The organism is Streptomyces sp. NPDC049687 (assembly GCF_044465285.1).
In the GTDB taxonomy this organism is placed as follows: Bacteria; Actinomycetota; Actinomycetes; order Streptomycetales; family Streptomycetaceae; genus Streptomyces.
This window is the reverse complement of sequence record NZ_JBITLN010000014.1, coordinates 113,909-171,579: the sequence shown is the minus strand read 5'-3', so window position 1 is coordinate 171,579 and position 57,671 is coordinate 113,909. Positions and strand designations below refer to the sequence as shown.

At 70.6% G+C, this 57,671-nt stretch carries 49 protein-coding genes (1 of these 49 cut by a window edge); 24 read left to right on the top strand and 25 right to left on the bottom strand.

Annotated features, from left to right (window positions below; translation table 11 throughout):
* The 5 genes from ACIBVL_RS34655 to ACIBVL_RS34635 all read left to right on the top strand — a co-directional run.
* Window positions 1-752, top strand: the 3' portion of a protein-coding gene (locus ACIBVL_RS34655) for a serine hydrolase (RefSeq protein ID WP_399103635.1). Its footprint begins 100 nt before the window's first position; only the last 752 of its 852 coding nucleotides appear in the window; the start codon falls outside the window, past its left edge; it ends in the stop codon at window positions 750-752.
* 57 nt (window positions 753-809) lie between these two features.
* The gene (locus ACIBVL_RS34650; RefSeq protein WP_399103633.1) at window positions 810-1,859 is read left to right on the top strand and encodes an esterase-like activity of phytase family protein; all 1,050 of its coding nucleotides are present in this window, start codon (window positions 810-812) and stop codon (window positions 1,857-1,859) included.
* Between the two features lie 63 nt (window positions 1,860-1,922).
* Entirely contained in the window at window positions 1,923-5,642 is a 3,720-nt protein-coding gene (locus ACIBVL_RS34645) for an ABC transporter ATP-binding protein (protein ID WP_399103631.1), read from the top strand.
* 122 nt (window positions 5,643-5,764) lie between these two features.
* Window positions 5,765-6,169, top strand: a complete 405-nt coding sequence (locus ACIBVL_RS34640; protein WP_399103628.1) for a hypothetical protein — start codon at window positions 5,765-5,767, stop codon at window positions 6,167-6,169.
* Window positions 6,170-6,260: 91 nt separating this feature from the next.
* Entirely contained in the window at window positions 6,261-7,673 is a 1,413-nt protein-coding gene (locus ACIBVL_RS34635) for a S28 family serine protease (RefSeq protein ID WP_399103626.1), read from the top strand.
* A gap of 76 nt (window positions 7,674-7,749) precedes the next feature.
* Here ACIBVL_RS34635 and ACIBVL_RS34630 read toward each other — a convergent pair whose 3' ends face one another.
* From ACIBVL_RS34630 to ACIBVL_RS34620, 3 genes are all read right to left on the bottom strand, one after another.
* Window positions 7,750-9,534, bottom strand: a complete 1,785-nt coding sequence (locus ACIBVL_RS34630) for a glycoside hydrolase family 3 protein (RefSeq protein ID WP_399103624.1) — start codon at window positions 9,532-9,534, stop codon at window positions 7,750-7,752.
* A gap of 379 nt (window positions 9,535-9,913) precedes the next feature.
* Window positions 9,914-10,300: a VOC family protein gene (locus tag ACIBVL_RS34625; RefSeq protein WP_399103622.1), complete on the bottom strand. Its 387-nt coding sequence runs from the start codon at window positions 10,298-10,300 to the stop codon at window positions 9,914-9,916.
* Between the two features lie 184 nt (window positions 10,301-10,484).
* A complete protein-coding gene (locus ACIBVL_RS34620; protein ID WP_399103620.1) occupies window positions 10,485-11,402 on the bottom strand; it encodes a LysR family transcriptional regulator in 918 nt (305 codons plus the stop codon).
* Between the two features lie 89 nt (window positions 11,403-11,491).
* Between ACIBVL_RS34620 and ACIBVL_RS34615 the strand changes: the two genes are divergently transcribed.
* From ACIBVL_RS34615 to ACIBVL_RS34600, 4 genes are all read left to right on the top strand, one after another.
* Complete coding sequence (locus ACIBVL_RS34615; RefSeq protein WP_399103618.1) at window positions 11,492-12,409, top strand: EamA family transporter; 918 nt, start codon at window positions 11,492-11,494, stop codon at window positions 12,407-12,409.
* A gap of 5 nt (window positions 12,410-12,414) precedes the next feature.
* Window positions 12,415-13,650: a 3-phosphoshikimate 1-carboxyvinyltransferase gene (gene aroA, locus ACIBVL_RS34610; protein ID WP_399103616.1), complete on the top strand. Its 1,236-nt coding sequence runs from the start codon at window positions 12,415-12,417 to the stop codon at window positions 13,648-13,650.
* Window positions 13,647-14,282, top strand: coding sequence for a GNAT family N-acetyltransferase (locus ACIBVL_RS34605; protein ID WP_399103614.1), 636 nt, complete (start codon window positions 13,647-13,649; stop codon window positions 14,280-14,282). Before aroA ends, ACIBVL_RS34605 begins: the two co-directional genes overlap by 4 nt.
* A 92-nt stretch (window positions 14,283-14,374) precedes the next feature.
* Window positions 14,375-15,010 carry an RBBP9/YdeN family alpha/beta hydrolase gene (locus ACIBVL_RS34600; RefSeq protein WP_399103612.1) on the top strand — a complete coding sequence of 212 codons (636 nt, stop codon included), beginning with the start codon at window positions 14,375-14,377 and terminating at the stop codon, window positions 15,008-15,010.
* Here the strand turns inward: ACIBVL_RS34600 and ACIBVL_RS34595 are convergent.
* The 7 genes from ACIBVL_RS34595 to ACIBVL_RS34565 all read right to left on the bottom strand — a co-directional run bounded on the left by ACIBVL_RS34595 (window position 14,994) and on the right by ACIBVL_RS34565 (window position 23,222).
* Window positions 14,994-15,794 carry a sugar phosphate isomerase/epimerase family protein gene (locus ACIBVL_RS34595; RefSeq protein WP_399103610.1) on the bottom strand — a complete coding sequence of 267 codons (801 nt, stop codon included), beginning with the start codon at window positions 15,792-15,794 and terminating at the stop codon, window positions 14,994-14,996. The genes ACIBVL_RS34600 and ACIBVL_RS34595 overlap by 17 nt on opposite strands.
* A gap of 220 nt (window positions 15,795-16,014) precedes the next feature.
* On the bottom strand, window positions 16,015-17,703 hold the full coding sequence (locus ACIBVL_RS34590; protein WP_399103608.1) for an IclR family transcriptional regulator C-terminal domain-containing protein: 1,689 nt from the start codon (window positions 17,701-17,703) through the stop codon (window positions 16,015-16,017).
* A 247-nt stretch (window positions 17,704-17,950) separates the two neighbouring features.
* On the bottom strand, window positions 17,951-18,787 hold the full coding sequence (locus tag ACIBVL_RS34585) for an ABC transporter ATP-binding protein (RefSeq protein WP_399103606.1): 837 nt from the start codon (window positions 18,785-18,787) through the stop codon (window positions 17,951-17,953).
* A gap of 13 nt (window positions 18,788-18,800) precedes the next feature.
* Window positions 18,801-19,592, bottom strand: coding sequence for an ABC transporter permease (locus ACIBVL_RS34580; protein ID WP_399103604.1), 792 nt, complete (start codon window positions 19,590-19,592; stop codon window positions 18,801-18,803).
* 4 nt (window positions 19,593-19,596) lie between these two features.
* Window positions 19,597-20,367: an ABC transporter permease gene (locus tag ACIBVL_RS34575; protein ID WP_399103727.1), complete on the bottom strand. Its 771-nt coding sequence runs from the start codon at window positions 20,365-20,367 to the stop codon at window positions 19,597-19,599.
* Between the two features lie 80 nt (window positions 20,368-20,447).
* Complete coding sequence (locus ACIBVL_RS34570; RefSeq protein ID WP_399103602.1) at window positions 20,448-21,422, bottom strand: ABC transporter substrate-binding protein; 975 nt, start codon at window positions 21,420-21,422, stop codon at window positions 20,448-20,450.
* 279 nt (window positions 21,423-21,701) lie between these two features.
* Entirely contained in the window at window positions 21,702-23,222 is a 1,521-nt protein-coding gene (locus tag ACIBVL_RS34565) for a carboxylesterase/lipase family protein (RefSeq protein WP_399103600.1), read from the bottom strand.
* Window positions 23,223-23,763: 541 nt separating this feature from the next.
* Between ACIBVL_RS34565 and ACIBVL_RS34560 the strand changes: the two genes are divergently transcribed.
* On the top strand, window positions 23,764-24,165 hold the full coding sequence (locus ACIBVL_RS34560; RefSeq protein WP_399103598.1) for a hypothetical protein: 402 nt from the start codon (window positions 23,764-23,766) through the stop codon (window positions 24,163-24,165).
* A 175-nt stretch (window positions 24,166-24,340) separates the two neighbouring features.
* On the opposite strand, the gene ACIBVL_RS34555 is transcribed toward ACIBVL_RS34560, so the two are convergent.
* A complete protein-coding gene (locus ACIBVL_RS34555; RefSeq protein WP_399103596.1) occupies window positions 24,341-25,387 on the bottom strand; it encodes a LacI family DNA-binding transcriptional regulator in 1,047 nt (348 codons plus the stop codon).
* A 322-nt stretch (window positions 25,388-25,709) separates the two neighbouring features.
* Between ACIBVL_RS34555 and ACIBVL_RS34550 the strand changes: the two genes are divergently transcribed.
* The 8 genes from ACIBVL_RS34550 (at window position 25,710) to ACIBVL_RS34515 (ending at window position 35,001) form a co-directional block, all read left to right on the top strand.
* Complete coding sequence (locus ACIBVL_RS34550) at window positions 25,710-26,861, top strand: Gfo/Idh/MocA family protein (RefSeq protein WP_399103595.1); 1,152 nt, start codon at window positions 25,710-25,712, stop codon at window positions 26,859-26,861.
* Window positions 26,858-28,012 carry a dihydrodipicolinate synthase family protein gene (locus ACIBVL_RS34545; protein ID WP_399103593.1) on the top strand — a complete coding sequence of 385 codons (1,155 nt, stop codon included), beginning with the start codon at window positions 26,858-26,860 and terminating at the stop codon, window positions 28,010-28,012. The genes ACIBVL_RS34550 and ACIBVL_RS34545 overlap by 4 nt, the downstream gene beginning before the upstream one ends.
* Before the next feature lie 32 nt (window positions 28,013-28,044).
* Window positions 28,045-28,842, top strand: coding sequence for a sugar phosphate isomerase/epimerase family protein (locus ACIBVL_RS34540; RefSeq protein ID WP_399103725.1), 798 nt, complete (start codon window positions 28,045-28,047; stop codon window positions 28,840-28,842).
* A 142-nt stretch (window positions 28,843-28,984) separates the two neighbouring features.
* Window positions 28,985-29,359, top strand: a complete 375-nt coding sequence (locus tag ACIBVL_RS34535; protein WP_399103591.1) for a DUF6507 family protein — start codon at window positions 28,985-28,987, stop codon at window positions 29,357-29,359.
* A 77-nt stretch (window positions 29,360-29,436) separates the two neighbouring features.
* Complete coding sequence (locus tag ACIBVL_RS34530) at window positions 29,437-31,659, top strand: hypothetical protein (RefSeq protein WP_399103723.1); 2,223 nt, start codon at window positions 29,437-29,439, stop codon at window positions 31,657-31,659.
* Complete coding sequence (locus ACIBVL_RS34525; RefSeq protein WP_399103589.1) at window positions 31,656-32,669, top strand: hypothetical protein; 1,014 nt, start codon at window positions 31,656-31,658, stop codon at window positions 32,667-32,669. Before ACIBVL_RS34530 ends, ACIBVL_RS34525 begins: the two co-directional genes overlap by 4 nt.
* Before the next feature lie 120 nt (window positions 32,670-32,789).
* A complete protein-coding gene (locus ACIBVL_RS34520; protein WP_399103587.1) occupies window positions 32,790-33,449 on the top strand; it encodes a pentapeptide repeat-containing protein in 660 nt (219 codons plus the stop codon).
* Between the two features lie 136 nt (window positions 33,450-33,585).
* Window positions 33,586-35,001 carry a DUF6177 family protein gene (locus tag ACIBVL_RS34515; RefSeq protein ID WP_399103585.1) on the top strand — a complete coding sequence of 472 codons (1,416 nt, stop codon included), beginning with the start codon at window positions 33,586-33,588 and terminating at the stop codon, window positions 34,999-35,001.
* Here the strand turns inward: ACIBVL_RS34515 and ACIBVL_RS34510 are convergent.
* Both ACIBVL_RS34510 and ACIBVL_RS34505 read right to left on the bottom strand, forming a co-directional pair.
* Window positions 34,955-35,149 (bottom strand): DUF397 domain-containing protein, encoded by a 195-nt coding sequence (locus ACIBVL_RS34510; protein WP_399103583.1) that lies wholly within the window; start codon window positions 35,147-35,149, stop codon window positions 34,955-34,957. The two genes, ACIBVL_RS34515 and ACIBVL_RS34510, sit on opposite strands and share 47 nt — an antisense overlap.
* Window positions 35,150-35,153: 4 nt before the next feature.
* A complete protein-coding gene (locus ACIBVL_RS34505; protein ID WP_399103721.1) occupies window positions 35,154-35,978 on the bottom strand; it encodes a Scr1 family TA system antitoxin-like transcriptional regulator in 825 nt (274 codons plus the stop codon).
* Between the two features lie 291 nt (window positions 35,979-36,269).
* Between ACIBVL_RS34505 and ACIBVL_RS34500 the strand changes: the two genes are divergently transcribed.
* The gene (locus ACIBVL_RS34500) at window positions 36,270-36,551 is read left to right on the top strand and encodes a hypothetical protein (RefSeq protein ID WP_399103581.1); all 282 of its coding nucleotides are present in this window, start codon (window positions 36,270-36,272) and stop codon (window positions 36,549-36,551) included.
* Between the two features lie 170 nt (window positions 36,552-36,721).
* Here ACIBVL_RS34500 and ACIBVL_RS34495 read toward each other — a convergent pair whose 3' ends face one another.
* From ACIBVL_RS34495 to ACIBVL_RS34470, 6 genes are all read right to left on the bottom strand, one after another.
* Complete coding sequence (locus tag ACIBVL_RS34495; protein ID WP_399103579.1) at window positions 36,722-37,942, bottom strand: esterase/lipase family protein; 1,221 nt, start codon at window positions 37,940-37,942, stop codon at window positions 36,722-36,724.
* A 357-nt stretch (window positions 37,943-38,299) separates the two neighbouring features.
* Window positions 38,300-38,689 carry a D-ribose pyranase gene (gene rbsD, locus ACIBVL_RS34490; RefSeq protein ID WP_399103577.1) on the bottom strand — a complete coding sequence of 130 codons (390 nt, stop codon included), beginning with the start codon at window positions 38,687-38,689 and terminating at the stop codon, window positions 38,300-38,302.
* Window positions 38,686-39,594, bottom strand: coding sequence for a ribokinase (locus ACIBVL_RS34485; protein WP_399103575.1), 909 nt, complete (start codon window positions 39,592-39,594; stop codon window positions 38,686-38,688). The genes rbsD and ACIBVL_RS34485 overlap by 4 nt, the downstream gene beginning before the upstream one ends.
* 76 nt (window positions 39,595-39,670) lie before the next feature.
* On the bottom strand, window positions 39,671-41,617 hold the full coding sequence (locus ACIBVL_RS34480) for a substrate-binding domain-containing protein (RefSeq protein WP_399103573.1): 1,947 nt from the start codon (window positions 41,615-41,617) through the stop codon (window positions 39,671-39,673).
* Window positions 41,607-43,127, bottom strand: coding sequence for a sugar ABC transporter ATP-binding protein (locus ACIBVL_RS34475; RefSeq protein ID WP_399103571.1), 1,521 nt, complete (start codon window positions 43,125-43,127; stop codon window positions 41,607-41,609). The genes ACIBVL_RS34480 and ACIBVL_RS34475 overlap by 11 nt, the downstream gene beginning before the upstream one ends.
* Window positions 43,124-44,158, bottom strand: a complete 1,035-nt coding sequence (locus tag ACIBVL_RS34470) for a LacI family DNA-binding transcriptional regulator (RefSeq protein ID WP_399103569.1) — start codon at window positions 44,156-44,158, stop codon at window positions 43,124-43,126. The genes ACIBVL_RS34475 and ACIBVL_RS34470 overlap by 4 nt, the downstream gene beginning before the upstream one ends.
* Window positions 44,159-44,434: 276 nt before the next feature.
* On the opposite strand from ACIBVL_RS34470, the gene ACIBVL_RS34465 reads away from it, so the two are divergent.
* The 3 genes from ACIBVL_RS34465 (at window position 44,435) to ACIBVL_RS34455 (ending at window position 48,520) form a co-directional block, all read left to right on the top strand.
* Window positions 44,435-44,716, top strand: a complete 282-nt coding sequence (locus ACIBVL_RS34465; protein WP_399103567.1) for a hypothetical protein — start codon at window positions 44,435-44,437, stop codon at window positions 44,714-44,716.
* Between the two features lie 30 nt (window positions 44,717-44,746).
* Window positions 44,747-46,999, top strand: coding sequence for an ATP-dependent RecD-like DNA helicase (locus ACIBVL_RS34460; RefSeq protein ID WP_399103565.1), 2,253 nt, complete (start codon window positions 44,747-44,749; stop codon window positions 46,997-46,999).
* A 231-nt stretch (window positions 47,000-47,230) separates the two neighbouring features.
* A complete protein-coding gene (locus ACIBVL_RS34455) occupies window positions 47,231-48,520 on the top strand; it encodes a citrate synthase (protein WP_399103564.1) in 1,290 nt (429 codons plus the stop codon).
* A gap of 571 nt (window positions 48,521-49,091) precedes the next feature.
* Here the strand turns inward: ACIBVL_RS34455 and ACIBVL_RS34450 are convergent.
* The 3 genes from ACIBVL_RS34450 to ACIBVL_RS34440 form a co-directional block, all read right to left on the bottom strand.
* A complete protein-coding gene (locus ACIBVL_RS34450; RefSeq protein ID WP_399103563.1) occupies window positions 49,092-51,323 on the bottom strand; it encodes a heavy metal translocating P-type ATPase in 2,232 nt (743 codons plus the stop codon).
* A 19-nt stretch (window positions 51,324-51,342) separates the two neighbouring features.
* The gene (locus tag ACIBVL_RS34445) at window positions 51,343-51,582 is read right to left on the bottom strand and encodes a heavy-metal-associated domain-containing protein (protein WP_399103562.1); all 240 of its coding nucleotides are present in this window, start codon (window positions 51,580-51,582) and stop codon (window positions 51,343-51,345) included.
* Window positions 51,583-51,656: 74 nt separating this feature from the next.
* Window positions 51,657-52,607, bottom strand: a complete 951-nt coding sequence (locus ACIBVL_RS34440; protein ID WP_399103560.1) for a PrsW family intramembrane metalloprotease — start codon at window positions 52,605-52,607, stop codon at window positions 51,657-51,659.
* A 219-nt stretch (window positions 52,608-52,826) separates the two neighbouring features.
* Between ACIBVL_RS34440 and ACIBVL_RS34435 the strand changes: the two genes are divergently transcribed.
* Window positions 52,827-53,870, top strand: coding sequence for a zinc-dependent alcohol dehydrogenase family protein (locus ACIBVL_RS34435; RefSeq protein ID WP_399103558.1), 1,044 nt, complete (start codon window positions 52,827-52,829; stop codon window positions 53,868-53,870).
* A gap of 59 nt (window positions 53,871-53,929) precedes the next feature.
* Here the strand turns inward: ACIBVL_RS34435 and ACIBVL_RS34430 are convergent, their stop codons facing one another.
* From ACIBVL_RS34430 to ACIBVL_RS34420, 3 genes are all read right to left on the bottom strand, one after another.
* Entirely contained in the window at window positions 53,930-54,130 is a 201-nt protein-coding gene (locus ACIBVL_RS34430) for a helix-turn-helix transcriptional regulator (RefSeq protein ID WP_399103556.1), read from the bottom strand.
* 335 nt (window positions 54,131-54,465) lie between these two features.
* A complete protein-coding gene (locus ACIBVL_RS34425) occupies window positions 54,466-55,425 on the bottom strand; it encodes a helix-turn-helix domain-containing protein (protein ID WP_399103554.1) in 960 nt (319 codons plus the stop codon).
* A gap of 125 nt (window positions 55,426-55,550) precedes the next feature.
* A complete protein-coding gene (locus ACIBVL_RS34420) occupies window positions 55,551-56,468 on the bottom strand; it encodes a sugar phosphate isomerase/epimerase family protein (RefSeq protein WP_399103552.1) in 918 nt (305 codons plus the stop codon).
* A gap of 198 nt (window positions 56,469-56,666) precedes the next feature.
* Here ACIBVL_RS34420 and iolC point away from each other — a divergent pair, with 198 nt between their 5' ends.
* A complete protein-coding gene (gene iolC / locus ACIBVL_RS34415; protein WP_399103550.1) occupies window positions 56,667-57,617 on the top strand; it encodes a 5-dehydro-2-deoxygluconokinase in 951 nt (316 codons plus the stop codon).
* The last annotated feature ends 54 nt before the right edge of the window (window positions 57,618-57,671 follow it).

Genomic DNA, 57,671 nt, shown 5'->3' with positions numbered 1-57,671 from the left:
CCACCCCCACCGTCAGCTGTACGTCCAGCAAGGCCGCGCTGGCCACCAAGTTGAAGAACGACATCACGGCCGCCCTCGCCAACCGCAAGGGCACGATCGCGGTCGGGCTCTACGACCGCAGCACCAACACCACCTGCACCCTGCGGGCCTCCACCGCCTACGACTCGGCGAGCGTCGTCAAGGTGACCGTCCTGGCCACGCTGCTGTGGGACGCGCAGAAGACGAACCGCGCGCTGACCAGCCGTGAGAAGTCGCTCGCCACCGCCATGATCACCAAGTCGGACAACGCCTCCACCTCCACCCTGTGGAAGCAGCTCGGCATGACGAAGATCAAGGGTTTCCTGGCGGCCGCCCGGATGACCCAGACCAAGCCCGGCGCGAACGGCTACTGGGGCCTGACCCAGATCACGGTCACCGACGAGCAGAAGCTGCTCAAGCTGCTGACCGCGCACAACACGGTCCTCACGGACGACTCGCGCTACTACATCCGCAAGCTGATGAGCCAGGTCATCTCCTCGCAGCGCTGGGGCACCCCCTACGGCAGGCCCGCCGACGTCACCTGGCACGTCAAGAACGGCTGGCTGTCGCGCGCCACGTACGGCTGGCGCGTGCACAGCGTCGGCACCTTCAAGGGCGGCGGCCACGACTACGTGATGACCGTCCTCACGCACGGCAACAGCACGATGAACTACGGCATCACGACCATCCAGGGTGTCGCCAAGGTCATCCACAGGGACCTGGCCGCCTCCTGAGCAAGCCTTTACGCGCCGGCCCACCGCATGTCACCGGTCCGCCCTACGGTGACACCCATGCGCCTGCGAACCGTACTCGCCACCCTCACCGCCGGCCTGGCGGCGGCCGCCTGTCTGACCGCCGCCGGCCCCGCGAACGCCGACCCCCGGGTGAACAACGCCTGTTCACCCACCGTCTCCCTCGACGGCTTCTCCGACGCCCTCGACAAGACGACGTACGACGGCACCTTCGTCGGCAACTTCTCCGCCCTCGCCCTGGACCGGGACGGCTCCCTCGCCGCCCTCTCCGACCGCTCCGCCCTCTTCGGCCTGGACGCGCGAACCCTCGCGCCCAAGTCGGTCGTCCCGCTCGCCGACGAGAACGGCGCCGCGCTCGACAGCGAGGGCCTCGTCGTCGACGGCGACGGCACCCGCCTGATCACCTCCGAGACCGAGCCGTCCGTCCGCCGCTACAGCGCCGACGGCAGGATCCTCGACCGCCTCCCGGTCCCGCCCTCACTCCTCGTCGCCCCCGCCGGACGCGCCACCACCAACCAGACCTTCGAGGGCCTGACCCTGTTCCCCGGCGGCCGTACCCTCCTCGCGTCGATGGAGTACGCGATCTCCGGTGACACCGCCGGCATCGTCCGCTTCCAGACCTGGACCCGGACCAAGGGCGCCCCCTTCCGTCTCGCCGCCCAGTACGCCTACCGCACCGACACCGGCCTCGGCGTCCCCGAGGTCCAGGCCCTCCCCGACGGCCGCCTCCTCGTCCTGGAACGCGGCTTCACCACGGGCGTGGGCAACACGGTCCGCCTCTACCTCGCCGACCCCCGCCACGCGACGGACACCGGCACCATCGACACCCTCACGGGCCGGCCGGACGTACACCTGATCAGGAAGACCCTCCTCACCGACCTCGTGACCTGCCCGTCACTGGGAGCGACCGCGAAGCAGCCCCAGCCGAACCCGCTGCTCGACAACATCGAGGGCATGGTGGTGACGGGGTCCTCGAAGGGCCGCCTGAAGGTCCTGCTGGTGAGCGACGACAACCAGAACGCGGTCCAGACGACCCGGTTCTACTTTCTGCGCGTGAGGGTCGCGACCCCGAGTGTCGCGGCGGGATGAAATCCGCCGCTGTCGACGTTGGTGCCTTCCGGTAGAGCAGGCCGAAAATCGGAAGGCACCGGCGTGACGCAGCAGCAGGGATGGGCACGGCGACTGACGGGATACGCCTGGCGGTACCCCAAGGACGTCGTCCTCGCCCTCGGTTCGAGTCTCGCCGGCATGGCCGTCATGGCGGTCGTCCCCCTGATCACCAAGGTGATCATCGACGACGTCATCGGCGACCACACCCGCGACATGGCGCCCTGGGCGGCCGCACTGGTCGTGGCCGCCCTCCTCGTGTACGCCCTCACCTACGTCCGCCGCTACTACGGCGGCCGCCTCGCCCTCGACGTGCAGCACGACCTGCGCACGGACATGTTCGGGACGATCACCCGGCTCGACGGCCGCCGCCAGGACGAGCTGTCCACGGGCCAGGTCGTCGGCCGCGCCACGAGCGACCTCCAGCTCATCCAGGGCCTTCTCTTCATGCTCCCGATGACCGTGGGCAACTTCGCCCTCTTCCTGATCTCCCTCGTGGTGATGGCCTGGCTGTCCGTCCCACTCACCCTGGTCGCCCTCGCCGTCGCCCCCGCCCTCGCCTGGATCGCGAAGCGCTCCCGCACCAAGCTGCACCCCGCCACCTGGTACGCGCAGGCCCAGGCGGCGGCCGTCGCGGGCGTGGTCGACGGGGCCGTCAGCGGCGTACGCGTGGTGAAGGGCTTCGGGCAGGAGGACCAGGAGACGGGCAAGCTCCGCGAGGTGGGCCGCCGCCTGTTCGCGGGACGCCTGCGCACGATCCGCCTGAACTCGAAGTACACCCCCGCCCTCCAGGCCGTCCCCGCCCTCGGCCAGGTGGCGATGCTGGCGCTGGGCGGCTGGCTCGCCGTGCGCGGCCACATCACCCTCGGCACGTTCGTCGCCTTCTCCACCTACCTCGCGCAGCTCGTCGGCCCGGTCCGCATGCTCGCGGTGGTCCTCACCGTCGGCCAGCAGGCCCGCGCCGGCACCGAGCGCGTCCTGGAGCTGATCGACACCGAGCCGTCCATGACCGACGGCACCAAGGAGCTCCCGGCCGACGCCCCCGCGACCGTCGAGTTCGACGACGTCTCCTTCGGCTACGACGCCGACCACCCCGTCCTCGACGGGCTGAGCTTCGAGATCCGGCCCGGCGAGACCCTCGCGGTGGTCGGCTCCTCCGGCTCCGGCAAGTCGACGGTCTCCCTGCTCCTCCCGCGCTTCTACGACGTCACCCGGGGCGCCGTCCTGGTCGGCGGCCACGACGTCCGCGAGCTGACCCACGACTCGCTGCGGGCCGCGATCGGCCTGGTCCCCGAGGACTCCTTCCTCTTCTCCGACACGGTCCGCAACAACATCGCGTACGGCCGTCCCGACGCGACCGACGAGCAGATCCTGGCCGCCGCCCGCGCCGCCCAGGCCGACCGTTTCGTCGCCGAGCTGCCCGAGGGCTACGACACGAAGGTCGGCGAGCACGGACTGACCCTCTCCGGCGGCCAGCGCCAGCGCGTCGCCCTCGCCCGCGCGATCCTCACCGACCCCCGTCTGCTGGTCCTGGACGACGCCACCTCAGCCGTGGACGCCGCCGTCGAGCACGAGATCCACGAGGCCCTCAAGCAGGTCATGGAGGGCCGCACCACCCTCCTGATCGCCCACCGCCGCTCCACCCTCAACCTCGCCGACCGCATCGCCGTCCTCGACGCCGGCCGTCTCGCCGACCTCGGCACCCACGAGGAGCTCCAGGAGCGCTCTGCCCTCTACCGCCGCCTGCTCACCGACCCGGACGAGCTGGGCGGCGTCTCGCCCGGCCACGCCCAGCCCCAGGCCACCGCCGAGGACACCTCCGTGCGGGAGGAACTGGACGCCGAGTTCGACGCCGAGCGCGGCGTCACGCCACGGCTGTGGACCGGCGACCGTGAGCCGAAGGACACCGCTCTGGCGGGCATGCCGGCCACCCCCGAGCTTCTCGCCCAGGTGGAGGCGCTCCCGCCGGCCACCGACACCCCGGAGGTCGACGAGTCCCGCGCGGTCACCCCCGAGGAGTCCTACGGTCTGCGCCGGCTGCTGCGGGGCTTCAGCGCCCCGCTCCTCCTCAGCCTCGGCCTGGTCGCCGTCGACGCCGGCATGGGCCTGCTGCTGCCGATCATGATCCGGCACGGCATCGACGACGGCGTCACCCGGATGGCGCTCGGCGCGGTCTGGACGGCCTCGCTGCTCGCCCTGGTCGCCGTCGCCGTCCAGTGGGCGGCGCAGACGGGCGAGATCCGGATGACCGGCCGCACCGGCGAGCGCGTCCTCTACACCCTCCGTCTGAAGATCTTCGCCCAGCTCCAGCGCCTCGGACTCGACTACTACGAGCGGGAGCTGACCGGCCGGATCATGACGAGGATGACCACGGACGTGGACGCCCTCTCGACGTTCCTCCAGACCGGCCTGGTCACGGCCTTCGTCTCGGTTGTCACGTTCTTCGGCATCATGGCCGCCCTGCTGGTGATCGACGTACAGCTGGCCCTGGTCGTCTTCGCGACCCTGCCCCCGCTGATCATCGCCACGTACTTCTTCCGCAAGGCGAGCGTGAAGGCGTACGAGCTGGCCCGCGAGCGGGTGTCGGTGGTCAACGCGGACCTCCAGGAGTCCGTCTCCGGGCTGCGGATCGTGCAGGCCTTCCGGCGCGAGCGGGACGGCGGGGCGCGGTTCGCGGAGCGCAGCGACAGCTACCGCCGGGCGCGGATCCGGGGCCAGTGGCTGATCTCGGTCTACTTCCCCTTCGTCCAGCTCCTGTCGTCGGTGGCCGCCGCTGCGGTCCTGATCGCGGGCGCGGGACGGATCGACGAGGCGACCCTGACGACCGGCGCCCTGGTGGCGTATCTCCTCTACATCGACCTTTTCTTCGCCCCGGTCCAGCAGCTCTCCCAGGTCTTCGACGGCTACCAGCAGGCCACGGTGTCGCTGGGCCGCATCCAGGAGCTGCTCCAGGAGCCGACGTCCACGAAGACGGCCGACGAGCCCCTCGAAGTCCTCTCCCTGCGCGGCGAGATCGCCTTCGAGGACGTGCACTTCGCGTACGGCGAGGAGGAAGAGGCCCTCGGCGGCATCGACCTGCGCGTTCCCGCCGGCCAGACGGTCGCCTTCGTCGGCGAGACGGGCGCCGGCAAGTCCACCCTGGTCAAGCTGGTGGCCCGGTTCTACGACCCGACGTCCGGCCGGGTGACGGTCGACGGCACGGACCTGCGGTCCCTGGACCTCACCTCGTACCGCCACCGTCTCGGTGTCGTCCCGCAGGAGGCGTACCTCTTCCCCGGCACGGTCCGCGACGCCATCGCCTACGGCCGCCCGGACGCCACCGACGCCGAGGTGGAGGCGGCGGCACGGGCGGTCGGCGCCCACGAGATGATCGCGACCCTCGACGGCGGCTACCTCCACGAGGTGGCCGAGCGTGGCCGCAACCTGTCGGCGGGTCAGCGCCAGCTGATCGCCCTGGCCCGCGCGGAGCTGGTGGACCCGGACGTCCTGCTCCTCGACGAGGCGACAGCGGCCCTGGACCTCGCGACGGAGGCCCAGGTCAACCAGGCCACCGACCGTCTGGCGGGCCGCCGCACGACACTCGTCGTGGCCCACCGCCTGACGACGGCGGCCCGCGCCGACCGGGTGGTGGTCATGGACCACGGCCGGGTGGCGGAGGACGGCACGCACGACGAACTCCTCGCCCTCGGCGGACGCTACGCCCGTCTGTGGCGGACCTTCGTCGGGGCGGCCGAACCGGAGGAGCCGGTCGGCGTGTCCCGCTGACGAGCCGGTCGGCGCGTCCGCGTGACGGCCGTGCAACCATCCGACATATGTCCTGCGTCCGTACATCTGTACGGGAATCCCGTACGGGTCGCATACGGCGAGCGTGGGGAGGGGTCGGGACCATGGGCGGAGACGCGCGGGGTGGGCGGGGTGCGCTGCGGCGGCTGGCGGTCGGCATGGCCGTACTGACCACCTCCGGGATGCTGGCGCTCGCGGCGCCGGGCGACGCCCAGGCGGCGTCCTCCCTCTGCGCGGGCCGGAAGGTGCGCACGCTGTCGTTCTCCACCGGATCCGTGCGGGTCTACAAGAGCGGCGACTGGATCTGTGCCTACACCGTCCAGCGCAATCCCGGGCCGCAGCGGCGGATATCGGTCAGCGTGCAGGCGCGCGGCCACGTGCCCGTGCGGAAGACGCGCAAGCACGCCCGCACCTCCCTGCCGGTGCGCGTGTACGCCGGACACCGCTGTGTGTGGGTGAGGGGCTCGGTGGGACGGGGCTCGGTCAGCTCCGGCTGGATCCTCTGCTGAGTCTGCCTCCCGCCAACGCCCTCTGGTGCGACGGGTGTTGCCCCGGATAGCTTCCGGTGCACATCTGTCTCACAGGGAAGGGTGCACGCGCATGCGCAAGGCGCTCAGATGGCTGCTGGCGCTCACCGTGCTCATAGGCACGCTGAGTACGGCGGGAGCGGCGACCGCCGCCGAGCCGGGGGCCACGGACATCAAGGACCAGCTTCTCGCGATCCCGGGCATGAGCCTGATCCAGGAGAAGCCGTACCCCGGCTACCGCTACTTCGTCCTGAACTACACACAGCCGGTGGATCACCGGCACCCCTCCGCGGGCACCTTCCAGCAGCGCATCACCGTGCTGCACAAGGACGTCAGCCGCCCCACGGTCTTCTACACCGGCGGCTACAACGTCTCCACCACCCCCAGCCGCCGTGAACCGACCCAGATCGTCGACGGCAACCAGGTCTCCATGGAGTACCGCTTCTTCACCCCGTCCCGTCCCGCCCCGGCCGACTGGTCCAAGCTGGACATCTGGCAGGCGGCGAGCGACCAGCACCGCATCTTCGGGGCGCTGAAGAAGATCTACACCAAGAACTGGATCTCGACCGGCGGCTCCAAGGGCGGCATGACCGCGACGTACTACGAGCGCTTCTACCCTCATGACATGGACGGCGTGGTGGCCTACGTCGCCCCCAACGACGTCGTGAACGACGAGGACTCGGCGTACGACCGCTTCTTCACCACCGTCGGCACCAAGGAGTGCCGCGACCGTCTGAACGCGGTGCAGCGCGAGGCACTGGTGCGCCGCGAGCCGCTGGAGAAGAAGTACGAGGCGTACGCGGCCGAGAACGGCTACACCTTCACCACGATCGGCAGCCTGGACCGCGCCTACGAGGCGGTGGTCCTGGACTACGTCTGGGGCTTCTGGCAGTACAGCCTGCTGACGGACTGCGACACGATCCCGGCGGACGCGGCCACCGCCACCGACGACGAGATCTGGACGTCGGTCGACACGATCTCCGGCTTCTCCTTCTACACGGACCAGGGCCTGGAGCCGTACACCCCGTACTACTACCAGGCGGGCACCCAACTCGGCGCCCCCACCATCCACTTCCCGCACATCGAGAAGAAGTACATCCGCTACGGCTACCAGCCCCCGCGCAACTTCGTCCCCCGCGACATCACGATGTGCTTCCAGCCGCGGGCGATGCGGGACGTCGACACGTGGGTGAGGCACAACGCCCGCCACATGCTCTTCGTCTACGGCCAGAACGACCCCTGGGGCGCGGAACGCTTCCGCCTCGGCAAGGGCGCCAAGGACTCGTACGTCTTCACGGCCCCCGGCCTCAACCACGGCGCGAACGTCGCCGGCCTCACCGCCGACGAGAAGTCCCTGGCCACAGCCCGGATCCTGGAGTGGGCGGGCGTCTCCTCCACCGCCGTGGCCCAGGCGAAGCCGCTGGCCAGGTTCGACTCGAAGCTGGACGTACGGGACGTGGAGCGGGAGCCCGCGCTGCGACCGTGAGCATGCCGTCCCGGAGGGCCGTGGACGCCGGGCAGTTCGTCGGGCGTCCACGGCCTTCACCGCTTCGAAACACGCCCTAGTAACGCAGGCCATGGCCGACGGGGTACAGCACCCGGACCGGGTCGTCCGCCCGCTGTACCGGCACCGGAAGCCGCCCCCGGGGCCGTACCGTCCCGGCGATCACCCGGGCGGCGGCGCGCAGTTCGGGGTCGGACCAGGAGTAGGTGGCCAGGCAGGCCCGTGCGGAGGGGAGGTGGGCCACGTCGTACGGGTTGCGGACGGCCACCGCCACCACCGGCCGGCCGGTCGCCGCCAGCCGGTCCACGAGTGTGCGCTGCGGGCTCGCGGCGGTGACGTTGTACGTCGTCACCACGACCGCGTCGGCCGCGCCCGCCGCCGTCACCGCCCGCGCGATGGTCTCGGGCGAGGGGTCGGTGCCCGTGGACAGGGCGGTCGCCGTGAAGCCGAGCGCGGTGAGGGCGGCGGCCAGGACGCCGGTGGGCGGGCCCGTGGTGCCGGAGGGGGAGGCCGGGTCGGAGCCCAGGACCAGGAGCCGGGGGTGGGCGCGGGGGGAGAGGGGCAGCAGCGGGCCTTCGTCGACCAGCAGGGTCGTCGTCCGCTCGGCGATCCGGTCGGCCTCCGCGAGGTGCTCGGGCCGGCCGACCACGCGGTCGACGGCGACCGGGTCGACGTACGGCTCGTCGAGCAGCCCCAGTTTCTCCTTCAGCCGCAGGATCCGCAGCACCGAGGTGTCGAGCCGCTCCTCGCCGAGTTCCCCGTCCCGTACGGCGCCCAGGACCGCGTTCCAGGCGACGGCGAGGTCGGGCGGGTCGAGGAGCTGGTCCACGCCGGCCGCGAGGGCGAGCACCGGCACCCGGTCGTCGCCGTACTTGGCGCGGACGCCCGCCATGCCGAGGGCGTCGGTGACCACGACCCCGTCGTAGCCGAGGTGTTCACGCAGGATGCCGGTGAGGATGGGGCGGGAGAGGGTGGCCGGGTCGCCCGAGGCGTCGAGAGCGGGGACCAGGAGGTGCCCGGTCATGATCGAGTCGATCCCGGCCGCGATCGCCGCCCGGAAGGGTACGGCGTCCAGCGCCTCCCACACCTCACGGCTGTGGGTGATGACCGGGAAGCCGGTGTGGCTGTCGACGGCCGTGTCGCCGTGCCCGGGGAAGTGCTTGGCGGTCGCCGCGACCCCGGCCGCCTGGTAGCCCCTGACCTCCTCGGCGACCAGGGCGGCCACCGCCTCCGGATCGGCGCCGAAGGACCGGACGCCGATGACCGGGTTGGCGGGGTTGACGTTCACGTCGGCCACGGGGGAGTAGTCCTGCCGGACACCCATGGCCCGCAGTTCGCGTCCCGCGATCAGGCCGAGGGTGTGCGCGTCCCGGCCGGATCCACCGGCCCCGAGGGCCATCGCGCCGGGGAAGAGGGTGGCCGGTCCGCCGATCCGGCAGACGATGCCGTGTTCCTGGTCGGTGGCGATCAGCACGGGCAGGCCGCGCGGCTGCTGGAGGGAGGCCTGCTGGATGCCGTTGGAGAGGTCGGCGATCTGGTGCGGGTCCCGGGTGTTGTGCGCCCAGGCGAAGTAGACGATGCCGCCCGGCCGGTAACGGGCGATCAACTCGGCGGCCGTCCGCACGCCGAGCTCTTTGACGTTGGCGTCGATGTCGGCCTGGTCGGGGGTGGTCGCCGAGTGGCCGTGAACCCGGAGGACGAAGAGCTGGCCGACCTTCTCCTCCAGGCTCATCCGGGACAGCAGGGCGCGTGGGCGCCGGTCGTCCGCATGGGCCGTGCCGCCGACCGCGAGGGCCGCGGTGACGCCCGCGCCGGCGGCGAGGACGGTGCGTCTGGAGGGCATGTGCGCTCCTTCCGGAAGGGGGTCCGGTGGGGAGAGGTGGGGGACCGGTGTCCGACGGCAGAGGTCGGGAACCCGGTGGCGCGCACGCTACCCGCGACGGGGCCGCCATCGGCGCATTGGAGGGGGCGCGCCGATGGCGGCATGACCGTCGGCCGCGGTGCGGCGGAGAGGGTGGGTCAGCGATCGCAGCCGGCGGCGAGGGCCGACACCGCACCGAGGAGACTCTTCCGACGGCTTGCGGGTTGGACGAGCGGGGTGGGGACCGGGTTCCCGGTGACCGACGGATACCCGAAAGTCGGGGCGTGGGAGGTGGCGGGGGCGCGGGAACCCGGGTGGGACGGGATCCGACCGACGGCGGGTGGGCGGTTCTTGAGCCGCTCTACTCGCTGTGCACGATCTGGATCAGGTTGCCGCAGGTGTCGTCCAGAACCGCGGTGGTCACCGTGCCCATCTCCAGCGGCTCCTGGGTGAAGCGCACCCCGAGCTCGCGCAGCCGGTCGAACTCCGCGTGCACGTCGTCCACGGCGAAGGAGGTCGCCGGGATGCCGTCCCGGACCAGCGCCGCCTTGTACGGCTTCACCGCGGGATGGCCGGAGGGTTCGAGCAGCAGTTCGGTCCCGCCGGGATCCTCCGGCGAGACCACGGTCAGCCACCGGTCCTCGCCCAGCGGGACGTCGTGCTTCTTCACGAAGCCCAGCACGTCGGTGTAGAAGCGCAGGGCCTTCTCCTGGTCGTCGACGAAGACACTGGACAGATGGATCCTCATGGCGTGCTCTCCGGTGTATCGGGCCTGAGTCATCGGCTCGCGATGCGCTCCAGGGTTCGGTCTTCGGGTCGTGGAACCTGTCGCGGCCGTGGCGCCGCGAAAGGACCATGGGATGACATCGGCGGCGGCCGCTCCTTCCATGAGCGTGGGCTCGGTGGCCGGCGGGCGGGCCCTGCGGCGCCGGTCAGGCCGGGTCCCGTTCCGACACTCCCGGCCACCGCTCCCGCAGGACCCGTACCGTCTCCGCGATCGCCGGGCGGCGGGCCGCGCCCTCGCGCCACAGTGCGTACAGCCGGCGTACGGGCATCGGGTCGAGCGGGACCTCCACCACCCCCGGCGGCAGCGGGCCCCGGCCGAGCCGGGGGATGAGGGCGACGCCCAGGCCCGCCGCGACCAGGGCGACGAGGGTCGGGTTCTCCTCGGCGGTGTGGACGACGTCCGGCTCGTGCCCCGCCGCGCGCAGGGTGCGGACCAGCCAGTCGTGGCAGACCCGGCCGGGTGGCTGGCAGATCCATCGTTCGCCGCCCAGCTCCTCCCGCCGGACCGCCGTACGGCCCGCGAAGGGGTGGCCGGCCGGGACCAGCAGGTCGCACAGGTCGTCGCCGATCACCGCGTGCTCCACCCCCGCCGGAGCCGGCAGCGGCGCGATGTCCCAGTCGTGGGCGACGGCCAGATCCACCGCGCCCTTGGCGACCAGGTCGACGGACAGGTGGGGGTCGACCTCGCTGAGCCGGGCGTCCAGGGCCGGGTGGGCGCGGGCCAGCTCGGCGAGGGTGGCGGGCAGCAGCCCACGCGCCGCCGACGCGAACGCGGCGATGTTCAGCCGCCCGGCCGGCACCCCGCGCCGCTCCTCCAGCTCGGTCTCGGCACGCTCGACGATCTCCAGCAACTCCTTGGCCGCATAGGCGAGTTGGAGCGCCTCGTCGGTGAGGCGAACGCCTCGGCCCTCCCGCTCCAGGAGCACGGTCCTCGTCTCCCGCTCCAGCTTGGCGATCTGCTGGGACACGGCGGAGGGGGTGTAGCCGAGCGCGGCGGCCGCGGCGCCGACGGTGCCGTGGACGGAGACGGCGTGCAGGGCGCGCAGGCGCTGGAGATCGAGCACGGAAACTCCCGGAGAAGTAGCGTTGCTTCATCCAACCATGCAGCGATCATCGCTGGTGCTACATGGTCCATGGCGGAGATCCTCGACCCATGCGACCCGCCCACCTCTGCCTCGCCGTACTCGTCGCCGCCGTCTGGGGCGTGAACTTCACCGTCATAGAGATCGGCCTCGACCACTTCCCGCCCTTGCTCTTCTCCTCGCTCCGCTTCCTGGTGGCCGCCCTGCCCGCGGTGTTCTTCGTCGGCCCTCCGAAGGTGGCGTGGAAGTGGATCGTGGGGGTGGGGCTGGTCCTGGGGGTGGCGAAGTTCGGATTGCTGTTCGTCGGGATGGACGCCGGTATGCCCGCCGGGTTGTCGTCCCTGGTCCTCCAGATCCAGTCCGTCTTCACGGCGGCCGTCGCCTTCGCCGTACTCGGTGAACGCCCCACCCGCCTCCGGCTGCTGGGCATGGCGGTGGCCCTCGCCGGCATAGGGGTGGCGGCCGTGGACGAGGGCGCCTCCGGTCCGCTCGGCGCCTTCGCACTGGTCGTCGCGGCGGCGGCCTGCTGGGGCGTCTCCAACGTCCTCACCCGCAAGGCGTCCCCACCCGACGCCCTGAACTTCATGGTCTGGGTGAGCACGGTCCCGGTCCTGCCGCTCCTCGCCCTGTCCCTCCTCACGGAGGGCCCCTCGCGCGACCTGGCGGCCCTGCGGAACCTGGACTGGCAGGGCGCGGGCACGGTCGTCTACGTCGCCTGGGTCACGACGGTCTTCGGTTTCGGGGCCTGGGGATGGCTCCTGCGCCGCCATCCCGCGTCCACGGTCGCCCCCTTCTCCCTCCTGGTCCCCGTCTTCGGCATGTCCTCGGCGGCCCTGTTCCTCGACGAGCGGGTGAGCGTCCTGCGCTGGTGCGCGGCGGCCCTCCTGGTGGGCGGTGTGGCCCTGACGTCCATGACGCGTTCCGCGACACCCGCCCGCGTCCATTTCGTGGACCTGCCCGCATCCGAGAGGTCCCGCGCGGGATCATGACGGCCATGCCCCTCGTCGACATCCCCGGTTCCAAGTCCATCACCGCCCGTGCCCTGTTCCTCGCGGCGGCCGCCGACGGCGTCACCACCCTTCAGCGGCCCCTGCGTTCGGACGACACGGAGGGCTTCGCCGAGGGGCTGACCCGGCTCGGCTACCGCGTCGGCCGCACCCCGGACAGCTGGCAGATCGACGGCCGCCCACAGGGCCCCGCCGTCGCCGAGGCCGACGTCTACTGCCGGGACGGTGCGACGACCGCCCGCTTCCTGCCCACCCTCGCCGCCGCCGGCCACGGCACCTACCGCTTCGACGCCTCCCCCCAGATGCGCCGCCGCCCCCTCCTCCCGCTCACCCGCGCCCTGCGCGACCTGGGCGTGGACCTGCGGCACGAGCAGGCGGAGGGCCACCACCCGCTGACCGTCCGGGCGGCCGGTGTCGAGGGTGGCGCGGTGGTGCTGGACGCCGGCCAGTCCTCCCAGTACCTGACCGCCCTCCTCCTGCTCGGCCCGCTCACCCGCACCGGCCTGCGCGTCACCGTCACGGACCTGGTCTCGGTGCCGTACGTGGAGATCACGATCGCGATGATGCGGGCGTTCGGCGTGGAGGTCGGCCGCGAGGGCGACACGTACGTCGTCCCGCCGGGCGGCTACCGCGCCACCACGTACGCGATCGAACCCGACGCCTCCACCGCCGGCTACTTCTTCGCCGCCGCCGCGCTCACCGGCGGCGAGGTGACCGTGCCGGGCCTCGGCGAGGGGGCGCTCCAGGGCGACCTGGGCTTCGTGGACGTCCTGCGGCGGATGGGCGCGCGGGTGGAGACCCGCGCGGACCGTACGACCGTGACGGGCACCGGCCGGCTCGACGGGCTGACGGTCAACATGCGCGACATCTCCGACACCATGCCGACCCTCGTGGCCATCGCCCCCTTCGCCTCCGGCCCGGTCCGCATCGAGGACGTCGCCAACACGCGCGTGAAGGAGTGCGACCGCCTCGAGGCCTGCGCCGAGAACCTCCGCCGGCTCGGCATCGACGTCGCGACGGGCCCCGACTGGATCGAGATCCGCCCCGGCAGCCCCCGGGGCGCGGACATCAAGACCTACGGCGACCACCGCATCGTCATGTCCTTCGCGGTGGCCGGTCTGCGCACCCCCGGAATCTCGTTCGACGACCCCGGCTGCGTCCGCAAGACTTTCCCCGGGTTCCACGAGGCGTTCGTGCAACTGCGGAAGGAGATCGTCGGGTGAGTCCCACCTTGGAGGGGCCGGTCCTGGAGGGCACGCTGGTGCGCCTGGAGCCGCTGGAGCACCGGCACGCGGCCGATCTGGCGGTGGCGGCGGAGGAGGACCGGGGGACGTACGCGTTCACCTGGGTGCCGAGGGCCCACGAGATGGGCGCCTACGTCGAAGCCCAGCTCGCCCGCGCGGCCACGGGCTGGGTCGCGCCCTATGCGCAGGTGTCCCTCGCGTCGGGACGGGCGGTCGGCGCCACGGCGTATCTCGACGCCCGTAGCTGGCTGGCCGACGACCGGCTGGACGCCGTGGAGATCGGCTTCACCTGGCTCGCCGCCTCGGCCCAGGGCACCGGCGTGAACGCGGAGGCCAAGCTCCTCCTCTTCCGGCACGCCTTCGAGGCGTGGGGCGTCTCCCGCGTCGACCTGAAGACGGATGCCCGCAACAGCCGCTCCCGCGCCGCCATCGAGAGCGTGGGCGCCCGCTTCGAGGGCGTCCTGCGCAACTGGTCGCGCTCCTGGGCCCCGGGCGAGGACGGCCGCCTGCGCGACTCGGCGATGTTCTCGATCACGTCGGCCGAGTGGCCCGAGCGACGGGAACGGCTGGAGCGGCGGGTGGCGGGATTCCGCCGGGGCACGGCGGCCTGACGCCCACCGGGCGGGCGGCCCGGCCCCGCTCGACGATTCGACCGCGGAAGATTGACTGGACCTGGTGATAGACGTTCGGAGATCATCCCGCCATGTCCACCTCACCCGCCCCCATGGCCTCCCCCTCCTTCCTCATCCTCCACGGCTGGCAGAACCACCGTCCCGAGGCCCACTGGCAGCACTGGCTCGCCGACCGCCTCACCGCCCTCGGCCATCCCGTCACCTACCCCCAGATGCCCGACCCGGACGACCCGTCCCTGGAGACCTGGCTGAGCGAACTGGAGGCCCACCTCGACGGCCTCGGCACCGACGGGGAGCGGGTCGTCGTCGCTCACAGCCTCTCCGCCGTCCTCTGGCTGCACGCCGTCGCCCGTGAGCTGCCGGGGGTGGCGGCGACCGACCGGGTGCTGCTGGTGGCCCCGCCCTCCGCCTCCGTACTCGGAGCGCACCCGGAGGTCGCCGAGTTCGTGCCCCCGCCGCTCGACGGGCTCGCCCTCCCCACTCCCACCCGTCTCCTCGCCGGTGACGACGACCCGTACCTCCCGGAGGGCGCCCAGGCGGCCTACGGCGACCCGCTGGGGCTCACCGCCGAACTGCTCCCCGGCGCCGCCCACCTCGACCTGGACGCCGGCTACGGCTCCTGGCCCTCCGTACTGGAGTGGTGCCTGAACCCGGACACGAGGTTCACGGTCCGCCCGCCGGCCGAGGGCACTAGGCCGAGTCGTTGAGCAACCGGCCGAGATGCTCCCGCCCACGGTCCAGCAGGTCCTCCAGCGGCGCGGCGTCCGGGTACCACCGCTTCTCGTACTCCCAGCACAGCCACCCGTCCCAGCCGTGCCGCGCCAGCACCTCCACGCAGTCCGCGAGCGGCAGCACCCCGGCGCCCAGCGCCAGAGGGGTGGTGTCCTCCGCCGAGGCGATGTCCTTGACCTGCACATATCCGAGATACGGCGAGAGCGTCGCGTACGTCTCCTGCGGCTGCTCGCCGCCCAGCCAGGTGTGCATCACGTCCCACAGGGCGCCCACCTGACGATGGCCGACCAGGCCGAGGACGCGGATGGCGTCGGCGCCGGTGCGATGCGAGTCGTGGGTCTCCAGCAGGATGCGTACGCCGAGGTCGGCGGCGTACTCGGCGGCGGTGCCGAGCCTGCGGGCGGCGACGGCGTCGGCCTCGGCGGAGGACTGGCCGTCGGCCCCGCCGGGGAAGACCCGGACGAACGGCGCCCCGAGGTCACGGGCGAGACCGACGAGCCCCCGGATCTCCTCGATCACGGGTGCGTCGTCCCCGGGGGCGGCCACGCGCGCGTACCCCGCGACGCCCAGGACCTCGACCCCCGCCGCCTTGAACTCGGCGGCGGCCTCGGCCCGTTCGGCGGCGCCCAGGCCGGGATGGACCGGCTCCTCCGGATGGGCACGCAGCTCCACACCGTGGTAGCCGTGCACGGACGCGAGCCGCAGCACCTCGGGGAGCGGCAGCCCGGGGACACCTAGAGTCGAGAAGGCGAGCTTCATGGTCACTACTGTCACTCGGGTAGGGGTGATCGGGCTACCTCTCGACGCCGACCGGTGAGATTCAGCCTGCTGGCGTTCGATGACGAGGCCCGTTCAGGACCGGAGCGGGGGCGGGGAGCCGCAAGCCCCCGGGGACGGTCACCCCGGCACCTGGCGGGTGTCCGGGAACCGGAGCTCTAGTGGGTGTTCTGTGAGAGTTCGGCGGTTCTTGGTGCGCCGTTCAAAGAGGCGGAACTCGAACGAACCGTCCGGCCAGGTGCAGATCCGTCTCCGTCCGGACAGCCGTGGCACGCAGTTCCGGCAAGACGGCACTGACGCACTCCGCGGCCGAGCGGCGGCTGCTGTGCATGGTGACGTTGATCGCCGCGACGAGGCTGCCCTCGCGGTCACGCACTGGTACGGCAATCGAGCGGAGGCCCGCTTCGAGCTCCCCGTCGACCAGGGCGTAGTCCTCCTCGCGCACCTGATCCAGGATCGTCCTGAGATCGGCGGGCCGTGTGACGGTACGGGGGGTCAACGCCCCCATCCGCAGGTGGGCCAGCCGGCTGGAGTACTCCTCGGCCGGCAGACCCGCCAGCAGGACCCGTCCCGTGGAGGTCGCGTAGGCGGGCATGCGTGAGCCCACGACGATGTCGGCGTCCATGATGCGCCCCGCGGCGACGGAGACCGCACACTGGACGTCATCCCCCGTGAGCACCGCCAGGGACGTCGACTCCTGCACCCTCCGGGTGAGAGCGGTGAGGTGGGGATGGGCGATTCGGGCCAGCGTTGTCCTGGACAGGGGCGGGAAACCGAGGGCGAGAACCCGTGGAGTGAGCCGGAAGACCCGGCCGTCCAACGTGACATGACCAAGATGCTCCAGCGTTATCAGGGCCCGGCGAGCCGTGGCACGCGGCAGGCCGGTGCGCTCGGCGACCTCGGAGAGCGTCAGCTCCGCACGCCCCTCGCCGAATGCGGTGATCACGGTCAGGCCGCGGGCCAATGACGCGATGAACTCCCCGCCCAGTTCTTGCTTGGATTCTCTGGTCCAGGCGGCGCGGCCCGAGGGCGCGCTCCGGCTTTCGGACGGTGGGGCGCCGGCCTCGGCGAGCTCCCGTTCCATGGCGGCCACCGCCGCACGCAGTCTGGGCAGAAGGGAGTCGCGCAACGAGTCGGCGCTGTGTCTGCTGGTGTGACTCACGGCACTCGCCACACAGGCGATACGGCCGTCCGGGGCGCGCACCGGAACGGACACCGCCACGAGGCCCGTCTCGATCAGCTGGTCGTCCAGGGCCCAGCCGTGCATACGCGCACGTTCGACCCGTGTTTCGAAGTCCTCGGCGACGGCGCCGTGCGACCGAGGCGGGATCGCCGGGAAACCGAGGTCTTCAGGGTCGAGGACCTGCCGCTCTCGCCACCGTGTCCAGTCCTGCGCACGCCACTCGGTTGCCAACAGCGGCCCGGGGGCGGTGCGTTCGGCAGGCAGCAGATCGCCGATACGGAAGCTCAGCGACAAGGTACGGCGGCGGATCGCCTGGTGGATGAAGCGGATGCCGTCACCGTCCGCCACCGCGAGGGACACCGACTCGTCGAGTTCGTCGGCGAGTCCGTCGGCGTGTCCGCCCAGCAGATCGGGCAGACGCAGAGCGCCCAGATACGCGTTGCCCAACTCCATCAGGCGGGGCTCGAGGACGGCGCTACTGCCCTCCAGGCGTAGATACCCCATGTGCGCGAGCGTTCCGGCGACCCGGTCGACGGTGGCGCGTGCCAGCCCGGTGGCCCGTCCCAGATCGCTCAGGCTGGCCGCCCCTCCGACGTCGGTGAGCCCGCGCAGCACGGCGATGCCGCGCATGAGGGGTGCGACCGCCTCCTCCGGCGGCGCGGGCACCGTCACGGGGTAGGCGGGCGGCACGGCGTGGGTCGATGTCATGGGCTCTCCGCAGCGGCTGTCTCGTCACTCCAGTGAATGATGCCTGGCGGGTGCGGAGATCCGCTCGGCGGTGCCGGGGCGAGGAGACCACGCGAGCGTTGCCGCAGCTTCGGGCTCGGATAACGGGAGAGTGGTCGGGCGGGGCAGACGGCCGGGCCGCGAAGAGCCGCCGGGCGCAAGGCACCCCCCGCAGTCGGTTCTCACGGCCCGGTGCCGTGGGTGCTGTGCGGGACTTTCGAAACGCCCCCTAGGGCTCCGAGTTCTGCAGGGCGAGGTCATCACTCGGGTCGGCCGTCCCCGTCCGTTCGGTGTCGCCGTTGTGGTGTTTGGCGCGCTGGATCTGCTCGTATACGTGCGAGCGCAGTTCCGCGAAGCGGGTGCTGGAGCGGGTGTGCAACTGGTCGCGTTCGTCGGGGAGATCGATGGTCAGGTCCTCCTGCACCACCGTCGGTGACGCGGACAGGACGATGGTGCGCTGGCCGAGGTAGACGGCTTCGTCGATGTCGTGGGTGACGAACAGTACGGTGACCCCGAGTTCGTGCCACAACCGCCGGATGAGGTCCTCCAGTTCGGCGCGGGTCTGGGCGTCGACGGCCGCGAAGGGTTCGTCCATGAGCAGGACCTTCGGCTCGAACGCGACCGCGCGGGCTATGGCGACGCGCTGCTGCATGCCGCCGGAGAGCTGCCAGGGGTGGGCGTGGTGGGCGTCGGCCAGGCCGACCACCTCCAGGGCGTGTTCGACGAGTTCCCGCTCACGGGCCTTGCCGAGCTTCTTGCGGCGCAGCGGAAGGGCGACGTTGTCGCGCACGTTCATCCAGGCGAACAGCGAGCGGCCGTACTCCTGGAAGACGACCGCCATGCCCGGAGGGGGCCCGCTGACCGGCCGGCCGTCCAGCGTCACTTCGCCGCCGGTGGGGGGAAGCAGGCCGGCCATGCACTTCAGCAGGGTCGTCTTGCCGCAGCCGGACGGGCCGACGAGGCACACCAGTTCGCCGGCATCGATGTGAAACGTCAGGTTCCGCAGTGCTTCGACGTTGCGGTTGCGTCCGGTGTAGGTCTTCTGCAGGTTGCGTACGTCGAGCATCGACGTCTCCTTGTCAGGGGGTGCGCTGGGCGCGGCGCAGGCCGTGGTACCAGGCCAGGGCCCGGTTCTCGGCGAGGCGGAAGAGCAGTGACAGAACGAACCCGAGCAGGCCGAGCAGCAGCACCCCGCTCCACATCTCGGGAATGGCGAACGACCGCTGGAACTGCACGATCGTGAAGCCCAGGCCGTTGCTGGCGGCGAACATCTCGCTGATGACCATGAGGATGATCCCGATCGACAGCGACTGCCGCATGCCCGTGACGATCTGCGGGCTCGCCGAGCGCAGCACCAGATGCCACAGGCGGGAGGGGCCGTCGATGCCGTACGAGCGGCAGGTGTCGCTGAGCACCTCGTCCACGGCACGGACGCCCTCGACCGTGTTCAGCAGGATCGGCCACAGGCAGCCGCTGACGATGACGATGATCTTCATGGTGTCGCCGATGCCCGCGAACAACATGATCACCGGTACCAGCACGGGTGGGGGGACGGCCCGGAACAGCTCCAGGACCGGTTCCAGGACATCCCGTACGACGCGGCTCAGACCGACCAGGAGACCCAGTCCGACCCCGATGACGACGGCCAGGAGGTAGCCCGCGCCGAGCCGGAGCAGACTGGGCAGGACATCCGACTCCAGCCGCGCGCCCGTCCAGACCTCCCCGAACTTCTGCAGGATGGCGGACAGCGGCGGAACGTAGAAGTCGGTGCTGCCGGCGGTGGCGAACCACCACACGCCGAACAGGACCGCGGGCAGTCCCAGCGCCAGCGAGACCCGCCTTCCCGCGTTGAGGACGGTCGTCCGGAACATCCTGTCACCCCTCCCTGCGCACGGACGGGTGCCAGTGCAGCGCCCGACGCTCGACGGCCCGCGCCATCAGGTTGACGGCGACCCCCAGCAGCCCGGTGACCAGGACCAGGGCGTATACCTGCGGCACGGCCCCGGAGGTCTGTGCGATGGCGATCTCGTGGCCCAGGCCCGGGGCTCCGATGACGAGTTCGGCGGTGATGGTGAGCACCAGCGCGACGGTGGCGGCCAGCCGCACACCCGTCATGACGTACGGCAGCGCGGTGGGCCACATCACGTACCGCACCCGCCCCCAGCCGCCCAGCCGGTAGCTGCGGGCGGTGTCCTCGGCGACCGGGTCGACGTCCTGCGTCCCGGCCAGCACCTGGACGAGCACCTGCCAGAACGATGCGTAGACCACCAGCAGGAGCACCGACCTCAGATCGGTGCCGTAGAGCAGCACTGCCACCGGGATCAGCGCCACGGACGGGATCGGACGCAGGAACTCGATCGTGGAGGCGGTCACCGCCCGCAGGACGGGCACGGAACCGATCACGATTCCGGCCACCAGCCCCGCCGCTACGGCGATGGCCAGGCCCAGACTCCATCCGGTCAGGGTGTCACCGAGGGCGGTCCAGAAAGCGTCCTCGGCGAGCAGATGCCAGAGGGCCCTGGCCATCTCCGAAGCGGGCGGGAGGTAGTCGCCGGAGACCAGGCCGCTGTGCGGCAGCACTTCAAGGACCACCACCAGGCCGGCCAGACCGGCCAGACCGCGCAGGGGAGCGGCGGCGCCGCCCAGGCGGCGCGGGTTTCGGGCACCGCCGGGACCGGTGTCGGTCCCGGCGGTCTTCGTCGTCACGGACGCGGTTGCCGACGGCGTCATGAGAACAGCGCGTTCAGGTCCGGCTTCTTGTCGCCGAAGATGCCGTCCTCCTCGCCGAGCGAGGCCAGCTTCTGCAGCGAGGCCATGTCGATCTCCGTCGGCCAGGTGGGCAGGGTGAGCTTCTCCATCACCGCACCACTGATCTTGGTGTAGCCGGTGAGCATCTGACGTGCCTCGTCCGGGTGTTGGGAGGCGTATTCCAGCGACTCGGTCATGGCCGCGGTGAACTTCTTCACCAGGTCGGGCTTCTGCTGCAGGAGATTCGTGGAGGTGAAGTACGTCGCCACGGTGAGCTTCGGATCGGTCTCGGCGAACGGTGAGGCGACGACACGAGCGCCCTGGCCCTTGGCGATGGTCAGCGCGGGCTCGCCCATCCAGGCGGCGTCCACCTGTCCGCCGTCCAGTGCGGCCGGCATCTGGTCGAACGGCATCTCGACGAACTTGACCTTGGAGGGGTCGCCACCGGCCTGGCGCACCGACTCGCGGACGGTGGTGTCCCCGATGTTCTGCAGGGTGTTGACGGCCACCTTCTTGCCGACGAGGTCCTTGGCGGACTTGATCGAGCTGTCCTTCTTGACGGCGACTCCGGTGACATCGGCCCCGACCTTGCCGTTGGTGGCCGCTCCGTTGACCACGGACTTGATCGGCACGCCCTTGGTCTGAGCGATCATCAAGGAGGTGACGTTGCTGAACCCGAACTGGAACTGACCGCTCACCACACCGGGAACGATGGCCGCACCGCCCTGCGCGGTCTCCATCTTCAGATCGATGCCGCGCTTGGTGAAGAAGCCCTTCTTCTGCCCCAGGTAGAGCGGGGCGACATCCACGATGGGGATGACGCCGACCTTGACCTGCGTGGTCCCGCCGCCGGAGGAGGCCGAGTCACCGGCTCCGGACGACGAGGATCCACATCCGGCCGCGGCCACGACCGTCGCCAACGTGACGGCAAGCCCAAAAACGCGCCTTTGCATGGGGCCCCTCCTGAGGGAGCAATGCGTGCGCCAAGCGCACAAAGTTTCGTGTGCCGAACACGACAGGCCGGACGCTAGGCCCCCTCCCGCACCGAGGTCAAGAGGCGGTACGGCAGCGGTTACGGAGGCTTGGCCTTCCGGCGTACGGCATCGGCGGACACGCGACCGAGACCCTGAACATCCGGTTCGCGACGAGGGGCGACAGCGGGCCAGGGTCGCCATGGCCGGCCGGTCATCACCTGGCCGGCCGTGGAGGGAGACAACCCCGACGTGGCCGGGCTACGCCTCCGTCAGAGGCAGCGGGGCGAAGACGCGGTGTTCCCAGATGCGGCGGGCGGCCTCTTCCGGATACCTGGTGACCGTCGGTTCGGTGTCGAGGAGTTGGACGAGGCGGCGCTCGGTGTCGTACGCGGGCCAGCCCGGGTCACCCGTGGTGGCGAAGGCGGTCCAGGCGGAGCGGAAACGGGCGGAGAGCGCCTCGGTCTCGGGCGAGGGCGCGGGTCCGGTCAGCATGGCGCCGAGGCCGCCGTACACACCGAAGGTCAGGGGTACGTCGAGTCCGTGGCAGGCGCCCAGAACGCCGCCGTTGGCGGGTGCGGCCCAGGTCAGCTCGTACATGTGCGCCCGGCCGCCGCCCGCCACCTGCGCCTCCGCAAGGTGAAGGGAGGGCATGCGGAACAGCCAGTCGGACTGCACCAGTTCGAACAGGTACTCCGCCGAGGCGTCCGGGAACGCGGCACGGTAGGTCTGTTCGCCGTCGGGGGCGGGTCCGAACAGGTCCAGCGCCATCGAGGCCAGGGACTCGTCCACCCGTCCGAGCAGCCCCCCGAGCATGAGGAAGAGCCGGTACTCGTCCCGGTTGTGCCCGGCGATCAGCTCCACGTCCCGCGCGGCGCCGCTCGCGAGGGCCTGCCACGGGGTGGTGGGCAGGACATCGCCGTCGACGACGGGCGAGAAGGGGGTCGGGGTCAGAGCGACCGGGCCCCAGCGGTCGACGTACCCGCGCATCCCGGCGGTCAGTGCGGCTCCTGCCTCGGGCAGCTTGCGCGGGTCCACACCGGACAGATCTGCGACCGTCGGGCGCAGCCCCAGCCCGCCGGCCAGGGCTTTAGCGATGTCACCGGCCAGCGCGGCGGAGAAGAACGTACCCGGCACACTCTGGGCGATGGCCCGCCGGAACAGACCCCGGGCTCGCGGCATGGCCATCAACGCGGCGATGGACCCGGCGCCCGCGGACTCGCCGAAGACGGTGACCTGGTCGGGATCGCCGCCGAAGGCGCTGATGTTCTCGCGCACCCACTCCAGGGCGGCGACCTGGTCGAGCAGTCCGCGGTTCGCGGGTGCGCCGTCGATCAGGGCGAATCCCTCGATCCCGACTCGGTAGTTGAAGGTGACCACGATCAGGTCACCGTCGCGGGAGAGACGACTGCCGTCGTAGGCCGGGTCGTCGGCGGAGCCGAACTTGTAGGCGCCTCCGTAGATCCACACCATCACCGGCCGTCGTGCGGCCGGGTCCGTCTCCGGCGTCCAGACGTTGACCGTGAGCCAGTCGTCACCGGCCGGAAGGCCGGCGGGGAGTTCCGCCTCGGGGCCCATCGGCTCCTGCGGGGGCGGCGGTCCGAACGCGAACGCCTCCCGCACCCCGTCCCAGCGGTCCACCGGTCCCGGCGCCTCGAAACGCGCCGCGCCCACCGGGGGCTGGGCGAACGGGATGCCCCGGAAGACCTCCAGGCCACCCTCGCGGCGGCCGCGCAGCGCGCCCGCCGCCGTCCTGACCTCAGGGAACTCGCTACTGCTCATCGATGGCTCCTCAAAGGACCGGCTGCCGGGCAGACGGTCCACGCACGGGATGCAAGTCGGGTGACCGAGACGGAATGCCGGCCGTTCCCATTGACACCGGCCGACCGTCGTCCGAGACTCATGCTCGCCTTGGAGTGAACCATATTTCACCAGGCGAACCGACTTGTCGACAGGCTCGCGCTTTGAGGCCCCCACATCTCCTAGGACGCAGATGCTCCTTCCCCCACGTCCGCCGCGTCGGCTCCCTCGTACATCGACGGCATGGACGTCAACTTCTACGGCGCCGTGATGCCCCACATGTTCGACGACGCGGGACTCGGCCCGACCCGGGCGAGTGCGGGCACCAGGCAGTTGGACCATGTTCGGCATGCTCGTGGGGCGCTCACGGCCGGAAACCTCACCGACCGGTTGGGCCGACGGCTGACGCTCGTCTCCAGCGTGACGCTGTTCTCCATCGGCTCGGTGTTCTGCGCCACGGCGGGAGTGGGCCGGACTGTTCGAGTGCGGCCGGTTCATCGCCGGCCTCGGGCTGGGCGGGCTCATGCCGCTGTGCCTGGCCATGGCCATGGAGTTCGCACCACCGCGCGGAGCCGCCCTCACCACGGGCCTGCTCATGACCTCGTACCAGGCCGGCGGTATGGCGGCGACGGGGCTCGGGCTGACTCCGGCCCCGGCCGCGGGCTGGCGCTGGATCTTCTGGGCAGGCGTGCTGCCGGCCGTGATCGCCGTGCCTGCTCAAGTCCCACCTGCCACTCGGCGTCACGTATGTAGTGGTCGCCGTCACTGGTGTGTGGCTGTTCAGCGCGCAGGTCATGGTCTACGCGGCCACCGACACCGTCTGTCGCGACAGCGAGCGGGCCGCCGGGCTCGGCTGGGTCACCGGAGTCGGACGAACCGGCGCCGTCGTCGGTCCCTGGCTGAGGGTCGACTTCCGGGTGCGTGACCCCACGGGCTTGCACAGACGCGGGGCTTGGCACGCCCATCTGCGGCGTTGTCGTCGGTTGCCGACGCTCCGCGTCGACGCCCTCCTCCGCCTTGCAGCTGGACGCACCAAGCCCCGCTCACCTGCGCCGATGAGTCGGCGTCGGTTTCCTGCGACTTGATCCGCCGGACAGGCCCTAAGTCCGCGGCACCCCGGAGGACCCCCGCACCATCAGCTCCCCCCGCACCGTGGCGATCCCCCCCGGCGGCGGCTCCTCCCGCCCCATCGCGATGCGCCCCGCCCGCGCCCCCGCCTCCGCCAACGGCAGCCTCACCGTCGTCAGGGAAGGCACCGCGTCGATGCTGAACGGAAGGTCGTCGAAGCCCGCCACCGACACGTCCTCAGGGATTCGCAGCCCGGATTCCCGCAGCGCCGCGCACGCGCCGACCGCGACGGAGTCGTTCGCGGCGACCACCGCGGTCAAGGTCGGGTCCCTGCGGAGCAGCTCGAGCGTCGCCTCGTAGCCGGCCCGCCGGTCGTAACGGCCGTGCACGGTCCAGCGGGGATCCTCCTCGATGCCCGCCGCGGCCAGCGCCTCCCGGTGCCCCTCCAGCCGGTGCCGGGTCGTCGTCCGCTCCTCGGGGCCCGCGATGTAGCCGAGCCGCCGATGCCCGAGCCCGATGAGGTGCTCGGTGAGCTCCCGCCCGCCGCCGCGGTTGTCGAAGGTCAGCGCGATCGCCGAGGTGTCCGGCGCCGGCGGCCGTCCGCACAGCACGATCCGCGTCCCCGCCTCGCCCAGCTTGCGCAGCTTCGCCGCCACCGCCGCCGCGTGCGGCTCGTTCTCCATCGCCCCGCCGGTCAGCACCACGGCCGCGGCCCGCTGCCGCTGCAGGAGCGTCAGGTACGTCAGCTCGCGCTCGGGCGAGCCCCCGGTGTTGCAGACCACCGCCAGCCGCTCACCCCCGGCCCGCCCGCCGGGCCCCCCGATCTCCGACTGGATCGCGCTCGCCATGATCCCGAAGAAGGGGTCGGCGATGTCGTTGACCAGGATGCCCACCAGGTCGGAGGTCGCCGCCGCCAGGGCACTGGCGGGTCCGTTCAGTACGTAGTCCAGCTCGTCCACCGCCCGCAGCACCCGCTCACGGGTGGAAGCGGCGACGGGATAGTTCCCGTTCAGCACGCGCGACACCGTCGCGGGCGAGACCTGCGCGCGGGCCGCCACGTCCGCCAGGGTCACCGTCATCTCGTCGTCCTCCGGTCGCGCATCTCGTCGTACGTCCTCATATGTCCACGTAGACAGGTCGGCCGCGGCCACGGTTCCGAGCGCGTCGAGCGGGCCGCTCCGAGCGTGTCGACCAGACCCTAAGGCCACAGCACCCCTTTGTTCGCCCCCTCGAACAACTCGGGATGGACACGGTCTTGTCCGGACCGCTGGTCAGAGGCTAGCTTCTTCTTGGATAGAAAGCGCTTGCTGTAACGCTGATCAGGAAGAGGCGTACGCGGCGCGCACAACCGCGTACGAAGCGCGCAGGCATGCTGCGTACGACGCCTACGAAGGGATCGACGTGACACGCAAGACGGTGCGTATCGCCATGAACGGTGTGACCGGGCGCATGGGCTACCGCCAGCACCTGGTCCGCTCCATCCTCGCGATCCGTGAGCAGGGCGGCCTGGACCTCGGCGACGGCACCGCGCTGTGGCCGGAGCCGATCCTGGTCGGCCGCCGCGAGCACGCGCTGAAGGCGCTGGCGGAGCGGCACGGACTGGAACACTGGGCCACGGACGTCGACGAGGTCCTCGCCGACCCCACCGTGGACCTCTACTTCGACGCCCAGGTGACCTCGGCCCGCGAGGAGGCGATCAAGAAGGCGATCGCGGCGGGCAAGCACATCTACACGGAGAAGCCGACGGCCACCGGACTGGAGGGCGCGCTCGAACTGGCCCGCCTGGCCCAGGACAAGGGCGTCAAGCACGGCGTCGTCCAGGACAAGCTCTTCCTCCCCGGCCTGCTCAAGCTGAAGCGGCTCATCGACGGCGGCTTCTTCGGCCGGATCCTCTCCGTCCGCGGCGAGTTCGGCTACTGGGTCTTCGAGGGCGACTGGCAGACGGCCCAGCGCCCCTCGTGGAACTACCGCGCCGAGGACGGCGGCGGCATCGTCGTCGACATGTTCCCGCACTGGGAGTACGTCCTGCACGAGCTGTTCGGCCGCGTGAAGTCCGTCCAGGCCATCGCCACCACCCACATCCCGCAGCGCTGGGACGAGAACGGCAAGCCCTACGACGCCACCGCCGACGACGCCGCCTACGGCATCTTCGAGCTCGACGGCGGCGCCATCGCCCAGATCAACTCCTCCTGGGCGGTCCGCGTCAACCGCGACGAACTGGTCGAGTTCCAGGTGGATGGCACCGAGGGCTCGGCGGTCGCGGGCCTGCGCAACTGCCGCGTCCAGCACCGCTCGCTCACCCCCAAGCCGGTCTGGAACCCCGACATCCCGGCCACCTACGCCTTCCGCGACCAGTGGCAGGAGGTGCCGGACAACGGTGACTTCGACAACGGCTTCAAGGCCCAGTGGGAGCTGTTCCTCAAGCACGTCTACGCCGACGCCCCCTACCACTGGGACCTCCTCGCCGGCGCCCGTGGCGTCCAGCTCGCCGAGCTGGGCCTGAAGTCCTCGGCCGAGGGCCGCCGCCTCGACGTCCCGGAGATCTCGCTGTGACCATCCAACTCCCGGACGCCACCGGGGCTCTGCACACGTACGAGCCCCGCACCGAACCGCTGGCCCTGGCCACCGGTGCCCCCTTCACCTCCCGTACGGTCTTCTCGGCGGCGCACGTCGTCGCCGACCCCTTCGCGGACACCACCCCCGACTCGCCCGCCGCCGTCGACTGGGACGCCACCCTCGCCTTCCGCCGCCACCTGTGGTCCCACGGGCTCGGCGTGGCGGAGGCGATGGACACCGCCCAGCGCGGCATGGGCCTGGACTGGGCGGGCGCGGCCGAGCTGATCCGCCGCAGCGCCGCCGAGGCCAGGGCGGTCGGCGGCCGTATCGCCTGCGGCGTGGGCACCGACCAGCTCACCGGCCCGGCGTCCCTGGCCGAGGTCCGGACGGCGTACGAGGAGCAGCTCGCGCTGGTCGAGGCCGCCGGATCCCAGGCGATCCTCATGGCGTCCCGCGCCCTGGCCGCGGCGGCCTCCGGCCCCGAGGACTATCTGGAGGTCTACGGCCATCTCCTCCGCCAGGCCTCCGAGCCGGTGGTCCTGCACTGGCTGGGCCCGATGTTCGACCCGGCGCTGGAGGGCTACTGGGGCTCGTCCGACCTGGACGCGGCGACGGAGGTGTTCCTGGAGGTCATCGCGGCCCACCCCGACAAGGTGGAAGGCATCAAGGTCTCGCTCCTGGACGCCGGGCGCGAGATCGACATCCGCCGCAGGCTGCCGCAGGGCGTCCGCTGCTACACGGGCGACGACTTCAACTACCCCGAGCTGATCGCGGGCGACGAGAAGGGCTTCAGCCACGCCCTGCTCGGCATCTTCGACCCGCTGGGCCCGCTGGCGGCGGAGGCGGTCCGCGTCCTGGACACGGGCGACACGGCGGGTTTCCGCGCCCTGCTCGACCCCACGGTCGGCCTCTCCCGCCACCTCTTCCAGGCCCCCACCCGCTTCTACAAGACGGGTGTGGTCTTCCTGGCCTGGCTGGCCGGCCACCAGTCGCACTTCACGATGGTCGGCGGCCTGCAGTCGGCCCGCTCCCTCCCGCACTTCGCCCGCGCCTACGAACTCGCCGACGGCCTGGGCCTGTTCCCGGACCCGAAGCTGGCCGAGGACCGTATGAAGACCCTGCTCGCCCTGTACGGAGTGACCCAGTGACCGGCGCCCTCTCCCGCTTCTCCATCAACCAGATGACGGTGAAGCAGCTGTCGATGCCCGAACTGGTCGACGCCTGCCTGGAGTTGGGTGTGCCGGGCGTCGGCCTCTGGCGCGAACCGGTCCACTCGTACGGCGTGGAGGCGACCGCCAAGCTGGTCCGCGACGCGGGTCTGACGGTCACCACCCTCTGCCGTGGAGGCTTTTTCACCGCGATCGACCCGACGGAGCGCACGGCGGCCCTGGCCGACAACCGCAGGGCGATCGAGGAGGCGGCGACCCTCGGCACGCAGGTCCTGGTCCTGGTCTCGGGCGGCCTCCCGGCCGGTTCGAAGGACCTGCACGGCGCGCGGGAGCGCATCGCCGACGCGCTGGCGGTGCTGGGCCCGTACGCCGAGGAGCACGGGGTGAAGCTGGCCATCGAGCCCCTGCACCCCATGTACGCCTCCGACCGGTGTGTGGTCTCCACGCTCACCCAGGCGCTCGACCTCGCGGAACGCTTCCCCGCGCACCAGGTCGGCGTCACGGTCGACACGTACCACATCTGGTGGGACGACAGGGCCCCGGCCGAGATCGCTCGCGCGGGCGTCGGCGGTCGCATCCACACCTTCCAACTGGCCGACTGGACCACCCCGTTGCCGGAGGGCGTCCTCAACGGCCGTGGCCAGATCGGCGACGGTGCGATCGACATGCGGGAGTGGCTGGGGTACGTGGAGGCGGCCGGCTACACCGGCTCCGTCGAGGTCGAACTGTTCAACGACGGGCTGTGGGCCCGGGACGGCCGCGAGGTGCTGGCGGAGACTGCGCAGAGGTTCGTCCAGCACGTTCTCTGACCTCGGAACACGGGACCACGCGGACGGCCGCCGGATGTCGGAAAACGACCGGCGGCCGTCTGACGTCCCATCACTTCCGCAACCCTGGTGCGATAATACGTTCGAGTTCTCCGTGGGAGTCGCGGGCAACGGGGGGAGCGGTGTGACGGGCTGGGACATCGACGTGGTCGGTGTGCGCGGTGTTCTGCAGAACACGGGCACGGCGGCGAAGGCGCTGTCGGACACGGGCCAGGCCATGCAGGGAAACCTGGAGGAGGCGGCCTCGGCGGCGGGGACGATCACCAGCCAGTACGGGCCGTACAGCAGCACGGCCGGGCTGGTGGGCGCGGCTCTGGCGGAGTTCCTCGATCAGTGGAGCCGTGATCTGGTGTACATCGCCGAGCGTGCGTCCCGGTCGCTGAACGGCGCGGCGGAGGCCACGGGGTACTACGTCGAGGGTGACCTGACGATGGCGGCCACCGCGCAACGGGAGGCCGCCAAGGAGCCGAAGGCCGACCTGCCGGGGGCGGGCAAGTGAGCGACGGGGCAACCCTGATCGACCCGTCCGGCATACCCCACTTCATCGGGGACCTGTCCACACTGGACACCGACGTGATGCTGCTGACCGCGAACGCGGCCCAGTTCCGGGCGTCCGGCGCGGAGGTGCACACCACGTTCCAGGGCCTGTCCGCCGTCTACCGCACCCCCGACGCGGTCGATCTGCTCTCCTCGACCCAGCCGGTGAAGGCGAAGGCGGACGCGTTCGCGGACGACCTGGAGAAGGCCGCCATGGCGCTGTCTGACTACAGCGCCGAAGTGCAGCCCCTGGTGGAGAGGCTGGCGACACTCAAGGCGGACGCGACGGCGTTCGTGCAGTCGCTGTCCGGGGACGAGGACTGGCGCAAGGATCAGGACAAGGTCGACCGCAACAACGAGCTGTGGCGGGACGTCAACCACACGGTCGCCGCCTTCCAGGCCGCCGAACGGGCCTGCCACAACAAGATCACGGCTCTGGTCGGCGGTTCGAGGATCACCGTCGACGACGGCTCGCACGGCGAGCACATGTACGGCTACCGTGCCGACGACCTCGACCACGCGCCGGAGACCCCGTGGGGTGCCCCGGCCGAGCGGGAGTACGAGGGCTGGGACTGGCTGACCCACCAGGCCGGCCAGGTCTGGGACGGCTTCTGGACCGACGGCGTCATGGCCACCGTCCACGGTGTGGGCACCCTCTTCGGCGCGGACGGCTCGGACGCGGCGGGTGAGGCCTGGAAGGGCCTGGCCAAGCTCGCCACGGCGTCGGCGCTCACGAGCGCCACGATGGGCACCTGGTGGCTGGTACCGGACGACAAACTCCCGTCCTGGCTGCGGGAGTCCCGTACGACCTACAAGCAGACGGTCAAGGGTTTCGTCGCCTGGGACACCTGGAAGACCAACCCGTCCCGCGCGGCGGGGGCCGTGGGCTTCAACGTGCTGACCACTCTCGGCGGCACGGAAGGAGCGGGCGCGGCGGCGTCCGCGGCGGGCCGGACATCCGCGGGGGCCCGCGCCCTGTCGATGGCGGGCAAGGTCGGCCGGGCCATCGACCCGATGACGTACGTCGGCAAGGCGGGCACCTTCGCCTTCGGCAAGGTCGGAGACGCCTTCCGCACGCTGAAGGACCTCCACTCCGGCACCACGCTCGACCTACTCGAACACACCGACGCCGTCCGATCCCCCAAGATCCCGGACAACGCGATCCCTTTCGTCGACGAGGCCACCGGCAAGATCGTCTATCTGACGGACGAGGGCCACCTCTTCAACGCGGACGGAACCCTTCACCAGCACGCCGACGAGGCTGCCACGGAACTTGCGGCCGGTGACCGAGCTCTCCTGAACTCGGCGTCGCGGGCGTCTTCATCGGGCCACCAGCCCGGACTCGTTCCCGCGCATGGCGGTGCCGATCAAGTGCACGGTGCGTCCGCGAGTCACGAGCCGCCGTCTGCTTCCGGTGGCGGCCACCCCGACAGTCCTGGGGCCGGCCGTGATCATGCGCCGCCCGGACACGAGACCACTCCGGCCGGCGACCACGGGGGATCCGGGCCGGACATGGGCGGGCACGGTGAAGCAATGCCACCGGGCGGTCACGAGCCGACCAGTGGGGTTGCCTTGCCGGAGCAGCCGCCGGGCCATGAGCCCATGGTGCGAGGAGGCGAGACGGAGCAGCAACTCCGTGACGCCATCAAGCAGATTCCGGGCGACAAACGACCCAAGCCCGATGTGCTGGACCGAGCGCTCGAACGCCTGGCCACAGTCCCCAACGGCCAGCAGGTAGCTGAGATCATCGCGTCAGGGCGTTTCGGTCGAAGTGACGGCTTCGGTCAGGTCGTGTCGTCGTTGGGCGCGCGTAAGGAAGCTATGTTTCAGCCTGGCGTTGACCAGATCATCTTTGCTGAAGATCTGGCCCGAAGCGGAGTCCCGGCGCAGAACATTGAATTCGAGTACAAAATTCCTGCAGGTGCGGACGCGGACATCCGTATCACTGATGAATCGGGATCTGTCTACACCTATCAAATGAAACACCTTAATAATCCCATTGATCAGGTGTCTGAGATCACCAGGGGAAAGTATCTCCTCCAGCTGGCGGTGACCGAAGCGGATCACCGCGTCATGCTGGTGGACGGTGGCCGGGGAACACGCGCAGATTGGATGGCGAACGGCTCCTACGACGCCCTCATGGACATCCACAACGGCGGACGTGGCCGAAAGGGGCAAGGCATCACATTTGTCGTGCGCTTGGAGGATGGCACACTTGTGATTCCGCCTGGCGCCAAGACCGACCCCAAGGACATGTTGTGATCACCACCAACTCGATCGGCGACTGGCTCTGGGAGATCACCCCCCGCCAGGAGGTCAAGCCATCGCGTGCCATCGACCACGCAGTGGCGGTGTGGAACATCCTGGCCACGGCGGGTGTGGCTACTCCTCTTGCAGAGGTCAGTGTCGGCGTACGTTCCGGTGATGACATGCGTGACGTTCGCTTCGAAGCGTCTGGTCTCCCCCTGGAAAGAGTGCCGCTCGTACCAGGGAGTGCCCTCGCCCGTGCCTCGGAGCACGTCGATGAATTGCAGGGCGACTTCGTCGTCAGAGTCCGCATGCGTTGCCCTGGCGAGTGGTCGGAAGGAGGGGTTCGGCATCGGGCTGAACAACTCTTCACCATCCAGGTCGACATCTGGGAGCGAAGCCTATTGACGGTGTTGCTGGAGACCTATTCCGACGCATGGCTGACGATGGACACGCGTGGACGCGAACAGCTCTCCGTGCACGAGGAAAACGCCCCAAGGCTTGAGTACGCCCTGGCGGAGATCTCAAATTTCTTCGGATGCTCCCCAACGCCCGGCGAGGAGAACCGCTACGCCATTCCGACCGAGACCGGCTTTGAAGACGTCAGGATCGATGGACCCGCGTATGACGACGCGTGGAGAACCTTTGAGGTGCTTGACCGGTCCCGACGGCTTCGGTCCCCGCTCCCGGCTTCGGAGCAGGAGTATTCGGCGACCACGGAACAACCCGTCCAGTACTACACCGTTCAGGACGGAGGGCAGGTCCTGGGCTATCTGTGGGCTGCGCGCGGGGACAATGCGGCAGGTTTTGAACCACGGACTGCAGCGGGGGAGCAGGCTTTCGATGCCGGGCGGACGTGGATTCTGCTGCTGCGCGAGGCTTATCGACTGGGCATCTCCGCCTCCCATGTCCTGAATTGGCTTGGTCGGCAGGAGCTTCCCGCCGGTATTGGCCGGCTAGCGGAGGACGAGCCCCGAACCTGCCCTTCGCTCGAATATCTGGAAGACCTCTCAGGCCGCTGGTGACCAGGCGTCTTGATCACAAGTACGCGCACCCCGGGAGTGCGCTTCGTGGTTCCGGGCTCTGCACTCGGCGCGCCGGGCTTGGAAGCGCGAATCAAGCGGCGATCGACGATGTCAAGGCGATTGTCGAAGAACACGGTTGGAGTGATCGAGTTGTCTGGTATCCGTGATGTGCGCCGCAGCGTGCGCGTGATGCCATCCAACCCTGACGCCGCCGCCGAGCTGCAATCGTGGAGCGGACAGGCGGACACTACGCTGGATCTGTCGGGCCTTGATGCCTCGGTCGTCGACCTCACCAACGCCGACCTGGCCATGGGGCTATTCACGGGGAGTCGTCTCACCGATGCCGTCCTGGTAGGTGTTGACCTGTATCGCGCTCATCTGGAGCACGCGGTACTCGACCGTGCTGACCTCAGTCGGGCTTCCCTTGTGAAGGCTGTACTGGATGGGGCGAGTATGCAGGGCGCTCTCCTGTTCGAAGCGGACCTCGGCAGCGCCGACCTGGCCGATGTCGACGCACGCTCGGCTTCCTTTCGCTCGGCACGTCTCCATGGCGCCTCTCTTCTCTACGTGCGCCTTGAGGGTGCTGATTTGACGAGTGCGTCGGTGCAGGAAACCTCCTTCGATGTCATTCTGGACGAGCGGACTGTCGTGAACGGTCTCGTCGGTACTGTCTATGGATCGGCTCAGGTTCACGAAGCAGGTGAACGTCACATGCTGGCAGGGAGTGCACTCGAGTCGTGGCTCAACAATCGGGGTGCATCGGTGCGAGTCCTCAATTGACTCCTGGTGTGACAGCTCGTCGGGCACGCGAGACTTCCGAGGGCGACCCCGTGAACTCCAGAGGAAATCAGCGCTACGGTCACTTTCTTGAAGTGGAGCAGTACCGCACACGCACCGCGCCGGGGGAGACCACAACATGACCAAGGACGTCATAGCCCTCACCCCCAAGATGCCCGACACGCAATCACTCCTGGCCGCTCTCCACGCCGGCGGCCCCGATCTGGAGTTGACGGCCACCGATGACGGGGCCGTGGTGCACCTGTGTACGGCGGAGGGGCGTCGGCTGGTTTCCGTGGAGGCTCCGCTGCTCGTCTATGTGCCGGGGGAGGTACGGCGCCTCCTGGGCGCTGAAGTGGCCGCTGCCGAGCCGCCGTACTGGTGGACCGAGGTGCGTGCCTCCACGGCGGCCCCGGAGGCGGAGCCGCTGGCGGGATCGGTGTGCGGGCGTCTGACGATGTTGCTCGGCGGGACCACCTGGCCGCCCGCAGCGGCCCACACGGCGCGGGTCACCGTCCCCGACGAGCCTCCCGGCATCCAGGCTTTCCCGACCGTCGACGCGCTGACCGACTCGACCGCGGTCGTCCTCTCCGACCGAGCACTCCTCCCACTGACCGCCTGGCTCTCCGACGTCCTGCGCGCCACGGCGCAGTCGAACCGCGCCCTCCACCTCGTCACGCCTCTCCATGTCCGCCTCACCCTGCCCCTACGCACCGCCCTCGGCGGAGCACCCAACCGCTGGGTCGTGCAGGATTCGAGCGGGGGCTATTACGACGGTCTGTCCGGGGCACGGCTGGCTTGGCGGGAAGGTACGTTCCTGCCGACCGACGGCACGCTCGCCGACGCCTTCACCGCAGGAGCCGCCCCCACCGAGCAGCGGCAGCTCACCCTCGCGTTCCGCACGGTGCACCCGCCCGACGAGCGGCTCGTCCTCGGTCGTGCGCTGGAGGCGGCCTGGCGCCACCTCACCGGTTCCCCGCCCGCCGGCTGGGGAACGGCCGAGCCGGTCAACCTGCCGTGGTCACCAGACCGGTTGACCGACTTCGCCCGTGACCGGGCCCCCGCCCCCACCCACCTCGTCGCCGTGGGCGCCCCCGACCGTCCGGCCATCGCCACGCACCGCATCTCCCGTACGACAGCAGGCGTTGCCGAAGAGATAACCCTCGCCCTCGGCTACGACCGCCCTCAGCACATGCCCCTCGACACCCTGGAGTCCCTCGCCGCCACCCTCGTCACAGAACACGGCCTGACGACGATGCTCGCCACCGTCCGTGCCGCCCGTGCCGACCTGACCATGCCGCCACACCTGGAGGCGCCGCCCCTCCCGGTTTCGTTCACCCTGGGGCCACGCGACGTGCGCAAGGTCGGCCTCACTCACGCCCTGCGCGCACCCGTCACGGCACAGCCGCGCCAACTCGGCTCGCCTGGCCGCCCCGCCCTCCACTATTCCTTCGGGGACGGAACGGACTCAGCGGCCTGGACGGCACTCGAGAGGCTCGGCACCTACCTCAGGACCGCTGCTGGGAGGGCAGGTTCCCGTCCTTCAGCGCGGTGACGAACGCTGACCAACTGCAAGCCGAGAACAGCACCGTTGGACCGCCGGCGGCCTTGCTGTCGCGGACGGGTACGGCGGCGTTGTGACGGGCGACTTCCAGGCAGTCGCCCTGATCTCCGCCGCTGTAGCTGGACTTGTACCACCCCATGGGTTCACCGCTGACCGTGCGCATGTTCCTCCGCCGCCGCTCTGACGAGGGCCAGTGACTCCTGCCGCGACAAAGCGTCGCTCAGTGCCAGAGCGTATGAGGTCTGACTGGCTGCCACCAGCGCCGGGTCGTCCATCAAGTGGCCGGTGAGAAAGGCCTCGACATAGGCCACCGGGGCGGCGTCCTCGAAGCTCATGAGTGTGAGGTAGCTCTGCTGCAGCGCGTGTGCCCCGACGCCGTAGGGAAGCACATGCAGCCGCACCCGCCCCGCCTCCGCAAGATCCCCGATCTTGTGCAGTTGCTCGGCCATGACCTGGGGGCCGCCGACGGGGCGCCGCAGTACGGACTCGTCGAGCAGTGTCCAGACGACGGGCTTCAACGGCACGTCGAGAATCCGGGCACGCTGTGTTCGAATGACAACGGCTTCGTCAAGTTCCTCCACCGTGTGGTTCGGCCGGTATGCGCGGAACAAGGCACGCGCATAGCCGTCGGTCTGGAACACGCCCGGTACGAGAGAGAGCGCGAACTGCTGGATGAGCGTGGCCTGTTGCTCCAGCTCGGCCACGGCCGCGAAGTGGTCCGCGTACTTGGACTCAAGGTCCTCCAGCCACCGGGCGAAGAACCCGTCCGTCCCCAGCGCCCGATCGATCCGCTGTGCGTCATCCGGTTTCGGCAGCCGCCTCCCGGCCTCGAAGTGGCTGATCAGTGTGGGCGAGCACACGACCTGGTCGCCGAGTTCCTCCTGCGTGAGGCCCGTGGCTGTCCGGCGCAGCCTCAGTTCCTCGCCGTACTTCTCCCGCTGCGTTCGCGGCGTTCGAGTCTTCGCCACCCTGCCGACCCCCAACTTGACGTGCGCTTTGTCAACCCTCAGGTACTGGCAGCGTAGCGGCGGTCGACCGCACTCTGTGAGGGATTCACGACAGAGCGCAACCGAGAGAAAGCAGGCTGACGTGTCCGCCTTCATCGCCAGGTCACTCAAGCCGTTCCGAAGGTTCTTCGCCGTGCGGTCCAAGTGCCGCCGCGTGGAACCCGCCCCGGTCACCTGCCCGCCGAGCCCACCGCCCCGGGCGCTCGGAGTGGGTGTCGGCTCCCTGTTCCTTCCCCGTACCGGGGACGAGGAGTGAACGGCGCACGGCTGCTGCCCTGGCCGAGCCCCGAAGGCAAACCCTGCTACGTGATCGGCGACGGCACGGGCCGTGTCTCCCGCCTCGCGGACGAGATCGAGAGCATTCAACTCGGCATGGCGGACGCGCTCCTGCGCCACGCCGACGTTCTCCTCACGGAACACAGCGCTACCGCCGGGGAACTGCGCTACCTCGCGCGGCGGCTCTGTGAGTCCCTCCGCGACATCAAGCGGGTCGCGGAGAGCAGAGGGGGGCGCGCCCCGCAGCGGGAGGAGTGAAAGAACAGCGGCCCGGCCGCCGTGGCAGCGAAAGGCGGGCAGCCGCCGGATGCCCAGCACAGGCTATCCGGCGGCCGTGCGACGGACCGAGCGGTGGCCGAGTTCCTCCCGGTATGACCACGCCGTCCGACCCTCGATGCTCCCGCCGGGTTGAGATCGGCGGGCGCGGGTCACATCTCGAAGTGCTCCATCAGCCAGGTGCACAGATCCTCCGTCGGGAGGGTGTGCTCTGTCGTCGTGGGCGAGCAGAGGAACGCGTCCAGCCCACTCCTCTCCGGCTCCAGGTCGTCGACCTTGGCGTACAGGTCCTCCTGCTTCTCGAAGTCCAGGATGTCGACCGCGCTGACCGAGGGGACGAAGCACACCTCGGCGTGCCGCAGATCCGCCTCCCCGCCGGCCTCCTCGATCGCCTTGGCGAGGATCGCGTACGTCGTGAGCGTGCCGCCGGGTGCGCCGTCCAACTCGGGGAAGCCGTTGGTCGTGATGGTCTTCTCGGTCGCCGGGAACGTTCGCTTCAGGTAGGCGACCGTCACGTCGTCTCCCCGGGCCTGGGTGTAGAAGGTGGTGCCGGGGTAGCGGACGTCGAGCCGCAGCGCGACCTCACCGGCCTTGACCTCGGGCAGTCCGACGCCGTCGCCGCGGCCGTTGGCGACGGCCACCTTGAGCGGGATCTGCGGCCAGTGGCGGACCTGGTCGAGTGCGGTCAGCAGCGCCTCGCGCTCCGGGGCGACGCCGGTCTTCCCGGTCTTGTTGTCGTAGTGCTGCCACAACATCTGCCGCGCGGCCGGGCTGTCCATCTGCTGGGTGAAGGGGTGGGGCTTGAGGTCCAGGCCGCGGGGGAGCAGGTAGGAGAACGCCTGGACACCGACGGGGATCGAGGCACCGCGGTGCGGGGTGTCGTAGGAGAAGTACACCCCGGTCTGGTGGTCCCTGTGCTCGCTCTCCATCTTGGCGAGGGCGTAGCGGGTGACCAGGCCGCCCATGCTGAAGCCGCCCACGACCAGCCGGTGGTCGCCGACGCGACGGGCCATGGCTTCATGGATGGTCGCCTCGGCGGCTTGCGCGTTCTCCAGGATGGACGCCGTGCGGTCGTTGAAGCCCAGCAGGATCACGTCCATGCCGCGCCGGCGGAGTGCGCCGAGGAAGCCGTACTCCTCGCCCTCGAGGAATTCGTAGAGCTTCTTGAGGTCGCTCTTGCCGTGGTTGAAGCCGTCGGCGATGATCACCGGCCGGGTGAGATGGCGGTTGCCCTCGCCGTGGAAGACCCAAGTGAAGCCGTTGGGGACGGTCCACTCGTCGTCGCGGTCCGGTACCTCGACCGGGTTGCTGGGGGAGGCGAGCGGGTCGCCGATGGTGAACGGGCCGATCTCGGGCTCGGTGTTCTCGGGCATGGTCGTGCTCCTCGTGGGAGGGGTGGGGGAACGACCACATCATGGGGGGTGATTTGCCTGAATCGCCGCTTTGACCTGCATGGTTCACCGTAAGTGATGCAATGGACGCGATGGTGTTTGGTGCGTCTGGCGTGTATCAGTGGCGTGTTTCGTTCGCTCCGCAGTTCATGTCGCACGGCGTGTCAGAAATTTTCCGGAAGCCGTGCAACCCTCCCCGCCCCACGCGTGTCGTACATGGCATCAGGACTTCTGGAGGGGGATCCGGGGGGATCGCGGGGGTTCTGATAGTTGGAGGGGGCAAGCCGAGGGGCCCGGTCGACGGACCGGGCCCCTCGAAGCTTTCCGCAGGTCAGCGGGTCAGAAGAACACCCCGCACCGCAGCAGCACATTCGCGTACGGCCGTGCCTCGCCCGTCCGCACCACCAGACGCGCCCCCGACGACAGCCTCTTCAGCTCCTCGTGCGGGACCAGCGCCAGCCCGGGGAAATGGCCACCCAGCAGCCCGGCCGCCGCCGGATTCGCCTCCCGTACCTCGGAGGCCGCCGTGGCTCCCTCCACCACCAGTTCCTCCAGCAGCCCCCCCACCACCTCGGCGAAGGACGGCACGCCCGCCCGGAACGCCAGGTCGACCACGCGCGGTCCGTCCGGTATCGGCATACCGGCGTCGCACACCAGCACCCCGTCCCCGTGCCCCAACTCGGCCAGCGCCCCGCAGAGATGACGGTTGAGGATTCCCGTCTTCTTCACAGCGCGGCCACCTCCTCCGCCGTCGGGAACGACTCCTGCGCGCCCCGCCGGGTCACGGCCGCCGCCCCCACGCGCGCCGCGTAGGCCGCCGCCTCCACGAGCGACGCACCCGTGCCCAGCTTCCAGGCCAGCGCCGCCGTGAAGGAGTCGCCCGCGCCCGTCGTGTCCACGGCCTCCACCTTCACGGACGGGACCCGCGCGACGCCCGCCTCCGCCGACGCCACCAGGGCACCCTCGGCACCCAGCGTGACGACCACCGACCGCGGCCCCTTCGCGAGCAGGATCCGCGCCCAGTCCTCGGGCCCCGAAGACACGTCGTACGCCTCACCGAGGATCACCTTCGCCTCGTGCTCGTTGACGATCAGCGGATCGCAGGCCGCGAGCACCACGGCGGGCAACGGACGGGGAGGGGAGGGGTTCAGGACGAAGCGGCTGCCGGGTGCCAGACTCGCCGCCACCGCCACGACCGTCTCCAGCGGGATCTCCAGCTGCGCCGACACCACCCGGGAGGTCTGGAAGAGGCAGGCGGCGGCCATGACGTCCTGCGGCGTCAGGCGCCCGTTCGCGCCCGGGGACACGACGATGCTGTTGTCGCCCGACGGATCCACCGTGATCAGCGCGACCCCGGTCGGCGCTCCGCCCACCAGCACGCCCACCGTGTCGACCCCGGCCGCACGCTGCGAGTCGAGCAGCAGCCGGCCGTACGCGTCGTCGCCGACCCGGGCCAGCAGGGCCGTACGGGCTCCGAGGCGCGCGGCCGCGACGGCCTGGTTCGCGCCCTTGCCGCCGGGGTGGACGGCCAGGTCGGAGCCGAGGACCGTCTCACCGGCCGCCGGCCTGCGCTCGACACCGATCACCAGGTCGGCGTTGGCCGACCCTACGACCAACAGGTCGTAGTCGTACATGAGTGACTCCCCAATCAAGCGGGCCGGGCGGGCGGGACTTTCACCACACGCCCTAGCCCTGCCGGCGTTGCCGTTCTCAGCCGCTGAACCCGGCCACGTTCTCCTTCGTGACCACCTTCACCGGCACCTTCACCGTCTCCTCGACCTTCTTGCCCTGCGACGCCTTCAGCGCGTTGTCCACGGCGATCTTCCCCAGCTGGGAGGGCTGCTGCGCCACGGACGCGTACAGCGTCCCCTGTTCAACGGCCTTGAGCCCGTCCGGGGTTCCGTCGAAGCCGACGACCTGCACCGACTTGCCGGCCTTGGAGCCCAGCGCCTTGATCGCGCCGAGCGCCATCTCGTCGTTGGCGGCGATCACGCCCTGGACGTCCGGGTGGGCCTGGAGCAGGTTCGACATCACGTCGAGTCCCTTGGCTCGGTCGAAGTCGGCCGGCTGCTGGGCCAGCACCTGGATGCCGGGGTAGGCCTTCAGCCCCTTGGCGAAACCTTCCGCCCGCTCCCGGGCCGCGGAGGTGCCCGCCTGGCCCTGAAGGATCACGATCTTGCCGGTGCCGCCTAGCTTCTCGGCGACCGTCTTCGCGGCCAGCTCACCGCCGGCCACGTTGTCCGAGGCGACCAGCGCGTCCACAGTGGCCTTGTTGACGCCCCGGTCGACCGCGATGACCGGGATCTTCGCCTTGCCGGCGGCCTGTACCGAGTTGCTCGCCGCGTCCGAGTCGACCGGGTTGACGATGATCGAGTCGAAGCCGGAACTGGTGAAGTTCTGCAGCTGGTTGGCCTGCTGGGAGGCGTCGTTCTGCGCGTCGGTGACCGTAAGGTCCACGCCCAGCTTCCTCGCCTCGGCCTTCGCGCCCGACTGGATCTGCACGAAGAACGGGTTGTTGAGGGTGGAGAGGGCCAGGCCGACCTTCGGGGTGGACGCCGAGGACGTGCCGCCGTGCAGGAAGGAGGTCGCGCCGACGATCGCCACGGTGACCACGGCCGCCAGACCGTACGTCACCGCCTGCCGCCCCTTGTCGCCACCGGTACCGGATGCCGTCGGAACCGCCCCGGCCTTGCGGCGCACCGTGTCCAGCAGCACCGCGAGCGCGATGACGACACCGATGACGACCTGCTGCCAGAAGGCGGAGACGTTCAGCAGGTTCAGGCCGTTGCGCAGCACCGCCAGGATCAGCGCGCCGATCAGGGTGCCCGAGGCCTTGCCCGTACCCCCCGCGAGGGAGGCGCCGCCGATGACGACCGCGGCGATCGCGTCCAGCTCGTAGCCGTCGGCGGCCTGGGGCTGCGCGGAGGACAGCCGGGCGGCGAGCACGACGCCCGCGACGGCCGCGAACACCCCGGACAGGGCGTAGATCGCCAGCTTCTGCTTCTTCACCCGCAGGCCGGACAGACGTGCCGCTTCCTCGTTGCCCCCGATGGCGTACATCGAACGGCCGATGTACGTCCGGCCGAGCACGAACGCCGCGACGAGCCCCATGACGACCATGACCAGCACCGGCACCGGCAGCCAGCCGCCGAGCGTGTCACCGAGATGCGAGACCGAGTCGGGGAGGGCGATCGGGGAACCCTCGGAGATCACCAGCGACAGACCACGGCCCACCGACAGCATCGCGAGCGTCGCGATGAACGGCGGCAGCTTGCCGTAGGCGATGAGGAAACCGTTCACCAGACCGGCCGCGACACCGGTGGCGACGGCGAGGACGACCGCCACCGCGACCGGCACGCCGTGCTGGGTGGCGCTCCAGGCCAGCACGGTGGCCGACAGCGCGGCGACGGACCCGACCGACAGGTCGATGCCGGCCGAGACGATCACGAAGGTCACGCCGAAGGCGAGGATGGCGGTCACGGCCGCCTGGACGCCCACGTTGAGCAGATTGTCCGTGGTCAGGAAGTCGCCCGACAGCGCCGACATGGCGACGACGAGGACGATCAGCGCGGTGAGCGCGCCGTTGTCGAGGAGCAGACGGCGGACCGCCGCGGCGCCACCGGCGCCCGTTGTGCTCTTGAGGGTCTCAGTGGCCACGAGCGACCTCCTTGTCGGTCGTAGGGTTGCTGACGGCGAGTGCCATCACGGAGTCCTGGGTGGCCTCCTCGGCGGCGAGTTCGCCGGCGATCCGGCCCTGCGCCATCACCAGCACCCGGTCGCTCATGCCGAGCACCTCGGGAAGGTCGCTGGAGATCATCAGGACGGCGGCACCCTGAGCGGTGAGTTCGTTGACGAGCTGGTAGATCTCGACCTTGGCGCCGACGTCGATGCCGCGCGTCGGCTCGTCGAGGATCAGCACCTTGGTGTCGGCGAGCAGCCACTTGCCGATGACGACCTTCTGCTGGTTGCCGCCGGACAGGGTGCGGACATGCTGGTGGAGCCCGGCCATTCGCACGCCCAGCTGCCCGGCGATCCGCTCGGCCGCCTCGTGCTGCCCCCTGAGGTCGACGAGCCCGGCCCGGGTGGCCGACCGCATGGTCACCAGCCCGAGGTTCTCCTCGACGGAGGCGTCCAGCACCAGGCCCTGGCCCTTGCGGTCCTCGGGCACCAGGCCGATCCCCGCGGTCATCGCCGCGCTGACGTCGTGCCGGGCGACCGGGGTGCCGGAGACCTTCACGGCTCCCCTGTCGTACGGGTCGGCGCCGAACACGGCCCGCACCACCTCGGTGCGGCCGGCGCCGACGAGCCCGGCGACACCGACGACCTCACCGGCATGCACCTCGAAGCTGACGTCGTGGAAGACGCCGTCGCGGGTGAGCCCCTCGACGGACAGCAGGGCGGGGCCCCGGTCGGCGCGCTCGCGCGGGTACTGCTGCTCGATGGAACGGCCCACCATGAGCCGCACGAGCTCGTCCTCGGGCGTGGCGGCGGGCACCTGGCCGACCGACCTGCCGTCCCGGATGACCGTGACCCGGTCGCCGAGGGCCGCGATCTCCTCCAGGTGGTGGGTGATGAAGACGATGCCGACCCCGTCCTCGCGCAGCCTGCGCACGATGGCGAAGAGCTTCTCGACCTCCTCGGAGGTCAGCACGGCGGTCGGCTCGTCCATGATCAGCACGCGCGCGTCGAGGCTGAGAGCCTTGGCGATCTCGACCATCTGCAGCCGTGCGATGCCGAGTTCACGCACGCGCGCGCGTGGCGACACGCTGACGCCGACCCGCTCCAGCAGAACGGCGGCCTCGGCCTCCATCCTCTTCCGGTCGATCATTCCGAGGCGCCGCGGCTGCCGCCCCAGGAAGATGTTCTCGGCGACCGTCAGATCGGGTACGAGGTTGAACTCCTGGTAGATGGTGGCGATCCCGAGGCGCGCGGAGTCCTGAGCACCATGGATGCGCACCTCCTCGCCGCCGGCCAGGATCCGCCCGGCGTCGGGGCGGTAGGCGCCGGAGAGCATCTTGATCAGGGTGCTCTTGCCCGCGCCGTTCTCACCGAGCAGCACATGCACCTCGCCCCGGCGCAGATCGAAGTCGACGCCGTCGAGCGCGACCACACCGGGGAAGGTCTTGCGTATGCCTTCGATGCGCAGCAACTCGTCCGCGTTGCTCACGACTGGCTCCTGTTCGTTGCGGGTGACTCCGAAGAGGTCGGCGCCTCGCCGCAGGACCGGCGTGCGACGAGACGGGCGGCGAAGGTGACGGACTGCGGGGGCCGTCCCTCGATGCGGTCGACCAGGGCCCGTACGGCGGCCCGGCCCAGCTCGCCCGTGGGCTGGGCGATCGCGGTGACCGGCGGATCGGTGTGCACGAACCACGGGATGTCGTCGAACGCGGCGAGCGCGAGGTCGTCGGGAACCCGCAACCCACGCGCGCGTACGGCGTCCAGCGCGCCGAGCGCCATCAGGTTGTCGGCGGCGAAGACGACCTCGGGCGGTTCGGGCAGGTCGAGGAATCCCTCGGTGACCCGGCGTCCGCTCTCGGCCTGGAAGTCGCCCTGGCCGATGTAGGCGTCCGGCAGGGGAAGCCCGTACTCGGCCATGGCGGCCCGGAAGGCCTCGACGCGCTCGCTGCCGGTGGTGGTGGCGGCGGGGCCCGCGATGATGGCGAGCCGCCGGTGCCCGAGCCCGTGCAGATGCGCCACGAGGTCCCGTACGGCGGCCCGCCCGTCCGCCCGGACCACGGGCACGTCCACGCCCGGGATCCACCGGTCGACGAACACCATCGGCGTGCCCGCGCGCGCGGCGTCCAGCATCAGCGGGGAGCCGCCGTCCGTGGGGGAGACGAGCAGGCCGTCGATCCGGCGGTCCAGCAGGGTCCGTACGTGGTGGTCCTGGAGGTCGGGCCGCTCGTCGGCGTTGCCGATGATCACGCTGTAGCCGAGCGCTCGGGCCTCCTCCTCCACGGAGCGGGCCAGTTCGGTGAAGTACGGGTTCATCACATCGCTGATGACCAGGCCGAGTGTGTGGGTCTGGTCGGTGCGCAGCGACCTGGCGACGGCGTTAGGGCGGTAGCCCAGCGCCTGGACGGCGGCCAGCACGCGCGTGCGTGCGTCCTCGCTGACCGACGGATGGTCGTTCAGGACCCGCGACACCGTGGCGACGGAGACCCCCGCCTCGGCAGCGACGTCCTTGATGCTCGCCATCGCCGCTCCACCTCCTCGTGGATGCTGTGGAATCGATTACATCGATGTGTACGGAGGATTGGAATCGATTACACGCGAGTACGCAAGCCTCTGAGACCGGATCGTGACGTCGCGGGCCGCCAGGGGGCGGCGCAGGCTGGAGATGCGGAGGTCGTTTCCCCGAGGTCCCCGAGGGGCCGGAAGCGGAGGAGCCATGACGTCGGCCACCCGGAACGACATCCCCGTGGTGCTCGAGGGCGACGGGTGGAAGTGCGCAGCACGCCGATCGGGGGTGGTATGTCCGTCAGTTACATCCGCCTGCCGCAGGGCACCGACATGGGTCCCGCGCTCAAGGGCCTGCCCGACGACGCGTGCCAGTGCCCGCACTGGGGCCACCTGGTGAAGGGCCGGCTGCGGATGCTCACGGCCGAGGGCGAGAAGGTCTACGAGGAGGGGGAGACGTACTACTGGGCGCCCGGCCACATCCCCTTGGCCCTGGAGGACTGCGAGTTCGTCGAGTTCTCCCCGACCGAGGACTTCCAGAAGGTGATCGACCACGTGGTCGCGCAGGCCGAGTGAGTTGTCGGTGCCGGGCGGTACCGTCGGATCATGACCGATCAGGCGGGGGCGTCCCAGACGGGCGAGCGGCGACTGGCCACGCTGGAAGGCGTGCTGGAGCGCATCACGTACGCCAATGAGGAGAACGGCTACACGGTCGCCCGGGTCGACACCGGCCGAGGCGCCGGCGACCTCCTCACGGTGGTCGGCGCGCTGCTCGGCGCCCAGGTCGGCGAGTCGCTGCGGATGGAGGGCCGCTGGGGCTCCCACCCGCAGTACGGCAAGCAGTTCACCGTGGAGAACTACACGACGGTCCTGCCGGCCACCATCCAGGGCATCCGCCGCTATCTGGGGTCGGGCCTGGTCAAGGGCATCGGTCCGGTCTTCGCCGACCGCATCACCCAGCACTTCGGCATGGACACCTTGAAGATCATCGAGGAGGAGCCCAAGCGGCTCGTCGAGGTCCCCGGCCTCGGCCCCAAGCGCACGAAGAAGATCGCCGACGCCTGGGAGGAGCAGAAGGCGATCAAGGAGGTCATGCTCTTCCTCCAGACCGTCGAGGTGTCCACCTCCATCGCCGTGCGCATCTACAAGAAGTACGGCGACGCCTCCATCTCCGTGGTGAAGAACCAGCCCTACCGGCTCGCCGCCGACGTCTGGGGCATCGGCTTCCTCACCGCCGACAAGATCGCCCAGTCCGTCGGCATCCCGCACGACAGCCCGGAGCGCGTCAAGGCGGGCCTGCAGTACGCGCTGTCCCAGTCCACCGACCAGGGCCACTGCTATCTGCCCGAGGAGCGGCTGATCGCCGACGCGGTGAAGCTGCTCCAGGTCGACACCGGCCTGGTCATCGAGTGCCTCGCCGAGCTGGCCCAGCCGGACGAGGACTCCGGTGAACCCGGTGTCGTACGGGAGAAGGTGCCCGGCGAGCACGGCGAGGAGGTGACCGCGATCTATCTCGTCCCCTTCCACCGCGCCGAACTCTCCCTGTCCGCCCAGCTGTTGCGCCTCCTGCGCACCGACGAGGACCGGATGCCGGGCTTCCATGACGTGGCCTGGGACAAGGCGCTCGGCTGGCTGAAGGGGCGCACGGGCGCCGAACTCGCCCCCGAGCAGGAAGCCGCCGTCAAGCTCGCGCTCACCGAGAAGGTCGCCGTCCTCACCGGCGGCCCCGGCTGCGGCAAGTCCTTCACCGTGCGCTCGATCGTGGAGCTGGCCCGCGCGAAGAAGGCCAAGGTGGTGCTGGCCGCCCCCACCGGCCGCGCCGCCAAGCGCCTGGCCGAGCTGACCGGGGCCGAGGCCTCCACGGTCCACCGGCTGCTGGAGCTCAAGCCCGGCGGCGACGCGGCCTACGACCGGGACCGCCCGCTGGACGCCGACCTGGTCGTCGTCGACGAGGCCTCGATGCTGGACCTCCTGCTCGCCAACAAGCTGGCGAAGGCCGTACCACCGGGTGCCCACCTCCTCTTCGTCGGGGACGTCGACCAGTTGCCCAGCGTCGGCGCGGGCGAGGTGCTGCGCGACCTGCTCGCCGACGGCAGTCCGGTCCCCGCCGTGCGCCTCACGCGCGTGTTCCGCCAGGCCCAGCAGTCGGGCGTGGTGACCAACGCCCACCGGATCAACGCCGGGCAGCATCCGGTCACCGACGGCATGAAGGACTTCTTCCTGTTCGTCGAGGACGACACGGAGGAGGCCGGCCGGCTCACCGTGGACGTGGCCGCCCGCCGGATCCCGGCGAAGTTCGGCCTCGACCCGCGCCGGGACGTGCAGGTGCTCGCGCCCATGCACCGCGGCCCGGCCGGCGCCGGCACGCTCAACGGGCTGCTTCAGCAGGCGATCACCCCGGGCCGCCCCGAGCTGCCGGAGAAGCGGTTCGGCGGCCGGGTCTTCCGTGTCGGCGACAAGGTCACCCAGATCCGCAACAATTACGAGAAGGGGGAGAACGGAGTCTTCAACGGCACCGTGGGCGTGGTCACCTCGCTCGATCCGGTGGACCAGCGCCTCACGGTACTGACGGACGAGGACGAGGAGGTTCCCTACGAATTCGACGAACTGGACGAACTGGCCCACGCGTACGCGGTGACGATCCACCGTTCACAGGGAAGTGAATATCCCGCCGTGGTGATCCCCGTCACCACGGGAGCATGGATGATGCTCCAGCGAAACCTTTTGTATACGGCCGTCACCCGCGCCAAGAGGCTCGTCGTCCTCGTCGGTTCCCGCAAGGCGATCGGCCAGGCGGTGCGCACGGTGTCCGCGGGGCGCCGCTGCACGGCCCTGGACTTCCGGCTCTCGGGTTCCTGACCGACCCGCTCTCCCACGCATCGCAAAAAATGATCGATCAAGTGAGTCACGAAGGTCACAGAGCACTTCCGCAACTGTGACGAAGGCGGCAGGATGAGCAAGTTGGCGGCACTGAGTGCCGCCGATAAGCCCAATGGTCGACCCCGAGTGCACTCTCCTGCGCCAAATGGGGGATGGTAGAGACAGTCAGGGCAACCTCGAAGAAGAGGCACAACGTCGGTGAGGGATGACGTGAGCGACAACTCTGTAGTACTGCGGTACGGCGACGGCGAGTACACCTACCCGGTGATCGACAGCACCGTCGGCGACAAGGGCTTCGACATCGGGAAGCTCCGCGCCCAGACCGGTCTGGTGACCCTGGACAGCGGCTACGGCAACACCGCCGCTTATAAATCCGCCATCACTTACCTTGACGGCGAGCAGGGCATCCTCCGGTACCGCGGCTACCCGATCGAGCAGCTGGCCGAGCGGTCGACCTTCCTCGAGGTCGCCTACCTGCTCATCAACGGCGAGCTGCCGACCGTCGACGAGCTGAGCGTCTTCAAGAACGACATCACGCAGCACACCCTGCTGCACGAGGACGTCAAGAACTTCTACAAGGGCTTCCCGCGCGACGCCCACCCGATGGCCATGCTGTCCTCGGTCGTCTCCGCGCTGTCCACGTTCTACCAGGACAGCCACAACCCGTTCGACGAGAAGCAGCGCAACCTCTCCACGATCCGGCTGCTCGCCAAGCTTCCGACGATCGCGGCGTACGCGTACAAGAAGTCGATCGGCCACCCGTTCGTCTACCCGCGCAACGACCTCGGCTACGTCGAGAACTTCCTGCGCATGACCTTCTCGGTCCCCGCCCAGGAGTACGACCTCGACCCGGTGGTCGTCTCCGCGCTCGACAAGCTGCTCATCCTGCACGCGGACCACGAGCAGAACTGCTCGACCTCCACGGTCCGCCTGGTCGGCTCGTCCCAGGCCAACATGTTCGCGTCGATCTCGGCCGGCATCAACGCCCTCTGGGGCCCGCTGCACGGCGGCGCCAACCAGTCCGTACTGGAGATGCTCGAGGGCATCCAGGCGGGCGGCGGCGATGTCGACTCCTTCATCCGCAAGGTGAAGAACAAGGAGGACGGCGTCCGCCTGATGGGCTTCGGCCACCGGGTGTACAAGTCCTTCGACCCGCGCGCCAAGATCATCAAGGCGGCGGCGCACGACGTCCTCTCGGCCCTCGGCAAGTCCGACGAGCTGCTGGACATCGCGCTGAAGCTGGAGGAGCACGCGCTCTCCGACGACTACTTCGTCTCGCGCAACCTCTATCCGAACGTCGACTTCTACACCGGCCTGATCTACCGGGCCATGGGCTTCCCGACCGAGATGTTCACGGTCCTGTTCGCCCTCGGCCGCCTCCCGGGCTGGATCGCCCAGTGGCACGAGATGATCAAGGAGCCGGGCTCCCGCATCGGCCGCCCCCGGCAGATCTACACGGGCGTGGTCGAGCGCGACTTCGTCCCGGTCGAGGAGCGCTGAGCTCACCGCCGTAGCCACCCAGGCAGAGCCGCTGCCTGGGTCCCGGCAAAGCGGAAGGCGCCCTGGCGCCGGTCCCCCCACGGGCCGACGTCCAGGGCGCCTTCCCATGTCCCGGTGCGGATTCCCCCCACGGGATCCGGCCGGGCGTTGTGAGGACAGCGCCTGAATTCGCTGTGTCAATGTGCGGTTGTGGTGCGGTTGTTGTGCCTGCGGTTGAGCAAAACGAGCAGAACTCGTCGTACTACCGCTGTGTGCGATCTGCCGGGACGCGCACGCTAGGAGGGCCGCTCAAAGCTTCCCGGTGTACGTGCCCCGGCAACGCATCTCTGAGGAAGTCCCCCAAGACATCCCCAGATGCCGGTCGGCGCCCCCCAAGACGCTTTCCGACACCGTCAACTTAGACCTTCGAACCCCTTCGGTGGTTACGTTCACATCACTGTGATCTGTGTCTCTTGCGTATGTCCGTTAGATGCGCAAGAGCCCGGATACGGCGAGTGAGGCCCAAGCGTAAGGATGATGCGCGAGCCTTGTGAAGAGCTTATGTGAGGCTCGCGCAGGACTCCAGGGGGTCTCAGTCAAAGGTGCGCAACCTGAGACTGTTCGTCACCACGAAGACCGACGAGAAGGCCATCGTCGCCCCCGCGATCATCGGGTTGAGCAGTCCTGCCGCGGCCAGGGGCAGCGCGGCCACGTTGTAGCCGAAGGCCCACACCAGATTGCCCTTGATCGTCGCCAGTGTCCGCCGGGACAGCCGGATGGCGTCCGCGGCCACCCGCAGGTCCCCGCGCACCAGCGTCAGGTCGCCCGCCTCGATCGCCGCGTCCGTCCCCGTGCCCAGGGCCAGCCCCAGATCGGCGGCGGCGAGCGCGGCCGCGTCGTTCACGCCGTCGCCGACCATGGCGACGACCCGGCCCTCGCCCTGCAGTCGCCGTACGACCTCGACCTTGTCCTCGGGCAGCACCTCGGCGATCACCTCGTCGATGCCGACGGCGGCCGCGACCGCCTCGGCCACCGCCCGGTTGTCCCCGGTCAGCAGCACCGGCGTGAGTCCCAGCGCGCGCAGCTGCCGGACGGCCTCGGCGCTGGTCTCCTTGACCGCGTCGGCCACCGCGAGCACCCCGCGCGCCGCTCCGTCCCACCCGACGACGACAGCCGTACGACCCTCCCGTTCGGCCTCGTCCCTGGCGTGGGCCAGTTCCTGCGGAAGGTCCTCGAAGAGCCGCCCCACGGCCACCTCGCACCCCTCCACGCGCCCCCGCACGCCCCGCCCGGGCACGTTCTCGAAGTGCTCGGCCGCCGGTAGGTTCCCGGCCCGTTCCTCCGCGCCCGCGGCCACCGCCCGCGCGACCGGGTGCTCGGAGGCGTGCTCCAGGGCGCCCGCGAGCCGGAGCAGCTCCTTCTCGTCGGTGTCGTCGGTGACGTACACGTTCTGCAGGGTCATCCGGCCGGTGGTGACGGTGCCGGTCTTGTCGAGGACGACGGTGTCGACGCGGCGGGTGGACTCCAGTACCTCGGGGCCCTTGATGAGGATGCCGAGCTGGGCGCCGCGGCCGGTGCCGACCAGGAGGGCCGTGGGCGTGGCGAGGCCGAGCGCGCACGGGCAGGCGATGATCAGCACGGCGACGGCCGCGGTGAACGCGGCGACGGTGTCCCCGGTGGCGCCGAGCCAGCCGCCGAAGGTGGCGGCCGCGATCAGCAGCACCACGGGGACGAACACCCCGGCGATCCGGTCGGCCAGCCGCTGTACCTCGGCCTTGCCGTTCTGCGCGTCCTCGACGAGCCGTGCCATGCGCGCCAGCCGGGTGTCGGCGCCGACCCGCGTGGCCTCGACGACGAGCCGCCCGCCGGCGTTCACGGTCGCGCCGGTGACGCTGTCGCCCGGCCCGACGTCGACCGGGACGGACTCGCCCGTGAGCATCGACGCGTCGACCGCCGAGACGCCCTCGACGACCGTCCCGTCGGTGGCGACCTTCTCCCCGGGGCGTACGACGAACCGGTCGCCGACGGCCAGCCGGTCGGCGGGGATCCGGGTCTCCCGTCCGTCGCGCAGGACGGCGACGTCCTTCGCGCCCAGTTCCATCAGCGCCCTCAGCGCGGCTCCCGCGCGCCGCTTGGAGCGGCCCTCGAGATAGCGGCCGAGCAGGATGAAGGCGGTGACTCCGGCGGCGACCTCCAGATAGATCGTGGAGGCGCCGTCCGTGCGGGAGACGGTGAGTTCGAAGGGGTGCCGCATGCCGGGCATGCCCGCGTCACCGAGGAACAGCGCCCACAGCGACCAGCCGAACGCCGCCAGCGTGCCCACGGAGACGAGCGTGTCCATGGTGGCGGCGCCGTGCCGCAGGTTCGTCCAGGCGGCCCGGTGGATCGGCCCGCCGCCCCAGACGACGACGGGTGCGGCGAGTGTCAGCGAGAGCCACTGCCAGGAGTCGAACTGCAGAGCCGGGATCATCGCCAGCAGGACGACGGGTGCCGCGAGGAGCGTGGAGACGAGGAGACGTCGGCGCAGGGCCGAGAGTTCGGGGTCGCTCTCGGCCACCGCCTCGGGCTCCTCGTGGACCGGCTCCTCGGCCGTGTACCCGGTCCGTACGACGGTCGCGATCAGATCGGCGACCTCGATCCCCGCCGGATAGCTGACCTTCGCCTTCTCCGTCGCGTAGTTGACCGTCGCGGTGACGCCCTCCATGCGGTTGAGCTTCTTCTCCACGCGGGAGGCGCAGGAGGCGCAGGTCATTCCGCCGATGAGCAGTTCGACCTCGGAGGTGGGGCCGGTTATCGGCGCGTCGGTGGCGGTGTCGCTCGTCATGGCCGTGGGGAGGGAGGGGTCAGGCCCGGCCGGTCAGTTCGAAGCCGGCCTCGTCGACGGCGGCGCGGACGGCCTCCTCGTCGAGGGCCGCGGTGGAGACGACCGTGACCTCACCGGTGGAGGCGACGGCCTTGACCGAGGTGACACCGGGCAGCTCGGAGATCTCGCCGGAGACGGCACCCTCGCAGTGGCCGCAGCTCATGCCGCTCACCTTGTAGACGGTGGTGACGGAGCCCGTGGTGTCGATCTGAGCGGTCATGTCGTTCTCCTCGTGGAGGCAGGTGGGGCCGACGGGGACCCGAGGGGTCTCCCGGCAGCCCCAACCCTATACCCCTAGGGGGTATTTCTCCAAGAAGGGTCCTGACGTGCCAGCGAGCGCACCCAGGAGACCCCGAGCAGCGAGACGAGGAGCAGTCCGCCGACCGAGAACAACGTGAAGAGGTGCTGCTGCTGCTCGGTGGGCCGAGCGATGTACCCCTCGGCGAACAACTGCCTGTCCAGGCCGGTGGTGGTCAGCCGGGCCACGAGCCAGATCGCGATCCCGTGGGTGGAGTCCCACAGAGCGTGCAGCAGCACGACGCCGGCCCAGGTGCCCACGACGGGCGCGGCGAACTGGAAACGCCCGTTCGGGCGGCGGTACGCGAGCAGCACACCGCCCGCGACCGCCGTCCACAGCCCCTGCCCGAAGGGTGCGAGCACCCCACGCAGGATCTCGGTCTCCAGCAGCGCCCTGAGATCGACGCCCTCCGCCGAGACGGCCGCGTCGAAGGCGTATCCGGCGCTCTCCAGGGACGCGAAGCCGAAACCGACCGTCGCGCCCAGCACCACTCCGGCCCGCAGGCCCCGCAGCCGGGTCTGCCGCCGCAGCACGAACATCAGCGCGCCGAGCTTCACCGCCTCCTCGACGAGCCCGACCCCGAGGAACATCCACAGGGAGGGGCGCAGCAGATAGTCCTCCATCACCGACGCGCCGAGCGCGCCGAGCGTGCCGCCGGTCAGGAGGCAGCCCAGGATCGCGCTCACGCCGAGGTCGCGGGCGTGCCGCTCGTACGCCCACAGCACGAAGGAGACCGGGACGAGGAAGCTGCCGAGCAGGATCAGGGTCGGCAGCAGGGTGGTGTCGCGCGTGACGTACGTGACCAGCGCCGTGAGCGCCCACAGCGCCAGGCCGCCGAGCAGGCAGTGCTTCCACAGCCCGGCCCGGATCCTCGGGGAGGCCGGCGGGGGCTGCTGCGGTCCGGGGATACGGGCCCGGGGCGCGCCGGGCGGCGGGGAGTGTGTCACGGCAAATCCCCTCGTCGTCAAGGGCTGCTCGGCAAGGGCGAGGCGCCCGGAGCAGATTTACCGGCACTTTATGTAGAGACGCCCCATGTCGCAGTCCGGGACGGTCGTCCGGAGGAGGCGGCGCTTCAGTCCCGCTCACTGCGGAGGAACGGTTAGCGTTCACCGTGGTCTCGGGGGCTGCCCGGAACCGGAAGGCGGAGCGAACCGTGGGAGTGGCGGATGCGGGCTGTGGTGTTCGAGCGGTACGGGGCGCCCGCCGAGGTGCGGGAGGTGGCCGACCCTCGCCCCGCCGCTCACGGAGTGGTCGTGCGTGTGGAAGCCACCGGCCTCTGCCGAAGCGACTGGCACGGCTGGATCGGCCACGACCCCGACATCACCCTGCCGCACGTCCCCGGCCATGAACTCGCCGGAACCGTCGAGGAGGTCGGCGCGCGGGTCACCCGCTGGCGTCCCGGCGACCGGGTCACCGTCCCCTTCGTGTGCGCGTGCGGAACCTGCGGGGCGTGCGCGGCCGGCGACCACCAGGTGTGCGAGCGCCAGACCCAGCCCGGCTTCACGCACTGGGGCTCCTTCGCCCAGTACGTGGCCCTGGACCACGCCGATGTGAACCTGGTCGCGCTCCCCGACGACCTGTCCTACGCCACCGCGGCCTCCCTGGGCTGCCGGTTCGCCACCGCGTTCCGGGCGGTGGTGCAGCAGGGCCGGGTCGCGGCGGGGGAGTGGGTGGCGGTGCACGGCTGCGGAGGGGTCGGCCTGTCCGCGGTGATGATCGCGGCGGCGAGCGGGGCGCGGGTGGTGGCGGTGGACGTGTCGCCCCGAGCGCTGGACCTGGCGCGCAAGTTCGGCGCGACGGAGTGCGTGGACGCGACGGGCGTACCGGACACGGCCGAGGCGGTCCGCGACCTCACCGGCGGCGGCGCCCACCTCTCCCTGGACGCCCTCGGTTCCCCCGCCACCTGCGCGGCCTCGGTCAACGGCCTGCGCCGCCGGGGCCGGCACATCCAGGTGGGCCTCCTCCCCTCGCCCGACGGCACGACCCCCGTCCCGCTGGCCCGCGCCATCGCCCTGGAACTGGAGATCCTCGGCAGTCACGGCATGGCCGCGCACACCTACCCGGGGATGCTGGAGGCGGTCCGGGCGGGGGTACTGCGTCCCGACCTGCTGGTGACCTCGACGATCACACTGGACGCCGTACCGGACGCGCTGGCGGCCATGGGGGCGGCGCCGGGGGCGGGGGTGACGGTGATCGAGCCCTGGAGCTGAGGGCGGGCGGGACGGTGAGCCGGGGAGGGCTCGGTGTGCGGGTTCCTCCGGGGCGGAGGTCACTCGGATCTGCGGCCCCGGTTGCCCGGCCGGGAGGCGGCCCAGGCGTGCACGGTGCCGGCGTACCAGTAGGACTTGCCGCCGTCGATCTGGTCGGGCGGCGGAAGCAGTCCGTGCTTGCGGTAGGACCGGACGGTGTCCGGCTGCACCCTGATGTGCGCCGCGATCTCCTTGTAGGACCAGAGCCTTCGGTCGGTCATGAGTCGTACCCTCCCCGCGCGCGGGGGCGGCGGCCGGGAGGCCGCCCCGGGGAGCCCGGCGCTGCTTGGCGATCATCAAGCCTGTGCCCCGCCAACGACGGTGCGTGACCGTGCGCCAGCGGCTGTTGACGGCATGTGACGCAAGGTCCGCGTACTCGCGACATGTGTGACGGGCAGGGGGTGTTTGTGACAGGCGTGACGCAAGAGTATGCGCCGCCCACGCGTATGCGCGGCACGAGGCGGGCCGGCCCCGCTGCGACGAGCCCGGCCCGACCCCGCTTCCCCGCCATCCCCCCGGAAGAACCGGATCAACTGGCCGGACCCCCAGCCTGTATTCAGCCGGCCCGCCGGGTCTTGGAAAAATGCGCACCCGGTCCGGACCAATCGGCCGGCCGGTGCGGCAGGACCAGGCTCGTCGCCTCCCCGCCCAGCCGGTCCGCCGCCGGGGACACCGCCGCCGGCAGCCGCCTGGCCTGCGTGAACTCCCTCGGTGTGCAGCCCGTCATCGCCTTGAACTCACCGCTGAGGTGCGCCTGGTCGTAGAAGCCGCAGAGTGCCGCCGTCTCCGCCGCGCTCTGCCCCGCGGCCAGCAGTCGACGGGCGCGTTGCATTCGCAGGACCCGGGCCGCCGCCTTCGGGCCGAGCCCGATCTGCTCCCGGAAACGGTTCTCCAGATGCCGTACGCTCCACCCCACCTCCTCGGCCAGCCGGGGCACGGGGATCGCACCGCCCGTCCGCACCAGCAGCGACCAGGCCCTCGCCACCCGCTCCGCGCACGGCGTACCGGCCTCCCACCACCGGCCGACCACCTCGTCGAGCAGCCCGAACCGCTCCTCCCACCCGGGCAGCGCGGCCAGTGCGGCGGCGAGTTCACTGAGCGGGGTGGCCAGGGGGTGCGGCAGGTCGTCGGGGTCGAGGGTGCGGTTGACGAGCTCGTGCTGCGGGGTGCCGAACAGGGTGAACGCGGCCCAGGGCGCGAGCAGCACCTCCATCCCCGAGATCCGCCCACCGTGCTCGCCGACGGCCGGCGTGGTGGTGGGCCCGCAGTACACGGACACGAGTGTGTCCGGGGGCCGGCCTGCCCGTGAGATGCGGACGGGCTGGTCGAAGCCCAGCAGCAGGGTGGTGGCCCCGATGGGGGTCTCCAGCCGCCGCCGGGGCCGGGTCATGGCGAGCCGTATCCCGCGGTAGCCCATCACGCCGGGCCGCAGCCGGGGATGAGGAGCCGAGGAGGCCAACTCCCAGGAGCCCCCGGCCCCTTGCCCGGACCGGATGCGCACCGCGCGAGCAGTCATGGGCAACCATGGTGCCCTGGAGCCGACGGGGGCGGAAGTCACGGTCCCCCTGGGCGTGCGGGGAACTGCGCGACACGCCCGGCACGACCCGCATTCGCGGAACCCGGCACCTCAGTGGGCGACGACTACGCCCCGCACGACCGCAGAAACGCCCGCGTCCGCTGGGCGATCGGCAGCGGAGCGTCCGGCTCACAGGGATACATGTCCTGCTCGACGATCGCGAACAGATCCACGTCCAACTTCTGGGCAGCCTCCAGGACGGGTCCAAGCGCAGGCACCCCCGCGGGGGGCTCGCACATCACACCCTGGGCCACGGCCGGCCCGAACGGCGTCCCCTTGGCCCTCACATCGGCGAGGATCTCCGGATCCACCTGCTTGAGGTGCAGGTACCCGATGCGCGAGCCGTACGTCTCGATCAGCTTGACGCTGTCTCCGCCGCAGTACGCGTAGTGCCCGGTGTCCAGGCACAGCGACACCAGCGAGGAGTCCGTGCCGTCCAGGAACCGGACGACGTTCTCCTCGCTGTCGATGTGGGTGTCGGCGTGCGGATGGACGACGATCCGCAGTCCGTACCGCTCGCGCACCTCCTTGCCGAGCCGCTCGGTCAGCGAGGTGAGGTTTTGCCACTGCTCGGGCGTGAGGGTGTCCGGCTCCAGCACCTCACCGGTCTTGTCGTCCCGCCAGAAGGACGGAATGACCACCAGATGGGAGGCGCCCATCGCCTGGGCGAGCACCGCGTTGTCCGCGACATGCGCCCAGGTCTTCTCCCAGACGGCCTCGCCGTGGTGCAGCCCGGTGAAGACCGTGCCGGCCGACACCTTCAGGCCACGTTTCGCCGTCTCCTCGGTCAGGACGGCCGGGTCGGTCGGCAGATAGCCGTAGGGGCCCAGCTCGATCCACTCGTAGCCGGACTGGGCGACCTCGTCGAGGAAGCGCTGCCAGGGGACCTGGACGGGGTCGTCCGGGAACCAGACGCCCCAGCTGTCGGGGGCCGAACCGACCCGGATGCGGGAAAGTGAGGACTGAGGTGACAACGACGTCATGGGCGCCAGCGTGAGGTCTCTCCGGAGGGCTGTCAAGGCCTGGTCCGAATGTCTGGACAAACTATTGACAGGGTGCCGCGGACGGGACTACAAAGCCGTGAGAGCCGATACGGGGAAGCCGACTGGCGGGCAGCCGACCGGCGGGCGAGCCGAACGCGGGCACGCCGAACGGGGCCGAGCCGAGACGAAGGGAACTCGATGGCGTACGACCTGATCACCATGGGGCGGATCGGGGTGGACCTCTATCCGCTGCAGACGGGTGTGCCGCTCCCGCAGGTCACGTCCTTCGGGAAGTTCCTCGGCGGCTCGGCGTCGAACGTCGCGGTCGCGGCGGCCCGCCTCGGCCGGTCCACCGCCGTGATCACCCGAACCGGTGACGACCCCTTCGGCACCTACCTCCACGAGGCCCTGCGCGGCTTCGGCGTCGACGACCGCTGGGTCACCCCGGTCGCGGGCCTGCCCACCCCGGTCACCTTCTGCGAGGTCTTCCCGCCGGACGACTTCCCGCTGTACTTCTACCGCCGGCCCAAGGCGCCCGACCTGGAGATCGACGCCCACGAGCTGGACCTCGAGGCCATCCGGGAGACCCGCATCTTCTGGGTCACCGGCACCGGCCTGAGCGAGGAGCCCAGCCGCACGGCCACCCTCGCCGCCCTCGCCCACCGGGGCAAGGCCGGCACCACCGTCTTCGACCTCGACTGGCGCCCCATGTTCTGGACCGACCCGGACGCGGCCCGCCCGTTCTACACCGAGGCCCTCAAGCACACCACCGTCGCCGTCGGCAACCTCGACGAGGTGGAGGTCGCCACCGGGGTGCGCGAACCGCGGGCCGCCGCACAGGCGCTGCTGGACGCCGGGGTCGAACTCGCCGTCGTCAAGCAGGGCCCCAAGGGGGTCCTGGCCGTCAACCGCGAGGGAGAGTCCGCCGAGGTCCCGCCGCTGCCGGTGAACGTCCTCAACGGCCTCGGCGCCGGCGACGCCTTCGGCGGCTCCCTCTGCCACGGCCTGCTCGCGGGCTGGGACCTGGAGAAGATCATGCGCCACGCCAACGCCGCCGGTGCCATCGTCGCCTCGCGCCTGGAGTGCTCCTCCGCGATGCCGACCGGCGACGAGATCGAGGCCGCCGTCGAAGCCGGAGCGGTGCTGTGATGGCGGGCCGCGAGCGCGGGGCCGCCGGCGAGACGGACGGCACGGGCTGCCCGG

Bases quoted from the DNA above. Each gene is read 5' to 3' on its own strand.
- ACIBVL_RS34650 (WP_399103633.1), top strand. From the start codon at position 810: ATGCGCCTGCGAACCGTACTCGCCACCCTCACCGCCGGCCTGGCGGCG.
- ACIBVL_RS34640 (WP_399103628.1), top strand. From the start codon at position 5,765: ATGGGCGGAGACGCGCGGGGTGGGCGGGGTGCGCTGCGGCGGCTGGCG.
- ACIBVL_RS34635 (WP_399103626.1), top strand. From the start codon at position 6,261: ATGCGCAAGGCGCTCAGATGGCTGCTGGCGCTCACCGTGCTCATAGGC.
- ACIBVL_RS34630 (WP_399103624.1), bottom strand. From the start codon at position 9,534: ATGCCCTCCAGACGCACCGTCCTCGCCGCCGGCGCGGGCGTCACCGCG.
- ACIBVL_RS34625 (WP_399103622.1), bottom strand. From the start codon at position 10,300: ATGAGGATCCATCTGTCCAGTGTCTTCGTCGACGACCAGGAGAAGGCC.
- ACIBVL_RS34615 (WP_399103618.1), top strand. From the start codon at position 11,492: ATGCGACCCGCCCACCTCTGCCTCGCCGTACTCGTCGCCGCCGTCTGG.
- aroA (WP_399103616.1), top strand. From the start codon at position 12,415: ATGCCCCTCGTCGACATCCCCGGTTCCAAGTCCATCACCGCCCGTGCC.
- ACIBVL_RS34600 (WP_399103612.1), top strand. From the start codon at position 14,375: ATGTCCACCTCACCCGCCCCCATGGCCTCCCCCTCCTTCCTCATCCTC.
- ACIBVL_RS34595 (WP_399103610.1), bottom strand. From the start codon at position 15,794: ATGAAGCTCGCCTTCTCGACTCTAGGTGTCCCCGGGCTGCCGCTCCCC.
- ACIBVL_RS34590 (WP_399103608.1), bottom strand. From the start codon at position 17,703: ATGACATCGACCCACGCCGTGCCGCCCGCCTACCCCGTGACGGTGCCC.
- ACIBVL_RS34585 (WP_399103606.1), bottom strand. From the start codon at position 18,787: ATGCTCGACGTACGCAACCTGCAGAAGACCTACACCGGACGCAACCGC.
- ACIBVL_RS34580 (WP_399103604.1), bottom strand. From the start codon at position 19,592: ATGTTCCGGACGACCGTCCTCAACGCGGGAAGGCGGGTCTCGCTGGCG.
- ACIBVL_RS34570 (WP_399103602.1), bottom strand. From the start codon at position 21,422: ATGCAAAGGCGCGTTTTTGGGCTTGCCGTCACGTTGGCGACGGTCGTG.
- ACIBVL_RS34565 (WP_399103600.1), bottom strand. From the start codon at position 23,222: ATGAGCAGTAGCGAGTTCCCTGAGGTCAGGACGGCGGCGGGCGCGCTG.
- ACIBVL_RS34560 (WP_399103598.1), top strand. From the start codon at position 23,764: ATGCCGCTGTGCCTGGCCATGGCCATGGAGTTCGCACCACCGCGCGGA.
- ACIBVL_RS34555 (WP_399103596.1), bottom strand. From the start codon at position 25,387: ATGACGGTGACCCTGGCGGACGTGGCGGCCCGCGCGCAGGTCTCGCCC.
- ACIBVL_RS34540 (WP_399103725.1), top strand. From the start codon at position 28,045: ATGACGGTGAAGCAGCTGTCGATGCCCGAACTGGTCGACGCCTGCCTG.
- ACIBVL_RS34530 (WP_399103723.1), top strand. From the start codon at position 29,437: ATGCTGCTGACCGCGAACGCGGCCCAGTTCCGGGCGTCCGGCGCGGAG.
- ACIBVL_RS34515 (WP_399103585.1), top strand. From the start codon at position 33,586: ATGACCAAGGACGTCATAGCCCTCACCCCCAAGATGCCCGACACGCAA.
- ACIBVL_RS34510 (WP_399103583.1), bottom strand. From the start codon at position 35,149: ATGGGGTGGTACAAGTCCAGCTACAGCGGCGGAGATCAGGGCGACTGC.
- ACIBVL_RS34495 (WP_399103579.1), bottom strand. From the start codon at position 37,942: ATGCCCGAGAACACCGAGCCCGAGATCGGCCCGTTCACCATCGGCGAC.
- ACIBVL_RS34485 (WP_399103575.1), bottom strand. From the start codon at position 39,594: ATGTACGACTACGACCTGTTGGTCGTAGGGTCGGCCAACGCCGACCTG.
- ACIBVL_RS34470 (WP_399103569.1), bottom strand. From the start codon at position 44,158: ATGGCGAGCATCAAGGACGTCGCTGCCGAGGCGGGGGTCTCCGTCGCC.
- ACIBVL_RS34465 (WP_399103567.1), top strand. From the start codon at position 44,435: ATGTCCGTCAGTTACATCCGCCTGCCGCAGGGCACCGACATGGGTCCC.
- ACIBVL_RS34460 (WP_399103565.1), top strand. From the start codon at position 44,747: ATGACCGATCAGGCGGGGGCGTCCCAGACGGGCGAGCGGCGACTGGCC.
- ACIBVL_RS34450 (WP_399103563.1), bottom strand. From the start codon at position 51,323: ATGACGAGCGACACCGCCACCGACGCGCCGATAACCGGCCCCACCTCC.
- ACIBVL_RS34445 (WP_399103562.1), bottom strand. From the start codon at position 51,582: ATGACCGCTCAGATCGACACCACGGGCTCCGTCACCACCGTCTACAAG.
- ACIBVL_RS34435 (WP_399103558.1), top strand. From the start codon at position 52,827: ATGCGGGCTGTGGTGTTCGAGCGGTACGGGGCGCCCGCCGAGGTGCGG.
- ACIBVL_RS34430 (WP_399103556.1), bottom strand. From the start codon at position 54,130: ATGACCGACCGAAGGCTCTGGTCCTACAAGGAGATCGCGGCGCACATC.
- ACIBVL_RS34425 (WP_399103554.1), bottom strand. From the start codon at position 55,425: ATGACTGCTCGCGCGGTGCGCATCCGGTCCGGGCAAGGGGCCGGGGGC.
- ACIBVL_RS34420 (WP_399103552.1), bottom strand. From the start codon at position 56,468: ATGACGTCGTTGTCACCTCAGTCCTCACTTTCCCGCATCCGGGTCGGT.
- iolC (WP_399103550.1), top strand. From the start codon at position 56,667: ATGGCGTACGACCTGATCACCATGGGGCGGATCGGGGTGGACCTCTAT.